General features: G+C 45.9%; 54 protein-coding genes (1 of these 54 running past the window's edge). 32 read left to right on the top strand and 22 right to left on the bottom strand.

Annotated features, from left to right (window positions below):
- Together FN124_RS30775 and FN124_RS30770 are read right to left on the bottom strand one after the other, a co-directional pair.
- On the bottom strand, window positions 1-44 hold the start of the coding sequence (locus FN124_RS30775; protein ID WP_142688647.1) for a hypothetical protein. 304 nt of this gene lie to the left of the window's left edge; only the first 44 of its 348 coding nucleotides appear in the window; it begins with the start codon at window positions 42-44; its stop codon lies beyond the left edge, outside the window.
- A gap of 56 nt (window positions 45-100) precedes the next feature.
- Window positions 101-679 carry a hypothetical protein gene (locus FN124_RS30770; protein WP_142688646.1) on the bottom strand — a complete coding sequence of 193 codons (579 nt, stop codon included), beginning with the start codon at window positions 677-679 and terminating at the stop codon, window positions 101-103.
- A gap of 66 nt (window positions 680-745) precedes the next feature.
- Between FN124_RS30770 and FN124_RS30765 the strand changes: the two genes are divergently transcribed.
- From FN124_RS30765 to FN124_RS30755, 3 genes are all read left to right on the top strand, one after another.
- Complete coding sequence (locus tag FN124_RS30765) at window positions 746-1105, top strand: hypothetical protein (protein WP_142688645.1); 360 nt, start codon at window positions 746-748, stop codon at window positions 1103-1105.
- Between the two features lie 167 nt (window positions 1106-1272).
- Window positions 1273-1950 carry a hypothetical protein gene (locus tag FN124_RS30760; protein ID WP_142688644.1) on the top strand — a complete coding sequence of 226 codons (678 nt, stop codon included), beginning with the start codon at window positions 1273-1275 and terminating at the stop codon, window positions 1948-1950.
- Between the two features lie 19 nt (window positions 1951-1969).
- A complete protein-coding gene (locus FN124_RS30755) occupies window positions 1970-2446 on the top strand; it encodes a hypothetical protein (RefSeq protein WP_142688643.1) in 477 nt (158 codons plus the stop codon).
- A gap of 137 nt (window positions 2447-2583) precedes the next feature.
- Here the strand turns inward: FN124_RS30755 and FN124_RS30750 are convergent, their stop codons facing one another.
- The 3 genes from FN124_RS30750 to FN124_RS30740 all read right to left on the bottom strand — a co-directional run bounded on the left by FN124_RS30750 (window position 2584) and on the right by FN124_RS30740 (window position 6296).
- Window positions 2584-3375 (bottom strand): DUF7003 family protein, encoded by a 792-nt coding sequence (locus FN124_RS30750; RefSeq protein ID WP_142688642.1) that lies wholly within the window; start codon window positions 3373-3375, stop codon window positions 2584-2586.
- Window positions 3376-3558: 183 nt separating this feature from the next.
- On the bottom strand, window positions 3559-5415 hold the full coding sequence (locus tag FN124_RS30745) for a hypothetical protein (protein ID WP_142688641.1): 1857 nt from the start codon (window positions 5413-5415) through the stop codon (window positions 3559-3561).
- 320 nt (window positions 5416-5735) lie between these two features.
- On the bottom strand, window positions 5736-6296 hold the full coding sequence (locus FN124_RS30740; RefSeq protein WP_221887975.1) for a YybH family protein: 561 nt from the start codon (window positions 6294-6296) through the stop codon (window positions 5736-5738).
- A 1164-nt stretch (window positions 6297-7460) separates the two neighbouring features.
- Here FN124_RS30740 and FN124_RS30730 point away from each other — a divergent pair.
- The 6 genes from FN124_RS30730 to FN124_RS30705 all read left to right on the top strand — a co-directional run bounded on the left by FN124_RS30730 (window position 7461) and on the right by FN124_RS30705 (window position 13275).
- Window positions 7461-8234 carry an SDR family oxidoreductase gene (locus tag FN124_RS30730; RefSeq protein WP_142688639.1) on the top strand — a complete coding sequence of 258 codons (774 nt, stop codon included), beginning with the start codon at window positions 7461-7463 and terminating at the stop codon, window positions 8232-8234.
- 72 nt (window positions 8235-8306) lie between these two features.
- Window positions 8307-8684, top strand: a complete 378-nt coding sequence (locus FN124_RS30725) for a GlcG/HbpS family heme-binding protein (protein ID WP_142688638.1) — start codon at window positions 8307-8309, stop codon at window positions 8682-8684.
- A 236-nt stretch (window positions 8685-8920) separates the two neighbouring features.
- Window positions 8921-9172, top strand: a complete 252-nt coding sequence (locus tag FN124_RS30720) for a hypothetical protein (RefSeq protein WP_142688637.1) — start codon at window positions 8921-8923, stop codon at window positions 9170-9172.
- A 79-nt stretch (window positions 9173-9251) separates the two neighbouring features.
- Entirely contained in the window at window positions 9252-9506 is a 255-nt protein-coding gene (locus FN124_RS30715; RefSeq protein ID WP_142688636.1) for a hypothetical protein, read from the top strand.
- A 389-nt stretch (window positions 9507-9895) separates the two neighbouring features.
- A complete protein-coding gene (locus FN124_RS30710; RefSeq protein ID WP_142688635.1) occupies window positions 9896-11074 on the top strand; it encodes an HlyD family secretion protein in 1179 nt (392 codons plus the stop codon).
- Between the two features lie 17 nt (window positions 11075-11091).
- A complete protein-coding gene (locus FN124_RS30705) occupies window positions 11092-13275 on the top strand; it encodes a peptidase domain-containing ABC transporter (protein ID WP_142688634.1) in 2184 nt (727 codons plus the stop codon).
- 158 nt (window positions 13276-13433) lie between these two features.
- Here FN124_RS30705 and FN124_RS30700 read toward each other — a convergent pair whose 3' ends face one another.
- A complete protein-coding gene (locus FN124_RS30700; protein ID WP_142688633.1) occupies window positions 13434-13631 on the bottom strand; it encodes a cyclic nucleotide-binding domain-containing protein in 198 nt (65 codons plus the stop codon).
- A gap of 342 nt (window positions 13632-13973) precedes the next feature.
- On the opposite strand from FN124_RS30700, the gene FN124_RS31875 reads away from it, so the two are divergent.
- From FN124_RS31875 to FN124_RS30635, 13 genes are all read left to right on the top strand, one after another.
- A complete protein-coding gene (locus FN124_RS31875) occupies window positions 13974-14489 on the top strand; it encodes a DUF2975 domain-containing protein (RefSeq protein WP_142688632.1) in 516 nt (171 codons plus the stop codon).
- Between the two features lies 1 nt (window position 14490).
- Window positions 14491-14697 carry a helix-turn-helix domain-containing protein gene (locus FN124_RS30690; protein WP_142688631.1) on the top strand — a complete coding sequence of 69 codons (207 nt, stop codon included), beginning with the start codon at window positions 14491-14493 and terminating at the stop codon, window positions 14695-14697.
- A gap of 141 nt (window positions 14698-14838) precedes the next feature.
- Window positions 14839-15549, top strand: coding sequence for a 5-oxoprolinase subunit PxpB (gene pxpB / locus FN124_RS30685; RefSeq protein ID WP_142688630.1), 711 nt, complete (start codon window positions 14839-14841; stop codon window positions 15547-15549).
- A 21-nt stretch (window positions 15550-15570) separates the two neighbouring features.
- On the top strand, window positions 15571-16566 hold the full coding sequence (locus tag FN124_RS30680; RefSeq protein ID WP_142688629.1) for a 5-oxoprolinase subunit C family protein: 996 nt from the start codon (window positions 15571-15573) through the stop codon (window positions 16564-16566).
- Window positions 16542-17318, top strand: a complete 777-nt coding sequence (locus FN124_RS30675) for a 5-oxoprolinase subunit PxpA (protein WP_260607632.1) — start codon at window positions 16542-16544, stop codon at window positions 17316-17318. Before FN124_RS30680 ends, FN124_RS30675 begins: the two co-directional genes overlap by 25 nt.
- The gene (locus FN124_RS30670) at window positions 17315-18490 is read left to right on the top strand and encodes an NRAMP family divalent metal transporter (RefSeq protein WP_260607631.1); all 1176 of its coding nucleotides are present in this window, start codon (window positions 17315-17317) and stop codon (window positions 18488-18490) included. The genes FN124_RS30675 and FN124_RS30670 overlap by 4 nt, the downstream gene beginning before the upstream one ends.
- A gap of 109 nt (window positions 18491-18599) precedes the next feature.
- Window positions 18600-18995 (top strand): DoxX family protein, encoded by a 396-nt coding sequence (locus FN124_RS30665; protein WP_142688628.1) that lies wholly within the window; start codon window positions 18600-18602, stop codon window positions 18993-18995.
- Between the two features lie 108 nt (window positions 18996-19103).
- Window positions 19104-19700: an RNA polymerase sigma factor gene (locus FN124_RS30660; protein ID WP_142688627.1), complete on the top strand. Its 597-nt coding sequence runs from the start codon at window positions 19104-19106 to the stop codon at window positions 19698-19700.
- An 85-nt stretch (window positions 19701-19785) separates the two neighbouring features.
- Window positions 19786-20784 carry a FecR family protein gene (locus FN124_RS30655; protein ID WP_142688626.1) on the top strand — a complete coding sequence of 333 codons (999 nt, stop codon included), beginning with the start codon at window positions 19786-19788 and terminating at the stop codon, window positions 20782-20784.
- 306 nt (window positions 20785-21090) lie between these two features.
- Entirely contained in the window at window positions 21091-24351 is a 3261-nt protein-coding gene (locus FN124_RS30650) for a SusC/RagA family TonB-linked outer membrane protein (RefSeq protein ID WP_185937470.1), read from the top strand.
- Between the two features lie 19 nt (window positions 24352-24370).
- Window positions 24371-25759 carry a RagB/SusD family nutrient uptake outer membrane protein gene (locus tag FN124_RS30645; RefSeq protein ID WP_185937469.1) on the top strand — a complete coding sequence of 463 codons (1389 nt, stop codon included), beginning with the start codon at window positions 24371-24373 and terminating at the stop codon, window positions 25757-25759.
- A 25-nt stretch (window positions 25760-25784) separates the two neighbouring features.
- Window positions 25785-26819: a TlpA disulfide reductase family protein gene (locus FN124_RS30640; RefSeq protein WP_142688623.1), complete on the top strand. Its 1035-nt coding sequence runs from the start codon at window positions 25785-25787 to the stop codon at window positions 26817-26819.
- A 15-nt stretch (window positions 26820-26834) separates the two neighbouring features.
- Entirely contained in the window at window positions 26835-28253 is a 1419-nt protein-coding gene (locus FN124_RS30635) for a TlpA family protein disulfide reductase (RefSeq protein ID WP_142688622.1), read from the top strand.
- A gap of 117 nt (window positions 28254-28370) precedes the next feature.
- On the opposite strand, the gene FN124_RS30630 is transcribed toward FN124_RS30635, so the two are convergent.
- The 6 genes from FN124_RS30630 to FN124_RS30605 all read right to left on the bottom strand — a co-directional run bounded on the left by FN124_RS30630 (window position 28371) and on the right by FN124_RS30605 (window position 33613).
- On the bottom strand, window positions 28371-29141 hold the full coding sequence (locus tag FN124_RS30630; protein ID WP_142688621.1) for a DUF1223 domain-containing protein: 771 nt from the start codon (window positions 29139-29141) through the stop codon (window positions 28371-28373).
- Window positions 29142-29261: 120 nt separating this feature from the next.
- The gene (locus FN124_RS30625) at window positions 29262-30023 is read right to left on the bottom strand and encodes a LytR/AlgR family response regulator transcription factor (RefSeq protein ID WP_142688620.1); all 762 of its coding nucleotides are present in this window, start codon (window positions 30021-30023) and stop codon (window positions 29262-29264) included.
- On the bottom strand, window positions 30004-31023 hold the full coding sequence (locus FN124_RS30620; protein ID WP_142688619.1) for a sensor histidine kinase: 1020 nt from the start codon (window positions 31021-31023) through the stop codon (window positions 30004-30006). Before FN124_RS30620 ends, FN124_RS30625 begins: the two co-directional genes overlap by 20 nt.
- Before the next feature lie 93 nt (window positions 31024-31116).
- Window positions 31117-31554 (bottom strand): hypothetical protein, encoded by a 438-nt coding sequence (locus tag FN124_RS30615; protein ID WP_142688618.1) that lies wholly within the window; start codon window positions 31552-31554, stop codon window positions 31117-31119.
- A 32-nt stretch (window positions 31555-31586) separates the two neighbouring features.
- On the bottom strand, window positions 31587-32543 hold the full coding sequence (locus tag FN124_RS30610) for a heme-binding domain-containing protein (RefSeq protein WP_142688617.1): 957 nt from the start codon (window positions 32541-32543) through the stop codon (window positions 31587-31589).
- A gap of 29 nt (window positions 32544-32572) precedes the next feature.
- A complete protein-coding gene (locus tag FN124_RS30605; RefSeq protein WP_142688616.1) occupies window positions 32573-33613 on the bottom strand; it encodes an alpha/beta fold hydrolase in 1041 nt (346 codons plus the stop codon).
- 330 nt (window positions 33614-33943) lie between these two features.
- On the opposite strand from FN124_RS30605, the gene FN124_RS30600 reads away from it, so the two are divergent.
- A complete protein-coding gene (locus tag FN124_RS30600) occupies window positions 33944-36310 on the top strand; it encodes a TonB-dependent receptor (RefSeq protein ID WP_142688615.1) in 2367 nt (788 codons plus the stop codon).
- Window positions 36311-36328: 18 nt separating this feature from the next.
- Here FN124_RS30600 and FN124_RS30595 read toward each other — a convergent pair whose 3' ends face one another.
- Window positions 36329-36991: an RNA polymerase sigma factor gene (locus tag FN124_RS30595; RefSeq protein ID WP_185937468.1), complete on the bottom strand. Its 663-nt coding sequence runs from the start codon at window positions 36989-36991 to the stop codon at window positions 36329-36331.
- Window positions 36992-37098: 107 nt separating this feature from the next.
- Here FN124_RS30595 and FN124_RS30590 point away from each other — a divergent pair, with 107 nt between their 5' ends.
- A complete protein-coding gene (locus FN124_RS30590; protein WP_142688613.1) occupies window positions 37099-37470 on the top strand; it encodes a hypothetical protein in 372 nt (123 codons plus the stop codon).
- 36 nt (window positions 37471-37506) lie between these two features.
- Here FN124_RS30590 and FN124_RS30585 read toward each other — a convergent pair whose 3' ends face one another.
- Window positions 37507-38292 (bottom strand): AraC family transcriptional regulator, encoded by a 786-nt coding sequence (locus FN124_RS30585; RefSeq protein WP_142688612.1) that lies wholly within the window; start codon window positions 38290-38292, stop codon window positions 37507-37509.
- Window positions 38293-38421: 129 nt separating this feature from the next.
- On the opposite strand from FN124_RS30585, the gene FN124_RS30580 reads away from it, so the two are divergent.
- From FN124_RS30580 to FN124_RS30565, 4 genes are read left to right on the top strand one after another with little or no spacing between them, the layout of a single operon-like run.
- A complete protein-coding gene (locus FN124_RS30580) occupies window positions 38422-39735 on the top strand; it encodes a TolC family protein (protein ID WP_142688611.1) in 1314 nt (437 codons plus the stop codon).
- A 3-nt stretch (window positions 39736-39738) separates the two neighbouring features.
- Window positions 39739-40803 carry an HlyD family secretion protein gene (locus FN124_RS30575; RefSeq protein ID WP_142688610.1) on the top strand — a complete coding sequence of 355 codons (1065 nt, stop codon included), beginning with the start codon at window positions 39739-39741 and terminating at the stop codon, window positions 40801-40803.
- A complete protein-coding gene (locus FN124_RS30570; protein WP_260607630.1) occupies window positions 40775-42385 on the top strand; it encodes an MFS transporter in 1611 nt (536 codons plus the stop codon). Before FN124_RS30575 ends, FN124_RS30570 begins: the two co-directional genes overlap by 29 nt.
- A gap of 26 nt (window positions 42386-42411) precedes the next feature.
- Window positions 42412-42810 carry a hypothetical protein gene (locus tag FN124_RS30565; RefSeq protein WP_142688608.1) on the top strand — a complete coding sequence of 133 codons (399 nt, stop codon included), beginning with the start codon at window positions 42412-42414 and terminating at the stop codon, window positions 42808-42810.
- Between the two features lie 49 nt (window positions 42811-42859).
- Here FN124_RS30565 and FN124_RS31620 read toward each other — a convergent pair whose 3' ends face one another.
- Window positions 42860-43069 carry a hypothetical protein gene (locus FN124_RS31620; RefSeq protein WP_260607629.1) on the bottom strand — a complete coding sequence of 70 codons (210 nt, stop codon included), beginning with the start codon at window positions 43067-43069 and terminating at the stop codon, window positions 42860-42862.
- Here FN124_RS31620 and FN124_RS30560 point away from each other — a divergent pair.
- A complete protein-coding gene (locus FN124_RS30560; protein WP_260607633.1) occupies window positions 42971-43351 on the top strand; it encodes a sterol desaturase family protein in 381 nt (126 codons plus the stop codon). The genes FN124_RS31620 and FN124_RS30560 overlap by 99 nt on opposite strands.
- Window positions 43352-43414: 63 nt before the next feature.
- On the opposite strand, the gene FN124_RS30555 is transcribed toward FN124_RS30560, so the two are convergent.
- The 7 genes from FN124_RS30555 to FN124_RS30525 all read right to left on the bottom strand — a co-directional run bounded on the left by FN124_RS30555 (window position 43415) and on the right by FN124_RS30525 (window position 55416).
- Window positions 43415-44497 (bottom strand): efflux RND transporter periplasmic adaptor subunit, encoded by a 1083-nt coding sequence (locus tag FN124_RS30555; RefSeq protein ID WP_142688606.1) that lies wholly within the window; start codon window positions 44495-44497, stop codon window positions 43415-43417.
- A 17-nt stretch (window positions 44498-44514) separates the two neighbouring features.
- A complete protein-coding gene (locus FN124_RS30550; protein ID WP_142688605.1) occupies window positions 44515-47652 on the bottom strand; it encodes an efflux RND transporter permease subunit in 3138 nt (1045 codons plus the stop codon).
- Window positions 47653-47665: 13 nt separating this feature from the next.
- A complete protein-coding gene (locus FN124_RS30545) occupies window positions 47666-49042 on the bottom strand; it encodes a TolC family protein (protein WP_142688604.1) in 1377 nt (458 codons plus the stop codon).
- A 64-nt stretch (window positions 49043-49106) separates the two neighbouring features.
- The gene (locus tag FN124_RS30540) at window positions 49107-50264 is read right to left on the bottom strand and encodes a chromate transporter (protein WP_142688603.1); all 1158 of its coding nucleotides are present in this window, start codon (window positions 50262-50264) and stop codon (window positions 49107-49109) included.
- Between the two features lie 84 nt (window positions 50265-50348).
- The gene (locus FN124_RS30535; protein WP_142688602.1) at window positions 50349-51188 is read right to left on the bottom strand and encodes a chromate resistance protein ChrB domain-containing protein; all 840 of its coding nucleotides are present in this window, start codon (window positions 51186-51188) and stop codon (window positions 50349-50351) included.
- 84 nt (window positions 51189-51272) lie between these two features.
- A complete protein-coding gene (locus FN124_RS30530) occupies window positions 51273-52535 on the bottom strand; it encodes a trypsin-like serine peptidase (protein WP_142688601.1) in 1263 nt (420 codons plus the stop codon).
- Between the two features lies 1 nt (window position 52536).
- Window positions 52537-55416, bottom strand: coding sequence for a hypothetical protein (locus FN124_RS30525; protein WP_142688600.1), 2880 nt, complete (start codon window positions 55414-55416; stop codon window positions 52537-52539).
- Between the two features lie 360 nt (window positions 55417-55776).
- Here FN124_RS30525 and FN124_RS30520 point away from each other — a divergent pair, with 360 nt between their 5' ends.
- From FN124_RS30520 to FN124_RS30510, 3 genes are read left to right on the top strand one after another with little or no spacing between them, the layout of a single operon-like run.
- On the top strand, window positions 55777-56388 hold the full coding sequence (locus tag FN124_RS30520; protein WP_142688599.1) for an RNA polymerase sigma factor: 612 nt from the start codon (window positions 55777-55779) through the stop codon (window positions 56386-56388).
- On the top strand, window positions 56274-57251 hold the full coding sequence (locus FN124_RS30515) for an RHS repeat-associated core domain-containing protein (RefSeq protein WP_312847245.1): 978 nt from the start codon (window positions 56274-56276) through the stop codon (window positions 57249-57251). Before FN124_RS30520 ends, FN124_RS30515 begins: the two co-directional genes overlap by 115 nt.
- A gap of 14 nt (window positions 57252-57265) precedes the next feature.
- Window positions 57266-57526 carry a hypothetical protein gene (locus FN124_RS30510; protein ID WP_142688597.1) on the top strand — a complete coding sequence of 87 codons (261 nt, stop codon included), beginning with the start codon at window positions 57266-57268 and terminating at the stop codon, window positions 57524-57526.
- Window positions 57527-57671 lie beyond the last annotated feature (145 nt).

Raw genomic sequence — 57671 nt, 5'->3', positions numbered from 1 at the left:
ACTACCTTTGCATTAACGGCGGTCACAAATTGTTGCTTATCCATATGTTATTGACTTAAAAAGGTTTTGACGGGTTCGTGCTGTTTATAATGTCCCGGGCTCACTCTATTCTTTCACCAATTTCATTTGCTTTTGCATCGACTGTTTTTATTAATTCATAGTCGAATATTTTTGATTCTTTTATTTCTTTGAATGCTTCGAAATGAAAAGAAAAACTTTGGTTCTTAAATTTGCATGGGAGGTTTGCGAGTCTTTCATTAATCATTTTGTCTGTGAAATGTTTGGGGATCTTCCAGTGAATGCCATTTTCTATTTCCACGCGGAAATATGTGAGATTTAGTTTTCGAAGGTACAGTTTTGTGGCAGGTCCATTTTTTATTTTGGTAATTATTAGATCATGTGGCCCATCAAGCAATCCAAGTTCATAACTTATCAGCCATTTTTCGATAGTGAACCCGCTTCCGGGTCGATGTAGATCTCCCAAAATTTTTCCTACAATAAAGCCATAGTAGGCCCCAACAAATATATCTTGTTTATTAATGCCTATATCCATAAATGGTATATACCAGGCAAAGTCAGTCCCAATTATCCCGTCCTCATCAATTCTATATTCACTATCATAGTTTATATTTTCTTTGATAGCTTGTCTTACCCTATTTTTTGCTTCCTCTAGATTCATATTAGGTAGTCTGGAGTTGACGTATTTAATTTCGTTTATTTTATTCAAAATAATGTTTTTTAGATCATGAACAAAGTACGCCTAACCCGCAAAGAGCTTTACGACCTGGTTTGGTCCACGTCGCTGCTTTCACTCTCCAGGAAGTACTATGTCTCTGACGTCGGATTACGTAGGATATGTTTAGAAATGGATATTCCCTTACCGAAAGCCGGACACTGGGAAAAAGTGAAAGCTGGAAAAAAGGTCAGCATCCTGCCCTTACCAGGAAGAACAGCTAGTGAAGAGGCGGTGGAACTGGAGCTCAGGCAGGAGGGAGCTGCCATAAAGAAGGGGCCATCGCTTAAGAACATTTTGCAAAGGGAGATTGAAGGAACATTATCCGCTGGTTGCACAGACAAAGCAAGATTTGGCAGGGAAAAAGCCTAATGGCTTTGGCGGGAGGATGGGCGTGGTTACCCGGATACGCTTCTTTCGGGAAGAAGGAGGTATTAGGATAGCATTGAAAGTTGCTATTGTGACAAGATAAGTTTGGCGCGTGATTTTCCGATCTCAGAAATGTTCAGTAATTTCTCCGTTGGTTAAAAAGACTTTTAATGTATCCAACCCTGACGTTTGACTCATCAATAGGAGATAAGATAATGCTTGATCTCCTGAAATATATTCACCAGTATTATCCAATTGGCCTGCCTGAGTATTATAACCAACCCAGGAGAATGATAGAGCGGGACCACATTGTGGCCAATAAAATAAATGATTTGATTGAAGGAAAAGAGACTGCCTGGTCGTTATTTGTAAAGGAATTGAAAAAGCGTGACTGGGAGCTATTGGATATGGCTTTTATTCAATTTCCCAGCTACGTTGTACATATTAAACTTAAAACACCGGACTTTTCTACACCGGAAATTCTTCATCAACGAGAGCTAGTGGTGGTGGTATCTTTGCTATGTCCCTATTATACTATCTACTATTTAGATACCTATCGATTTAATACGATCCGGGCTGCACATTATCGATTTGGGCCCATATTCAGGATTACTTTCAAGGACTTATTGCCGGAGTTTTCGTTTGACCAGGAGGCACTATTGAAAGAGGTAGAGGACTTAACAAAGCAATATTTTCCCAGCCATAACTATGCGAGTCATGGCATGTTGATGAACCGTTATCTTACCCCTGGAATTATTCTAGAGGGACAAAGTGGGGCGGGGCCTTATCCGATCTATTCCTATTTGTTCGATCATACATTTAACTTTAAGAACCTGGAGATTAGGTGATGCGCTAAAAATCATTTTCATGGAAGACAATATTGACTTTTTGTTAATTCTGAATAAGTATGGCTGGAATACATTTTTGCTCAACTTAAATGGTGCTATTCACGAAATCAGTATTTCAAGTGTATTTAGTGAGCCTTTATATGATGTTGCAAAGCTGTTACTTTCCTTATTAAGTAATGAAGATGAAATGACCATGCACTGGGCTGATGAGCCTGGCTGGAGCATATTTCAAATTTCCAGGGATAAGACACAAAGACATATTCTGTCGGTGGAAATTGGTATTGCTGAAGATCGGGATGGCAGTCAGTATGAAAAGATGGTAGATTTTAGGATTAAGCAAAAGCAATTTTTGATTGTTATGTTTTATCAGCTGAAAAAGAATTTTCATTTACTTTCAGAGAAAAGTTTTGCGAAAGACAGGGAAGGGGAGTTTCCCTATGACTATTATAAGGAACTAGTGAAAAGGATTGCGGTAACTTATCCTGATATATTATAGAAGCACTGCATATATTTGCTTGTATGATAATTTCTGCCTGGTTGTCCCTCGCGTTTCCCCGGTATAGATGGTTACTTTGTTGGTTATTGCCTTAATATTACCGGGGCCAACTGCCTGGAAATTCATATTAACGACAATTAAAGATGGCCTGACTCCCAGTTGGACCAGTGATTATTGGCAGGTAGAGTTGGTTTCCATAAGGTAGTATCCTTGGTGACTAAAATTTTTGCGATGAGCTGATATAGCTCCTCCTGGCTAGGATTATGATCATCTGCATAGACACTGCTGAAGTGGAAATGATCAATGGTCATTAGTTTTGGCAGATCTTCAGGGATATGTTGGCGGATTTCGGTCTCTTTAGCGCTGATTAATGATGGTTGAGTATCGTTAAAGTATCGGAGTAAATCTTCGTAGCTGATCAAATTTCTCGGATTCCCATCAATTCTTGAATGAATCCCGAGATCATGATATTTTGATGCCTCCTGCTCAATAGGCACTTGGACATCTCTGATCGTTACATATGTAGCAGCTGGATTGATCATTTCAAATTGTTCCATGTCCTCTCCCTCATCATTACAGATCCGGTCCCATTCTTCTTCTGTGATTAGCACGACGTGATGTAAATTTGAGACGTAAGTTGTATCTGTATAGGTAGTTATATTATAGTCTATACAATTGCCAAAATAATATAGATCAATTTCTGCCCGGTTTCCCCGGTTTTGATAACCGCCTTTTTCTGCAACGACGGCCCATCGCGCTTCATCTGCATATAGATGGATTCTGCTGCTGGCTGTTTCGCAATAACCATGTTCCAGGTCGAGCCAGAAATGATATTTGATATCGTTGCTGCCGATAACCGGAAAGTAGTTTGTTTGTTCAATGTCCGAATCCGAGTCGAAATGTGATAAGATAATTGATTCAGTATACATGTGTTGTTCTTGTTAGGATCTGTTAAGAGATGGAAAATAGATATACATGTGATCATTTTTAAGCGCACCAGACGGCCCGATCATTTTGAAAAATTCTGTAATGTCACTGCAGGTGAGCATCCATCTTTCATCGATAAGGTTACCGTTTGTCCGACTACTTTAGAATTCGCCTGCCTCTTCACCTCATGGATGTAAATTAAATGTTCCGGTGATAGTAGTTGTATCATAAAGAGTATAGACAGTCGGATTCCTTGTAACAGTACTTTGAAAGCTTCCTTTTATAATTCTTCCTTTAAAATCCAATTCATCTACTTTAATATCACCTCGTTCATAATCGGGGGCAAGCGCCATAAAGTAGCTTGGGGAAGAAGCTGCTTGAAAAGATAAAATACCTAGTTTATAGTTTCCTGCTGATTCCCCACCATAAGACATATATATACCTGTGTTTACAACCATGATACCTATACTGGGTTTCATGGTATATTTATCTACATAATAGTATATTGCTAGACTATCCTGTGGACTTCTCATCGTGTAAGTATGATTATCCACTCTAAATACTATTTCTCCGTTGGTTGGTCTAATCAAAGAATTACATACTTCTATGTCGGGCAATGATATTTTTCCTCCTTTTATTGGAATGAAGCTTCTGGGTGCTGTTTCATGACGATTGCTAGAATCGTAAATCTTATATTGAAAGTCGGGATTGGAGTTACTTGAACACATTGGAATGGCTACGGAATATTTGCCATCCTTTATTGGATATGCGTATTGTACGGGGCCGTTTTTTATAACAATATGCCCACTTTTCATAGGCGTTTTTTCACAACTGTACGTTTTACCTTCCACTACTGCTTGATTCTGTGTTGTTAACTCTATTTCGAGTGTCTTCCACAGGCTTTCTCTAATCGGCAACATTTCTTTTGTTGTGATATTAAAACCGCAATTGTCTTTTATAGTAATTGACCAGGCAATATCATAAGGCACGTAGACTGAGAGTTCTCCAGTACTATTTGTATAAAGCCCATTAGGCCATGTTTTTGAGGGATCCTGAGATTGTATGTTGATTTGTACAGGCGTAAATATAAGAGGATTATTATTCTTGTCTATTAGTTTCAGGTGTACATAAACAGCAGGTGCCTGCTCCGCAATACAGAAAAAACCAATTTGGGACAAATTGCAATAATATTTATCGCCCATTTTTGGGGCTTTACCGGCTTCGATCCAAAGCCCTTCTACTTGATTATATTGCCAAAGAGTACTCTCCGAAGGGGCGATGGGCATGGCATTTGTAGGAATATTTACTTTGACATTTATACTTTTTCCTGCTGCCAATTTAAGATCTATCCTTTCATTAATTTCGTTAGATTGTTCAGGAAAGAATCCTGCCAATAAGTACGGACTCAAAACAACCATTCGTCCTTCACTATTGACACCCCGCAGGTCACCTGGTTGTATTTCATCAAGCGATGGTGTTTTATTATTTAGAACCAAGGTGTTTAGTATAAATGAGCCTTCATATGGTAATTTATTTAATGCCCAAACACCATTCGTAAATTCAAATGCTAATCCATTTTCAGATGAATTTTCAAATGACATTCCCGCAGCTGAGATTTCTTGACGCATGTATTCATAAAAGAGCCTTTTTTTGATAAAATGGGTACGTCCCTCCTGAAGTATTATAGGAGCTGATATTGGGATATGTGTATAGTAAAAGTTCAGAATTGTACCATCTTGCAACATTTGGTCATTGTTAAATTGAAGAAAACCATACTCATTAGTTTTGTATTTATAAGGTTGATCTTCAAAAAAGCCTTTGATAGAGTAATATTCGTTTAGTCCTGGCCGATTATCGGAATATATGATTGTTCCCATTAGTCCTGCACTGACTTTTTTATTGCGTACAGGTACCGGTGCGGTAATAGAGTCCGGATCAGTGCCTACTGCTGTTAGGTCTTCAGGTTTTATTTCATGTGAACAGGCAGTAAAAAGGAGGAACAAGATAAGTATCCGAAATAAGTAGGTAATAGGTTTGTGCATTACAGTATAATATATGCCTACAAATATAGGTTGAATTTATTTATTATGAAATTGGGCCTTTTCTCCAAGCAGGACCCTAGCCAATGGTTGTCCAGTATTAAGTGTAGTGCTGTATTGAAGAATATTATACTTCGATGTCAGCTCTTTTATTCAGATTCCAGAACAAAAAGGTGAACAAACCGATTTCTTTATTGTGAAAATATTGATAATTATATAGTTGAGAACACATCATGTCGGCCAGTCATCCCGACAGCTTTATCTTCGTTTTATAAGCTCGCTTTGACAGCGGGCTTTTTTACTTCCACTAATTTTTAATCTACTTAAGGTTGGAGGTCCAGTACCGCTCTACCACTGAAAAGGTCTGCAGGCACCGAAACGTGCTCGTGCGCAATCAGCCATACTCCATCAATTTTACGGAAGCCAAAGGTTAGGCGTTCCCAACGATCGACCTTCTGTCCATTCGGCATTGTTGTCTGTAGCCGAAGGAGCTGTCGGCTGAATGCCACGTCGGCGCCCGTGACAATGCTTAGGTCACGTGTCTCGAAATCAATGGGGTGCTGAAAAAAAGCGAATACTTTTCCCCAAACATTTTTATACGTATCTGTTCCCACCTGCTGCAGCGGGGGCACGATATCGAACGCTACGAATCCAGGAGCATAAAGGGACATCATTAGATTCAAGTCTTTAGTGCGAAATGCTTTAACAAAATTGTCGATTTGTTGTCGAATCTGGGCTTCATCGCTTGCTTTGTTTTTTGGGGCTGTCATTATTGTCTCCTTTTTTGATTTGTTTGCTGTTTGCGAAGTTTGAGCGTAATTTACCCTGGGAAGTGCTCCACTACAGAGGAGCATCAATCCCAAAATTATTTTTCTTTTGTTCATGGTAAAAATATAATTGTCAGTAACTAATTGTTTTACCATAATAATGGCTGGGAAAGTGGAAATTGGACAGCGGTAAGGGAAATATTTTTGCCAGGGATAAAATAATTTTCAAATTATGTCCAATTCTGGTATCCTCCGAAGGTTCTAAAGTCTAGAACCCATAATACTTGCAACCGTTATTGCGGCCTACAGGTAACTTTCTCTCTGCCGAAAGGAAACAGCTATCTTCAAAAGGCTTTTAAAAGGTACTCCGGTTATTTGCTAAATTGGGCGAATAGGCATTAATCAGGGCCAAATCGTTCAGGAACAGGTTCGAAAAGTGTCCAATCATCCGGACTAATGGCATTTTAAAGCATGTGATTTCATATGAAACTACATGCTTTCTTTCTTCTTTTTGCAGATGTGATGGTAGAAGAAAGCGAATAAGACGGTAAGCCTGAAGTATTCCATCTCTAATTTTGCATTATTTATTATGGTCAGAGAAGATGAATATATTGTAATGCGAGCAATAGCTATTTGCTTTAAACCATATCTTAAGGTTGAGGAAGCATTGATATACTGTAACCTTGGTAGAACACAGTTTGCCAAAAAATGCGCAGAATATGCAATATTTAAAAATAGCAGCGGTTATTTTAATAGAAAGGATCTGGACTCAATGATGTCTGGGGAGCGGACTCCCGGAAGTATGAATAAGTGAGTATAGCTTATTTACCCGGATAATCTTCTTACTTGACAGGATCTTCGGCGAATAGATGAGTTCAATGCTGAAGATACTTTAGGACTACCATCATTGTTATCGAATTTTCATACCTTTATAGCGATAGGTTGGAGTGAGAATAGGAGGGCATCAGGTGTTGATAATTATTTGACAATCAATTGCTATAAGATATTGATTTCCAGGGCTTAGGAGTTCATGTTCTGGGCGCCTGATTATCAGTTAGTTATAAAGGTTCACGAAAGTGGACCTTTTTTATTTGCAAACAATTTGCAAACAAACTGGGGATCAAGGATCAATCCCTATTATCGGATCAATCCCTATTATTGTACTTCAATAATTAACCCCAAAAATATATGAAATCTATCTGCTTTAATATTTTCAAACCTTACATGCCAACAGTTTTGTGGTTATAAATTTAAACCAAATGAGAAAGAAGAGAATTTTTAATTACCGGAGCAGGTAGTGGATTGGGTAAGGGCACTGCTTTACGGTTGGCAAGAAATGGACATGACGTGATTGCCTGTGTGGAATTATCGTCCCAGGTCACAGCTTTGAGAGAGGAAGCAAAAAGGAATGACGTTACGCTGGCAGTAGAACAAATTAATATTTTAGATCCAGCAGACCGTGCGTTCGCGTGGACAATTGAGGATGTAGACGTATTGTACAATAATGCGGGGATTGCTGAAGCCGGGGCAATATCTGAAATTCCTTTATCCTTCGTACGTAAAGTTTTTGAAACGAATGTATTTGTAAATCTCGAGTTTACGCAAGGCTTTATTAAAAATATGGTTAAACGGAAAAAAAGAAAAATCATCTTTGTTTCTTCTGTCGCCGGATTTATTGGAGTTCCTTTAACCGGAGCTTATGCAGCTTCGAAACACGCGCTGGAAGCGATTGCAGCAGTGATGTCTGACGAGTTGGCCCGTTTTGGGGTTCAGGTAGCCACCATCAATCCAGGTCCTTTCGATACAGGATTTAATGGCAGGATGATGGAAACTATCAAAAAATGGTACGATCCGAAAGTGAATTTTATTGATCAAACCAAAGCTGTATTTCCATTTGAGCAATTTGATCCACAGGAAATGATTGATAAGATGGTGGAAGTAGCCGAGAAAGACGAAGGGGTATATCGCAATATCTGCCCCAAAGAATTCATTGATTTAGTGAAAGAAATGCAGATGGAGGCCTGGATTAAGACCGAAAATCAACCGTTGTTATAATTTATCAGCGAAATACATATGGTAGATATTGCGGCGAATTTCAGCGTAGAAAACTCGTTCCGGGTTTTATAAATCGCCGTTCGCAAGGCGGAATCCATCCAGGTGCCGGTAACCGTCTGTATAACGGACGCCTCCGGGCTGTCCCTGGCTTTTTTAAGAATGAAGGACGCCCAACCTTTCAGTATTGAATTAGCGCCTAAGGAAGCATATACAGCCGTCATGTTTAAATTGGCTACGAAAGATATAGAGGGAATTGCACAACCGGGAACTTATTTCTCCCAAATGGGAGCAGTGCTGGGAGGAAAGATCGTGACCTTGCGAGGTGGCATTCCCTTACGCTGTAATAACCATTTGATCGGTGCTGTTGGGGTGAGTGGCGGCGGCACGGCAGAGCAGGATCATGAAATCGCTCAGGCAACGGGGGATGCTTTCTTAGATGGCTTACATTAAAACCCGCAGCTGGCATTCCCAATATACCACCCTTGTATACTAATATTTCGGCCCCGTTTAATTTATTAAATAAGTTTAATGGACGGCATGTTGCTTAAGGTTAGCTTCGTTTTGTAGATATGCTATGGAGAGTGGGTCGTCGGTGGCTGTATGACGCGAAGGGTAGAAGCAGCATCACGACAGGGTTTGTAACGACATGTTAGCCATTTTTTTATTAATCCGATAAATGTTACGCAATGGAAAGAATGAATCAATTTGTACCCTTGTCTGAAAAGGAACTATTCAGCACAAACGGAGGTGGGTTGTTCGATAGTTTACTCGATAGTTTAGCTGGTGGTCACAGCTATAGTTCGGTAAACTATACAGGGCTTACTTCCTTTATGGGGCAGTCTTACCTCACCACCAACAGAGGTTTCGCCGATTACCTCTCTAATCTCGGTCAGGGAACCAACTTCTTCCTGGCTAACCTGAGGTATCCTACTTCCTGAGCACCGCTTTTAACCCTTTACATTTTATCCAAAAAAAAAATCTATGGAAAACTTTGCGCAATTAGAACAATTTACAGAATTGAGCTTTGATCAAGCTACAGACATTAACGGTGGATTTTTAGGCCTGGACGAACTGGGGCAAGGTTTAGGCGCAGGTCTGGCGCTTCTGGGCGGTGGCCTGGGTAATGGCCTTAGCAACCTGGGAACCGGCCTGGGCGCAGGTCTGGCTGCATTGGGCAGCGGACTGAATCTTACCGGTGGCGGCCTGGGCATTGGTCTTTCCAACATCGGTATTGGCATCAAAAATCTGCTGAGTAGTCTTTTGCCTTGGTAGTAATGATCGTCCAAAGAGGTTGCTCCGACAATGGAGCAACCTCTTTATTCAAAATTTAAAATTTGTCAGCAACAAAAAAGCGTAACTGACCATTTCGTTTAATTACCATTAATAACATCCCGGCGCAAGGAAAGGTAATGGTGATGTTGATACCGCCTATTTTTATTCCATCCAGCACCAGGGATTTATTCAGTAGTTCCAACAGTACGCGTTGGATACATTATTACTGTCAAAGGGGCTTTGCCGAAGGTAGAGATGAAAAACAGGATCCCTGGATTAACTGTTCATTTTGTTCACTTTGATATTGTCTATTCAGCTTGTCCATTTTAAATAACCGGTTACTCCTGCGTACTAATTGAGTATATTGGATGATACCATAGATTCCATTCATGAAGTCCAACTTTTTTCCTGTTGCTATCATGCAGCAATCGGTATTTAACTGGCTACCCAGGGTGCGCGTGCATACCCAGATCATTTACATTTCCGTATTGCTATCTATCCTATGTATATTGGCCGCTTTGCCATTCATCAAAGTAGATGTTTCTATTGCTACCGGTGGTATAGTGCGGCCTGTTACCGAAAAAACGGAATTGCGGAGTATGGTGGCGGGTACTATAGCGCAGATATTGGTGAGCGATGGCGCCAGCGTACAAAAGGGGCAGGTGCTTATCCGCTTGCAGGAAGATATCAGCAACAGCAAGCTGACACAGAATAATTTCGAATTGTCGCAGCGGGAAATCCAGATCAAGGATCTTCAAACACTGGTAGCCGGCGGTAGTAGCCTGCACTCGTCGCTGTACCAGCAACAATACGCCCGGTTCCGGGCCTCCCTGCGGGAACAGGCCGCTACCATGGAAAAACTGAAGCTGGACCTCGAGATGTATGATAAGCTCTTCAAAGAAAAAGTAATCGCTAAAAAGGAGTATCTCGACCGGAAATATGAATATGAAAAAAGTAAAGCTGCCTATGAATCCGCCATACAGCAACAACGCTCTACATGGGCTACTGACCTGAACCAGCTGCGTCTGGACGACAATCGCCTGCGCGCCGATAACCAGCAGCTCACCAAAGAGAAAGAATGGAACATTATTACTGCGCCCGTAAGTGGCACTTTGCAGCAATTTACAGGGAAGTATGCCGGAGGCTACGTTCAAACTGGCGACTTGCTTGGCGTCATTTCTCCGGATTCCAATATGATTGCGGAATGCTATGTTTCCCCACGGGATATCGGCTACCTCAAAAAAGGGATGCCGGCCAGGTTCCAGGTAGACGCCTTCAATTATAACGAATGGGGGATGGTAAAAGGCAAAATACTGTCTATAGATAACGATTTTGTACTTATCAATAACCAGCCGGCATTCAAGGTACGATGCCAGTTTGACGGTACAACGTTGCGTACAACCAGCGGGGTAACTGCCTCCTTGAAAAAAGGAATGACGCTGCAGGCCAGGTTCATCCTCACGCGGCGTAGCCTGTTTCAGTTGTTATACGATAAAACCGACGACTGGATCAATCCAAACAACCGGAAAGGTTCTGCGACTGTGGCTATAACTGCGACAAAAAACTGATCTTTTATCACTGGTACATGAGCGTTCATCATTCTGCCCGGCTTAAGCGCGGGGCTAAGATCAAACAACACGATATTACGGACTGCGGTGCTGCCTGCCTGGCTTCGGTGGCGGCCTGGCATAAACTGCGGATCCCACTGGCGGTGATCCGGCAATATGCCGGTACCGATAAAAAAGGAACCAATGTAATGGGGCTCATCACCGCCGCCCAGCAGCTCGGATTCCAGGCTAAAGGCGTGAAAGGCCCGTTTGAAGCGTTAGCTGGCATTCCCAAGCCTGCTATAGCTCATGTGGTGGTGAACGGGCGGCTGCAACATTTTGTGGTCATCTGCCAGGTAACGGCCAAACAGGTAGTGGTGATGGACCCCGTTGATGGACAGTACCACCGGCTTACCCACGAGGCATTCAAAGCGATATGGACTAACGTGCTGGTACTGCTGCTGCCCGGAGATGAATTCCAGGCGGGCAACAGGAAAGTGTCGCACCTGCAGCGTTTCTGGTACCTGATGCGCCCACACCGTGCTGTCGTTATCCAGGCAATCTTCGGAGCAATGATCTACACTGTTCTTGGCTTGTCTACCTCCATCTATGTACAGAAAATTGTAGATAATGTGTTGGTAGACGGGAACAGGAACCTGCTGAATATGCTCAGCGTAACGATGCTGGTTATCCTCGTCCTGCAATTGTTCATCGGCAACCTGAAAAGTATCTTTATCTTCAAAACCGGCCAGCAGCTGGATGCCAGGCTGATACTCGGCTATTATAAACATCTTTTACTGTTGCCGCAGCAGTTTTTCGATACCATGCGGGTAGGGGAGATCACTTCGCGCATCAACGATGCCATCAAGATCCGCGCTTTTATCAACGATGTGTCTATATCGCTGGTGGTAAACAGCTTCATTGTAGTATTCTCCTTTGGCCTGATGTTCAGTTATAACTGGAAGCTGTCGCTGATCATGCTGCTCATTATCCCACTGTTTCTTATTATTTATGCAGTGAGTAACAGGATTAACAAAAAGTACCAGCGGCAGCTGATGGAAGAAAACGCGGAACTCGGCAGCCAACTGGTAGAATCGCTGAACAGCGTAGCCACCATCAAGCGTTTTGCACTGGAAGAATATGCCAATATGAAAACGGAAAACCGCTTCCTACAAGTGTTGCAAACCACTTTTCATTCTTCTATGGCAAACCTGTATATCGGTAGTTTTGCAGGCATTATCACTAATTTTTTTGTGATCATTATCCTGTGGACAGGTGCCGGCTATGTGCTGGATCAGCAGTTGAGCGCGGGTGCGTTATTGTCGTTCTATGCGTTGATTAACTACTTTACCGGGCCTGCCTCCAATCTGATTGGCGCCAATAAAAGCGTACAAGACGCGCTCATTGCAGCCGACCGCCTTTTTGAAATCATGGACCTGCAACAGGAAGACAGCACTAATAAAATGGACCTCGCGCCACAGCACAGTGGAGATATTACTTTCAATAATGTTGCTTTCAGCTATGGTACCCGGAAGGAAGTGTTCCGGCAGTTCAGCATGCACATCAGGAAAGGAAGTATTACAGCCATAGTAGGAGAGAGCGGTTCCGGCAAATCCACGCTGATGGCCCTGCTGCAAAATATCTATCCATTGAAGGAAGGGAATATCGCTATCGGGCAAACGGATATCCGGTATATACACCCGGCAAGCCTGCGGCACTGGATAGGCGTAGTGCCACAACACATCGATCTTTTTCACGGAAGCGTAGCCTCCAATATCGCCGTAGGCGAATTTGAGCCGGATATGCAGCGTGTGCTCGAAGTAGCCAGGTGGTTGGATATCACCGGCTTCATCGAACAGCTGCCTCATGGTTTCAATACGCTGCTGGGAGAGCATGGCGCCAATCTTTCCGGGGGACAGCGCCAGCGGCTGGCCATTGCCCGGGCGCTTTACCGCGATCCGCAGGTACTGATCATGGATGAAGCCACGTCATCACTCGATCCCATTTCGGATCATTTGGTACAGGAAGTAATGCAACAGCTGCGTGAAGCGGGGAAGACAGTGATTGTAATTGCCCATCGATTGAGTACGGTAGTGAATGCGGATAAGATTATTGTGTTGGAAAACGGGCAGTTGGCAGAAGAAGGAACACATTTTCAACTGATGGAGAAGGATAGCGTGTATGCAAAGTTATGGAGCCATCACCAGGGGATGATGGGGTAGCGGAATTCTTCCTCCGTATTGAGTTTGCTATTGTTTTATTAATAAACATTAAAACCAATTTTATGAAAACACCAGAGGGGTATCAATTCGTTGAACTTTCCCAAAGCGAATTGAATGATATCAATGGAGGTCAAACGCACCTTCCTGGGACAATCCTTTCAGACACCATCAATGGTATACATTCTCAGGCAACCTTTGGTGATAAAGTTCTCGGTTTTAGAGACCTCTCCCTGCCGGAGCAGGAATTCCTTCTTTTTAAGTGTACGGGATGTTAACAGGGAAAAGAGCAGGTTAATTTCTTCTTTTTCAAGATGAATATAGCGTTCAATGTTTTTCAGAATGAGTTCATCTTCCATTTTCGGATGCCGGCTGTTACTATGCTGGAGGCTGGAAGATAAGCATTTTCCCGGAAAATGCGGTAAAGGAGCATTGGCAACGATAGCAGTGGAAGTTAAGCCGCTTAGATCGCAGGATAGCTGGCGCCGTATCTATATTCATTTTTCTTTTCTTCAATTTTTTCCCTGAATATGTTGCAATGTTCGAACGGCGTACCTGTTCGCTGCTAAAGGAAACTAAACGGATACCTGAGAAAATCAAACATACCAGAGCTGAAAAAATAAAGAACTTCATTTAACAATTATCGTTTCACGATAATTATTTATAAATTCGCATGGTCATTGTGTTTAATTATTTAGTTGATGAACCATACGAAAATTATATCCAGAACTTTATTTATTGTGTGTTGTATCCTGGCAGCAGGGTATTTTGCAACAACTTTATATTCGGCATTTTGCCTGCTTACAAACAGCGGCATCACGTCTTATGAGGTTAATAACTATCTGCATATTAACTATCCTTTTACAAGAACCCCGTTTATTAATATTGAGAACAACACAGCATACAAAATTTTCTCCTTTTTGCTGCCGCTGCTGCTTTATGGATTTTTCTTCTGGCTGTCGGCAAAAGTGTTCAGGATATTCTTTCAGCCCAGGTATTTCACTTCGGAAAATATAGCCAGGCTCAGATATTTTTATATCGCCAATCTGTTTATACCATTGCCGGTAACTATAGTTTCCGCTTTTTTTGTGGAAGTGATCGCTGCAATGTGGTTACTGGTTTTTGTCCATTTTATGCTTGGAATGTTCAGTTTATTGCTTGCGAATATTTTTAGACAAGGGTTGAATTTACAGAGAGACCAAGACCTTTTTATTTAGTATGCCGATCATAATCAATTTAGATGTAATGCTTGCCCGTCGAAAGATGCAGAGCAAAGAGCTGGCGGAAAAGTTGGGAATAACAACTGTCAATCTTTCTATTTTAAAAACGGGAAAGGCCAAGGGCGTTCGCTTTGATACACTGGAAGCGATATGCAGGATACTCGACTGTCAGCCAGGTGATATTTTAGAGTACAAGAAAGAATAACCCAGATATATTACATTCAGCGTTGCCTTTGCAGCTCCTGTCCTTCCGGTACCGCAAACTGACAGAGTTGAGCTGATATCAGGAAGAATAGAAGCCCCGCCAATGTGCAATATGTTTTAAAGTTATTATCTTCATAAATATATGCACAGCAACTACCGTATATCTCCATTGGGCGACCGGGCCATTATCATTGAATGGGAACAGCAGATCGGCGGGGAGATTCATCGCCAGGTAATGCAGGCATTCCACGGGTTGCACAGCCTGCGGAAGCCCTATATCCTGGATCTCATCCCCGCATATGCCTCCTTAACAGTTATATACGATGCAGTACTTTTGTACCGGGAACAGCATGGTTATACCGGCAAAACTATCAGTGACCTGGTCACCGCAACACTGGAAAATACATCTGCCACTACTGCCGGGCCATCACGCCTGTTGGAGGTACCGGTATGTTATCATCCTTCTCTTGCTCCGGACCTGACTGTCATGGCTGAACGAAAAAGTATCTCTCCCGAACAGATCATCGAATTGCATACAACCCAAACCTATACGGTGTATATGCTGGGCTTTCTGCCGGGCTTTCCCTACATGGGCAAGGTGCACGGGCAGCTGGTAACGCCCCGGTTAAAACATCCCCGTGTAAGAGTACCGGCAGGAAGCGTAGGTATTGCCGGTGCACAAACAGGGATCTACCCCCAGGAATCTCCGGGAGGCTGGAATATTATTGGTCGTACCCCCCTGCAGTTATTCGATGCTGCTTCGGAGGACCCGTGTTATTGCGGACCTGGCGACCAGGTGAAGTTTATACCGGTATCGCTGGCCGATTTCCGGGAGATGACGCATGCTATTTGACACTTTTAACAGCAGGAAACATTGATACAGGTAGTACAACAAGGATTGATGGATACCATCCAGGATGCAGGACGGTACGGTTACCAGCACCTGGGTATTAATCCCGGTGGAGCCATGGACCGTATAGCGCTTGCAGTAGCCAACAGCCTGGTAGGGAACGATATTTATGAAGCGGCTATTGAATTACATTTTCCCGCATCGGCTTTCCTCTTTGAAACAGACGCCATGATTGCCTTATCCGGCGCTGATTTCGGAGCTGTCATCAATGGCAGGCCGCTGGATATTAACAGACCGGTACTGGTGAGCAGGCAAACCGTATTGCGTTTTGGCAAACCTGTTTCCGGCGCCCGCTGCTACCTGGCTGTAAGGGGCGGGCTTGCGCTGCAGCCCTGGCTGGGAAGTTACAGTACCCACCTGAAGGCGGTCGCCGGCGGTTTGGAGGGCCGCTCGCTGAAAAAAAATGACCGGTTGTATTTTAAGTCGGGAAATATTCCTCTTTCATGGCTGCGGGGCAAAGAAGCGGTAGCATTGCCGTGGACCGCCGATGTAAACCACCTGTACCCCACAAAAAGCCTCATACATACGCTACCCGGCAGTCAATGGGACCTGTTACAGGAGGAAGCCCGCCGGCAATTTACTAGCGCAGCATTTACATTAACGGAGCAAAGCGACCGCATGGGGTTCCGCCTGAACGGCCCGCCGCTGGACATACAGCCACGGGAGGAACAACTATCTGCCGGTATCACAAGGGGAACTATACAGCTGTTGCCCGACGGACAACTTATTATACTTATGGCAGACCATCAAACAACCGGCGGATACGCAAGGCTGGCACATGTGATTACCGCAGATATGCCTGCTCTTGCACAACATATGCCGCACCAGGAGCTGCACTTCAGTATGAGCGACGGGAAAATTGCACAGGCAATGCTATGGAAACAGGAGCAGGACTTGCTCTTTCTTCAAAATGCCTGTAAATTACGATTGGAAGAATGGCAGCAACAGCAGCCTGCTTAACAACTATCATTATGCATTGTATAGATCTTAACTGCGATATGGGAGAGGGGCTGGACAATGATGCCGCTATTATGCCTTTTATCAGCAGCGCAAATATTGCCTGTGGTTACCATGCGGGCAGTCATGATACCATGCTGCATACGGCTACACTGGCGCTCGAAAACAACGTGGCCATTGGCGCTCATCCGGGGTTTGCCGATAAGGAGAATTTTGGCAGAACAGAGCAGCAGCTTTCTGATCAGGCATTATACGAGCTTATTACTACACAACTCTATGCCATGCAGCTGGTCTGTAAATCCCTGGGCGCCATTATGAGGCATGTAAAGCCCCACGGTGCGCTGTATAACATGGCCGCCAGATCGCCGGTCATGGCGCGGGTGATCGTGAAAGCGGTGAAAGATACAGACCCGCAGCTTTGTTTTTTCGGGCTTAGCAGCAGCTGGCTGATTACAGCCGCAAAGGAAGCCGGACTAAAAACCGCTAGTGAAGTATTTGCCGACAGAACCTACCAGGACGACGGATCTCTTACGCCCCGTTCACATCCCGGCGCGCTTATTGAAAAAGAGGAGCTGGCTATCGCGCAGGTGCTGCAGATGGTCACCGGGCAAAAGGTGACTACCGTTAACGGGCATACGATCCCGATAACAGCTGAAACGATCTGTATACATGGCGACGGGGCGCATGCCGCAGCATTTGCACGCACCATCAATGCAGCATTACGTGATCACCAATTAACCATACAAAGGCCTTGAACAAACAAAAATCTTCCGTACTGCTGGGCGCCGCCTTTCTCATGGCCACTTCTGCCATAGGGCCCGGTTTCCTCACACAAACAACGGTATTTACGCAGCAGCTGGCGGCGTCTTTTGGGTTTGTAATATTGATATCTGTATTGCTTGACATCGGCGCCCAGCTGAATATCTGGCGCGTGCTCACTGTTTCCGGGTACCGTGCGCAGGATCTGGCAAATGCACTGCTGCCTGGCCTGGGTTATGTGCTGGCCGCTTTGGTGCTGATGGGCGGACTGGCCTTTAATATTGCCAATATAGGCGGCTGCGGGCTGGGCCTGCAGGTACTCACCGGTATGGACACCATTTACGGGGCATTGCTGAGCTGTGGTATTTCTTTATTTATTTTCTGGATGAAGGAAGCCGGCAATGTGCTGGATCAGTTTACACGCTGGCTGGGTATCCTCATGGTGTTGCTCACGTTGTATGTTGCGGTGAGCTCCCATCCGCCGGTAATGCAGGCGGTACGGCAAAGCCTATGGCCTGCGGTGATTGATACAAAGGCCATTGTTACCCTGGTAGGCGGAACAGTGGGAGGGTACATCAGTTTTGCCGGCGCACACCGGTTGCTGGATGCCGGTATCAGTGGCACCACGCAGATACCCTTTGTTAACCGCAGCGCAGTAAGCGGTATTATTATCACCGCTGTTATGCGCGTTCTGCTGTTCCTGGCGGCCCTGGGAATTATTATGCAGGGTGCGGTGCTGGATGGTGGGAATCCGCCTGCCTCCGTATTCCGGATAGCAGCAGGAGAGATAGGCTACCGTTTCTTTGGTATCGTGATGTGGAGCGCGGCCATTACTTCGGTGGTAGGCGCGGCTTATACATCGGTTTCTTTCCTGAAAACCTTTCATCCTTTTATTGCAGCCAATGAGCGTTGGCTGATCAGCTTTTTTATACTTTTCTCCACTATCGTTTTTATATTGGCAGGTAACCCTGTACAACTGTTGTTGATGGCAGGCGCACTGAATGGCCTCATATTGCCTGTTGCCCTGGCAGTTGTACTGGTGGCGGCCAATAGCGCCCGGCTGTTGAAGCATTACAGGCACCCGGTATGGATGCAGCTGGCAGGATGGCTGGTGGTGCTTATCATGGGATACCTCGGCGGAATTACCATTGTGAATTGGTTAAAGTGATCAATTGTCTGATCTGCGCCTCTCTTTGTCCGTTTCACCCCAAATGGCCTGGCCGCTTCCCTTTTTCCGCAGCAATTTTGTGTCATCATTAACACTAAATCTATCAGTCATGACACAGAAAACAGTGACAATAATTTATTGGATAGGCGCTGTACTCACTTCTATCTGGTTTGGAGCAAGCGGGTTCTTTGAGATCACCGGGAACCCGGTGGTATGGGGCATTACACAGCAACTGGGATACCCTGCGCATTTCATCTATTTACTTGGCGTTTTCAAATTATCGGGTGTTGCCGTGCTTTTAATGCCCGGTAAGTTGCTCCGCTTAAAAGAATGGGTGTTTGCAGGTATATTTTTCGACATCATTTTTGCCTTTGGCTCAAAGCTCGCCGTACTGGGTTTGCCGGCAACGCTGGATGCAGTAATTGCATTTGTGATGGTAAGCGTAACATACCTGATGTTCCGGAAAATGTATCCCGGTCTGAATATGGAATTTTCACAGCGGTAGGACTATGCCGGGGGAGCGGTTCCCCGGCCACTCATACCCCTTCTTTCGATGGCCCCCTCCAAATGTTGTACCCGGTAGAAATTTCTCGTTAAAGTATTAACTTTACGTATGCAAAACAGAGAATTGGGGGATGATAAATCACTATTATTAAAAATAGCAGGTGGTGATCAGCAAGCATTTCGCCTAATTTTTGATGCGTATAGCAACCGGGTATTTACCTACGCGTTCAGGTACCTGAAATCAAAAGAGCTTTCTGAAGAAATAGTACAGGAGGTGTTTCTGAAGATCTGGATAAAAAAGGAAGGCTTATCCGAAATAAACAATTTCGGGGGATTTATCAGGACGGTGACCAATAACCTTACCTTTGATGCGCTGAGAAAACGGGCGCTGGATTATAAGACCGCCAACAATACCCACCATAAATGGTCGGACCTCGACAATGCCACCGAGGAAGACATAATGCTCAAAGACTCCCGGGCTTATATGGCCATGGCAATAGATCAATTGCCCAAACAACAGAAACTTGTTTACCAGATGTGCTACATCGAAGGATTAAAGCAAAAAGATGTGGCCAAACAGCTCAACATTTCCCCATTAACCGTAAAGGTACATTTAAGAGAAGCCGTAAAAACCTTAAAAGCACATCTCAAAAACGGCAACTCACTTTCATTGATATCCCTGGTGTTCCTCGGGATCTATAAATAATTTTTTTTCTCCCGCTACTCCTTTTTCAATTTCCGTTCGTCAGATATTATAAAGCGCCCTGAACAACCGTTCATATAAGAATTTTATGAAAAACGAACGAATCGGATATTTAATTAAGAAATATACCGGCAACGATATTACAGCTGCTGAAGAGGCGGAGCTCATGCAATTCCTGCTGGATGAGAAAAGCGATCTGAATGAGATAAAAGCGCTGATGAACGAAACCTGGGACGACGATTCAGCGTTAATGACACTGGATGATAAGGCCGCTAACCGGATCTTTGAACAGGTGGTAAGTCCGCAAAAAAGACCCCGTCTGCTAACGCTCCGGCCATGGATGGGATGGGCGGCGGCATCTGTGCTGCTCTGTGTTGGTACCCTGCTATTTTATTCAAAATTCCCTGGCCGTCGCCACAACCCGGATCAATTGCCGGTGGTTAGTGCCATTGCCAGGTCTGAACATAAAAAAATCATCCTGCCCGACGGAAGCACCGTTATATTGAACAACAACAGCACGCTGGAATACCCGGAAAAATTTACCGGCGCTACCAGGACGGTGAAACTGCATGGAGAAGGTTATTTTGAGATCCTGCATAACCCTGCCACCCCGTTTATCGTACAATCCGGGAAACTAAAAACAACCGTATTGGGAACCGCATTTAATATAAAATCATTGAACGGGGGCAAGGAGATTATTGTAACAGTTACCACGGGGAAAGTGAGCATAGCGGACGAACATAAGGTATTGGGAATCCTTGCTTCCAATGAACAAATGGTTTTTCATACCGATGATAAAAAGCCAGACCTGGTAAAAGTGCAGGCAGAAGAAATTGTACAGTGGCAGAAAAATGACCTGTTCTTTGAGAACATTACAATGGAACAGGCAGCAGCTATACTTTCCCGGAAGTTCAATGTTAAGATTACCTTTTTAAACGACCAGGGGAAAAACTGCCGCTTCACGGCTACCTTCCTGAAAGGTGAAAGTCTTGAGGAGATTTTGAAGGTCATTACTTCTTTTAACGATGCAGAATATAAGATCTTGCCAGGAGAAATTATGATCTCCGGGAAAAATTGTAATAATTAAGAATCAATAACCAGCCAACCAGTAATCAACCAATCAATCAGCCGGTAAACCGGCAATTAATCATTATTAACCAAAAGGATGAAGAGAGAATTATATCACATGCGTATCTGACAGAAACTCCCTGTCGCTAAACAGGGAGCTGTAATTGGTTTTGCTTCAACGCTAATTGGAGCAAATCGTTAAACAATTTGGAGAATCATTTAAACATTTAAAATTATGAAATTTTCTGCAAAACCAGCAGAGGGAGGAAAAGTCTGTCCAGGCCTTCCCACTTTTAGTAACTCACGAAATGTAATTCGTCAGATTATGCGTTTAAGCTTGATTACAGCTATTATCACTTTTGCCACTGTTCAGCTGATATCGGCTACGCCTGGCAACGGGCAAAGCACTGCGAGGGTAGAAGTGATGGTAGAACTTCAAAATGAATCCGTTTTTTCAGCCATTAAAAAAATAGAAGAACAAACTGATTTCCGGTTTGTATACCGCTATAAAGATCTCTCCGGCCTTAAAGCTTTCAGTCTCCCTCCCGGAAAACGCTCCGTTAAAGAAATCTTAGACCTGCTTTTTGACCCGAAGGATTTTAAGATAACAGAACTAAACAATAAAATTTTAATTTCTCCCGCAGAGAAAAAATCTTCCCTTGCTGCACAGGATATCCGGATATCCGGAATGGTGGTGGATGAAAGCGGAGATCCTATTCCCGGGGTCACTGTAAGAGTAAAAAATAACAACAGCGCCAGTACTGCTACCGATCAGAATGGTCATTTTTCCATCGTGGTGTCCGGGACTGGCAGCAGGGTGCTTCTCTTCAGCTATATTGGCTATAAAACCCGGGAAATTGACATGGAAAATCAAACGTCTGTCAAAGTAGTGCTTTCGCCACTTGCGGGAAGCCTGAATGAAGTGGTGGTGATCGGTTACGGTACCTCTACCCGTAAAGACCTTACAGGTTCCATCTCCAGGGTAGATTCAAAAACCATACAGGAGCAACCCGTTGGCAATGTGATCAATGCCTTGCAGGGAAGAATGGCCGGTGTGGAGGTATCCCAATCCAACGGCTTGCCAGGCTCGGGAACTTCAATCAAAATACGCGGGCAATATTCCATCAATAGTGGTGTGGAACCACTGTATGTGATAGATGGTGTTCCGTTCAATTTCAGTCTGAATGTTTATCAAACGGCCTCCAACGGCACGGTGAACCCGCTGAATAGCTTAAACCCCGCAGATATTGAAAGCATCGATGTACTGAAAGATGGGGATGCCACTGCCATTTATGGCGCCAGGGGAGGAAACGGTGTGATCTTAATCACCACTAAAAAAGGGAAAGCCGGTAAAACCAGGCTGGATCTCAATGTGAACTCCGGCTTCGGCAAAGTAGGCAATAAGATTAAAATGCTGAATGGTGAGCAGTATTTAGCATTGCGTAAAGAAGCCTTTGCCAATGATAACGTTACTCCTACTACCGCCAATGCGCCTGATCTGACCACCTGGAGCCAGACAAAGTTCAGAAACTGGCAGGATGACCTGTTGGGCGGTACCTCCCGTTACAGCGATGCACAGGGAACCCTGAGCGGTGGCAATGAGGATACACACTTTGCTTTCAGTACCGGCTACCACCGGGAAGGAACTGTTTTTCCCGGGAGCTTTACAGAAGACAGGATCTCAGCAAGGCTTAACCTGGATCACACATCAAAAGATAAGAGGTTTTATGCGTTAATATCTGCCGCTTATTCTTATGATAAGAACAATTTGCCAACAAGGGATCTGAGCAGCTATTATAATCTTCCTCCTAATTATGATCCATATACCGCTACCGGTGCATTCAATTTTTCACCCCTTATACAATATAATCCATATGCCCTGCTGGCTCAGAAATACAATGCGGCAACAGCTAACCTGATCGGCAATATGAGCCTGAGATACCGGATATTGCCCGGATTAAACTTAAAAGCAAGCCTGGGCTATACCTCTTTGAATTTTGATCAGAACAGCCAGCTCCCCGCTTCAACAATTAACCCGGCGTATAATGCGGCGATCAGCAGCGCGGTGTTCGGAGCCACCTCCGCAAGATCTTATATTGCGGAACCCCAGCTGGAATACATAAAAGATCTTGGGAAAGGTAAACTGACTGCTTTACTGGGAACCACTTTCCAGTCCAATACCAGCATCACCAATACCACAACCGGCACCAATTACAGCAACGACGCCTTGTTAGGCAGTATGGCTGCGGCAGGAACACTCTCCGCCAGAACCTCCTACGATAATTATAAATTCAGCTCCGTTTTTGGAAGGGTCACCTACAACTGGCTGGGCAAATATATCCTGAACGCAACCATGAGAAGAGACGGATCCTCCCGTTTCGGATCGAACAACCAGTTTGGCAATTTCGGCGCCATCGGTGCAGCATGGGTATTTTCAGAAGAACAGTTTGTAAAGGAACATCTATCCTTTCTAAGCTTTGGTAAATTACGCGGAAGTTATGGTATCACGGGAAATGACCAGATAGCCAATTACCAGAACCTTTCCACATATGCTGCCAGCGGATCTACCAACGGTTACCAGGGAATCACGGTGCAAAACCCGTCAAGACTGGCTAACCCTGACATTAAATGGGAAAGTAATAAAAAGCTGGAGCTGGCGCTGGAACTGGGCATCCTGAAAGACAGGATACAGTTTTCTGCCGCTGTTTACCGGAATACGGTCGGCAACCAGCTGCTGTATATCTCAACACCCGGACAGGTAGGCTTTTCCAGCTATCTGGGCAACTTCCCCGCCACCATACAGGCACAGGGACTGGAATTTGAAATGAATACGAAGAATATCGAAAGAAATGATTTCAGGTGGTCAACTTCATTCAATTTTACTGTCAACCGATCCAGGATTTCCAAATTTGATAACCTTGCCAGTTTGAGCTTCTATGCCAACCAGTTTATGGTAGGCTACCCTGTGCCATTCAGCAGGCAATATATCTTTAACGGGATAGACCCTGCTACCGGAATGATCACCTACCAAACGGCTAATCCCAATGGTATTCCATCTTACCTGGTAGATCAGCGGCCAACACCTGTAGGCACTCCCTACTATGGAGGACTGAATAATACTTTTACGTACAAACGGTTTGAGCTTGGTTTCTTCTTCCAGTTCAAACATCAGAATGGTTATATCAACAGCGTAACCGGATCACTCGGTTCCTTAAACAACCAGAACACCACTACGCTGGACCATTGGAAGCAAAAGGGCGACAATACGCAATTTGGAGCCCCTACGGCTAATTTCAGCAACCCGGCTTACAATGCTTATAGTTTTTATTATAACAGTTCCACCGCTTTCTTTGGCGATGCTTCCTGGCTGAAGCTGAAAAATGTGAACCTGGCTTATAATTTCCCGAAGCGCTGGATCACTGCTGCCAGGCTCTCCAATCTGAGAGTATACGGACAGGCACAAAATCTCTTTTCAGTATCGAAATTCAAAAACGCCTTCGATCCGGAGATGGGAGCGGGGCAGGGAGGCGGACCGGGAATGCCGGCGCTGCGCACCATCGTTTTTGGTCTGAATGCTTCTTTTTAATACTAAAATCAACATCAACATGAAATTATTCTCCATACATACCATCTGCCGGGTTTTAATACCAGGTATGCTGCTCACCACTGTTTCCTGTAAAAAATTTATCCAGGTAGATGTTCCCATTGACCAGGTCAGTTCCGATAAAGCCTTCCTCAATGATGCCACCGCACTTAGTTCTGTGCTGGGCCTGTATGCCAATAATAACCTGCTTACCACCAACGGAAGCACAGAATACTCTTTACTGGGCGCTGTTACCTCCTTCGGAGGGGCTGCCGCAGATGATATTTACCTGAGCTCCGCCACTTACCTGGATGAGTTCAAAACCAATACCATCACTGTTAGCAGCGGGTATGTAAATAATACCTGGAACTACGCATACGCGGTTATTTTCGCTGCCAATTCAGCTATTGAAGGATTGAATGCTTCTACAGGCGTATCTGCCGGCCTGAAACAGCAACTGCTGGGAGAATGCTACTTTATGCGCGCCTTCATTTATTTTTATCTCACTAATTTATATGGAGATGTGCCCATGGTAACCAGCACTGTTAACAGTGTGAATTTAACATTGCCCCGGGCGCCACAGGCCGACATCTACCAGATGATCATCAGTGACCTGAAAATTGCCCAGGGCAACCTCGCTGATGCCTATCCGTCTGCACAACGTGCAAGGGTCAACAAAGCTGCAGCAGCGGCCCTCCTTTCCCGTGTATACCTGTACACTAAGGATTACGCAAATGCCGAAGCACAGGCGACCGCTGTGATCAGCAATGGCAGCTACAAACTGGAAAGCCTCGACAGTACTTTCCTCAATACCAGCAACGAAGTGATATGGCAACGTTTTACCTTTTACGGGTACACTGTTTTCGGGCTTAACTTCGTTCCTTCCGGTACCAGCCCCAACTACGTGCTTTACCCTTCGCTGGCAGCAAGCTTCGAGCCGGGCGATGCGCGTATGGATAAATGGGCTAAACCCCTCCCGGTAGGTGGTGTTAGCTACTACTATCCCTACAAGTATAAACTGCGCAATGCCACTGCCGGCAACGAGTATAATGTGCTGCTTCGCCTGGCGGAGCAATACCTGATCCGTGCAGAAGCCAGGGCACAGCTGGGTAAAATAACCGGAGCCGGCAGTGCTGCTGAAGACCTTGATATGGTAAGAAAGCGCGCAGGATTGCAGGGCACCACTGCCACGGGCCAAAGCGCCATGCTGCTCGCCATAGAAAATGAACGGGCGCATGAACTGTTTGCTGAGTTAGGACATCGCTGGTTCGACTTAAAAAGAACAAACAGGGCTACAGCTGTTCTTGGTCCGCAAAAACCAACCTGGAAGCCTACTGCTGTTCTGTTCCCGGTACCGGCGAATCAGATTTTATATAATAAAAACCTCACTCAGAATGAAGGTTACAAATAGCCTGATAAAATAAATTATACCAACCATGCTGATAAAATTAACCAGACAAATACGTTTGCTGACAGCCATCATTTGCTGTGCTGCCGGAGCGCAGGCACAACAACCCGGAGTGAAAGTTAAAATGCTTGGAGAGCCAGCCCCTTCCCTTTATATCTCTGACTGGATAAAAGGGAGCCCGGTAACAGCATTCGAAAAGGGCAGAGTATATGTTGTTGAATTCTGGGCTACCTGGTGCAAGCCCTGTATTGCCGGGATGCCTCACCTGTCTGAACTGGCAGAGAAGTATAAAAAGGATGTGACGGTATTGGGCATAAGCATACACGAACGCAAAGAAACCACACTCCCTGTTATAGAAAAATTTGTTGCAGGAATGGGAGACAAGATGAGCTACAATGTAGCTACAGAAAAAAATAACCTGATGGCGGAAAACTGGATGAAAGCCTATGGTGAGCGGGGAATCCCTTATTCATTTGTGATAGACCAGCAGGGCAGGGTTGCCTGGGCAGGCCCGCCTAAAAATCTGGATAATGTGCTGCCACAGATAGTTTCAGGAACCTGGGATATTAAGGATGCTGCTGAAAAAAGAAAAGAATGGCAACGGCTTTCTAAAATTGACAACGATATCATACCCATGATGAATACCTATATGGGCAACCCGGGGAATCCTACCGGCGCTTTAAAGAAGATCGATTCAATCCTCAGCAGGGATCCGGGGCTTAAATATTATCCCAAAGTAGGGCACTTTACTTTTTACGCCCTGACTAAAACAGATCCCGAGAAAGCGGTTGAATTTGGGAAGGAATGGCTTAAGCACAACGACTATCCCCCGTTTTCCACTATTACAGACGCAGTATCAGGGAAAAATAATCTGCCCGCATCGCTTTATCTATTGGCGGCCGACAGCTACCAGGCGCAACTCAACCTTTATCCCTGGAGCATGGATTTTCCGGATACCTACAAAAAAATGGCGGACTTATATGTAAAAGCAGGTGACAAAGACAAGGCAGCTGAGATGCTCAGAAAAGCCGATTCCACAGCTGCTAAAAAAACAGATCATTAATTTAATTCCTGGAAAATGAAGTATCTGAAAATATGCGGCGTGCTGCTCCTGCTGGTTACAACGGCGGCTTTTTCACAAAACCGCGGTCCCGTTGATCCTAAGCTCACGGAATTGCTGAACCAGAAAGATTCCATCCGGTTGAAGGAAAAGTTGGAGGCGCTTTCCAAAAGCGATGTGGAAGATGATCTGAAATTATTGGTTTCCTATTACAATATGAAACAGGATCAGGATAACAGGGATGCCATTACACAGCTCTCTATCCGGAAGTTTCCTAATGGGTTCGCTGCTTTTGATAAGGCATTGGGGGACATCTATAATGAAACCAATCCTGTTGAGAATGAGAAGAAATACCAGCTGTTTGTATCCAGGTTTGGATCAAATCCTACTCTTAGGGGACATTTCTTTTTCGATGCAGCTAAATATTATGTGGCGGTTTCTTTTAGAGATAATCCCGGAAAGCTCATGCAATACCTGGATATGATCCAGGATACCGTTTATAAAACCAGGGCATTTTCCTATGCTGCCAGGGAAACCTATGGTAGAAAAGAGTACGTGCTGGCAGAAAGCCTGATAAGAAAATCCATTGGCGATGAAACGCGGAGATCTGCTGAAAGATCGGCCGACTATTATACCTATGCCAGGCAATATGCAGCCATCCTGTATGCCAATAAAAAATATGCAGAGGGACTGAAATATGCCCGGCAGGTGTACGCCCGGAACGATAAAAAAGATGTTGCATTTAGCGATACGTATTTAAACTTACTGGTAGCCAACAAACAGTTTGCCGAAGCATATCCTTTAATGGTACAAAGCATTAAAGAGGGAAGGGCTTCGCAAGAAGTAAAGACACAGTTTAAGAATGCCTATATCGCTGTAAAGGGTACCGGTCAGGGGTTTGACGAATATGAGCAGTCGCTTTATAATGAACTGAAAGAAAAGATCAGAGCAGACCTGGCCCAAAAAATGATTAAGGAACCTTCCTTTGATTTTTCTGTAAAGGATGTAAATGGGAAAACGGTGTCGCTCTCAGATTACAGGGGAAAAACAGTGATCCTTGATTTCTGGGCTACCTGGTGCGGCCCCTGTAAAGGTTCTTTCCCTCATATGCAGGCTGCGGTGAATAAGTTTAAAGATGATACCAGTGTGGTATTTCTTTTCATTCATACCTGGGAAACTGATGCCGATCCTGTGAAAAGTGCCGCGGACTATCTCCGGAGCAATAAATACACTTTTAACCTGTTAATGGATTTAAAAGACCCGGTGACCAAAACCAATAAAGCCGCTGTGGGATATAAGCTGAAAGGCATTCCGGCAAAGTTTATCATTGATAAGAACGGGATGATCCGTTTTCGTTCTCTCGGTGGATCGTCGGCCGGTAATGACGCCTTTGTGGAAGAGATGAGCCTGATGATCGACCTGGCAAAGCATGGATAACAAAGCGGGAATATATCAAAATAAATGGAGGCCGGCCGCTGTTAGATACCCGGATGATAAGAGGGTGTATCAAGTACGATACACCCTCTTGCTTTTTATGCAGATGACCGGCAGTTGTTACAGGGAAGCCCTTGCAGCGGCACTGATAACGCCTGTTTCAGGATCTTGTATCATGCCAATCAGTTCCCAGTCCTGCGTGTTAAACCCATCGGGAAGATGGATGCTTGCAGCGCCTTGTTTGCCATCCCGCAGCTTAAATGCCTGCAGATCCCGTACCACCTGTACATGAGAAAGAGTACGCCCTTCGTTTTCACCTCTCTCCACTTTGCTTACTGCATGTTTTTGCACAACGGCAATAAGTAACTGGTTGTTGCCGGTATTACCGGTCACCTCATAGGTGAAATTTGCTTTGCCCGGTTGCAGCTGCGCTTTTATGCCCAGGCTTGCAGTTGTGCCATTGCCAAGCGCATCGCCAATGGCATTGGTTACAGCAGATTCATCGGATCCTATGCATGATGTCTGGCCGTTAACAACCAGCTGAGGAGTGTATACCTGGCTGGGCAACTGCTGGCTGTACTGGTATTGGCGCTTTGAATATTGGGGTTGGCTAAATACATCTTTCCAGCCAAGGCGGTTCCAGTAATCCACATGATAAGCCAATACATAAATGGGTTTATTCCCGGCCTCTGTTTGTATGCGGGCTAACAGCGCATCTGCGGGAGGGCAGCTGGAACATCCTTCTGAGGTGAACAGTTCCAGCACTGCAAAACTATTGCCGTTATTAGTACGGGTTTGTTTTTTTGAAGCGCTAACCCGGTTGGCAAATACTGCGGATAATAGTGTGAGTACAATTACGGCGCCTATTGCGGGCATCATTACCTGTTTCATATCTTTTGAATTTTATTTTATTCAAAAGTACCGGCTGTTATTGGTGGGGGTAAGCGGAAAAGCCTTCAGCCAGGCATTTTCGGTGCTCAACCGGGACAAAACAGCCGGGAGAAAATTATATCACCGGTCTTCCATCCAGCTAAGAAAGCTATGTGATTTCTCCTTATTGACCAGGAGCTTATCCGGTGTTTCAATCACCAGCTTCACGAGAAGCTTACGCAGGAAATAAGGCTCCACTTCCTTGATGGCCTTGAAGTTAACCAGGTATTGGCGGTTCAGCCGGAAGAATTGCAGGGAAGATACGGATTGCGTTACCTGGTCGAGCGACTGGGTTACGTTATACTGTTGTTTATCGAAACACATGATCCAGGTAGCATCGTGGCGAACATAGAAGAAAGCGATATCTTCAATACTAACTGTTTTGTATTTCTGGTTTTTGAAAACGAGAAAGCTGGTCTTACCACTTGGCGGGCTTAGTTTAGAAAGAATATCACCCAGGTCGGGAATAGCTTTCTGCTGGAAGAAATTTTTCAGCTCATCCACTTTCCGGAGCGCGTCTTGTATATCCTGTTTGGAAAATGGCTTCAGCACATAGTCCACGCCATTGCTTTTAAATGCTTCCAGGGAATATTCATCATAAGCTGTACAGAATACAACGGGACAGGTGATTTTTACCTGTTTGAATATTTCAAAGCAAAGGCCATCTGCCAGCTGGATATCCATAAAGATAAGATCGGGCATAGGCCCTTCTGAAAGCGCGGCAACTGTGCTTTCCACGCTTTGATACTGGCCGGTGATCTTATCTCCGGGCTTCAGGCCCAGTATAATATTTTCGAGCGACCGGGCCGTTTTGAGCTCGTCTTCAACGATGATGATGTTCATGGATCAGCGGCAATTTGATTTTAAAGGTTTTTTCGTTAGCAACAATATCGATATGCTGCTGCATCAGGTGTTGGTATCTCAGGTCAATATTTTTAAGCCCTACACCCAGAGAATTTTGCTCCCCTGTTTTCTGCTGCACCTGGTTTTCTACAATGATTTTATCATCTTCCTCATAGATCCTGATATGCAGCGGTTTGTCAAGGGAAACGATATTGTGTTTGATACAGTTCTCCACCAGCAGTTGCAGGGTAAACGGAGGGATCAGTGTTTCCAGCAGCTGGTCGCTGAGTGTGCTTGTAAAAGTAAAGCCATCTCCAAAGCGCGCTTTCTGAAGGAAAAGATAAGCATTGAGGATGTCCATTTCCTCGCGCACATGGATCAGGTCCAGCTTCCGACTTTCAAGTGTAAAGCGGTAGAAGTTGGATAGCTTGATGATAAAATCAACCGCTTCCTGTTCCCCGCTTTCTACCATTGCCTTTAATGTATTCAGGCTGTTGAACAGGAAATGCGGGTTTACCTGTTGCTTCAGCAGTTCGTACTGGGCGCTGAGGTTATCACTCTTTATGCGTTCCAGTTCCATTGTTACATGCTGGTTCTCGTAATTTTGTTGCAGCAGGTGCAGGAACATATAAAACACGAGGTTGATAAGGATACCCCTTACTTCCACCATCAGCATCACAGGGCCAAAATTGATATGCGACAGGATCAGTTGCTGGATATAAGCAAGTCCGAGCATCACTACCAGGCCAAACAGCAGGCTGCTTAGCAGTTTTGAATACGAGATGCTTTGTTTGCGCGGCTGATCAGACTGACCTGACAGTATGTAAATATTGAAATACCACATCAGCAATGCAAAGGTGGCTGTTATACCCGCATTCACAGCTGCTTCCGCCAGGTGGAAATGATGCTCGGCAATTTGAGGTACGGAAGAAAGTAACCCTAAGCCTATAGAGCTAACCCATATGGTTGCCTGTGATATTTTAAAACCTGGATTTTTCATCTGTAATAAATCAATCTACTGGCGATAAAAATATTCATTTTTACCTTACTATCAGAAAAAGTTGATGGTATGTTATTATTCATGCCGTACATATTACGGGAAAACAGAAGGGCTGTGAGAAAATATATAACTGATCCGTGCAGCGGGGCCTGTCTCTCTACCTTTACCGTGGCGGCGTTCCAGCCGGTATTCCAGGTGCTCCGGTGCATCTGCGGCAGCGGTTATTGTTTCAATACTTTGAACAGCACCGTTGATGTAACTGCCGTACCAATATTTATTACCGGCCTGTTTAAAGGTAACGAGTTTGAATATTTCGCCGGGAACATGTGTTTTGTACCCGCCAAGCGCGCATGTTTCAGCGGCCGTATTGCCAAACAACACGCTCATGGTTTGTTGCTGCCTGTTGGCAAATGAGGTGATCACCTGCAAACCGCCTGCATTGAATATCTCCCGTGTATGCTGCCTGTCCGGAACCGGCCGGCTACAGGCGCCTGTAACAGTAAGGAGGAAAAGCAGAAGAAAATTTTTCATACCATTTATTTTGATGAGTGAGAAGATGGCTGCTATTTCAGTTCATTGTTGGGTAATGGGAGATTGAATACATAGTCGTTTGCACTGGCAATTTTATGGCAATTGAAACAGGTGGTATTGAACATAGGCGTAGCCCCGTATGGCTTGAGCGCAGTACCGTTGAATTTTGCGAAGCCCCAGCCTTTACTGTCGGTGAACCGCTTGTTATCTTTCGTCATGATCTGTACGCTGTTCAGTGATCCGGGAAGGATATCGCCGTTCTTTTCTTCAATGCTGTTCCATACTACCTTTACAATGGTACTGCCTTCAGGAAAGGGATTGATCCGGTTTTCTTTAATGGCTTTCGCGGCAATGTCGTTGCCATACACCACGCGAATGCTGTGATTGTCGAACCGGTTGGTGGTGCTGATCACCTGCCATCTCCTGAAATCAGGCGTATACGCTACACCATTGGCGGCTACAGGGTTTCCGGCTGCAGCCGTAGATTTTTCCCGGGATTGCCTCAGCTCTTTATCTGCCTGTTGTATCAGGGCAGTATCATGGTATACCGCAGGACTGAGATCATTCACATACTTTTTCAGCGTGGTAATATCATTTGCTGTAAGCCTGGATTGAGGATGTGTGGCGGCATAAGTGCCCAGGGGCATTTTGCCTGTCAGTACCATGTTCACCATTTCCCAGAGGAAGCCCTGCTGGCTTGCAGGAGAAAGCGTGTCCCAGGTAGAGAGATTGAATCTTGATCTTGCTTCATTCACATCTGCGGATACCAGCCAGGAAACAGGTGCAATTTTATCGTACCAGCTAAGCCTCGATTCGTTGGAGTGGCAATCGTAACACGCGCGGCGCAGAATGCCCAGCACTTCATCGGGAGCCTGGATGGGAGCCGTTGCGGGGTGGTTCTGCACTGGCTGCCCGATAAATTGCATGGCCGTGATCAGCAATACAATGAGCGCTGTTATCCATCCTGTTTTCCTTGTAAGTATTTTCATACATCAATTTTTTAATTGCTAAATAGATACTAGCCGGCATAACTGTTTGCCTCGGTAATAGCGCGGGCAAACGCTTCCGGGGCTTCCTGCGGGAGATTATGACCGGCTCCTTTGATAATATGATGTACGTGCTTGCCGGTGAACCTGTGTGCGAAAGCGGAACCATCGCTGGCGGGAACTACACCATCGGCATCACCGTCGAGCGTAACGGATGGCACAGTAACAGAAGGCGATGCGGCCAGCCTGTTTTCAATGGCGTCGTATTGCGCTTCGCCCGGTTCTATGCTGAGCCGCCAGCGATAGTTGTGAAGCACAATGGCAACATAATCCGGGTTTTTGAAAGAAGCGGCGGACACGTTGTAGGTGGCGTCATCAAAATTCCATTGCGGTGAAACATTTTTCCAGATCAGTTTATTGAAATCATACCAGTTGGCGGTATAACCCAGTTTACCACGCTCGGTAGCAAAGTAGTACTGGTACCACCAGCCCAGTTCTGCTTTGGGAGGTAATGGTTGTTTGTTTCTTTCGAGGTTGTTGATAAGATACCCATTTACAGATACCATTGCTTTGCAGCGTTCCGGCCATAATGCCGCAATAATATTGGCCGTGCGCGCTCCCCAGTCGAAACCACCAAGGATGGCTTTTTTAATATTCAAGGCATCCATGAGGGCAATGATATCGGCGGCCACCGCAGCCTGCTGGCCGTTCCTGTATGTTTGACCGGACAGGAACCTGGTGGTGCCATGTCCGCGCAAGTGAGGCACTATTACCCGGTAGCCTTCGGCAGCCAGTATATCGGATACCTTTGCATAGCTGTGGATATCATAAGGCCAGCCATGCAGCAGGATAACGGGTTGCCCGTTTGCAGGTCCTGCTTCTGCATAGCCTACATCCAGGAGCCCGGCCTTTACCTGTTTGATGTTATCGAAAGAGGGCAGCAGCCGTGGCGTATGTTGCTGATCTCCACCTTTTGAAGCCAATGCCTGTAGGGGGGATAGTTTTGTTGCCGCTAAGGTTAAAGCGGCCATGCTGAGAAAATGTCTGCGGTTAAAATTTCCGGTGTTTGCCATGATTCTTTGCTGTGATGCTTTTGTGCACCAGGGCAGAACGAAAGTACCCCGGTGAGGCTGCAATGAAAACCGGTTTTGGGGTGAACCAGACAAAAACGAGGTTGATTTAGACAGATGTGACGCCCGGAATTTCCGGATATCGTAATTACTTTTCCCAATTAGATAAACTGCTGCCCCCGTAAACTATTCATCTTTGCGTAGTTTTTATTTTAACGTCAATACAACCATTTTCTGTTGCTGTGGGTGCGTAAGCCGCTATCAGGCACCGGCGTGAAATGCTTATTCACGGTTGGAACAGACAAGTAGTCATCTCACAAAAAAAATAAAAGAATGAAAACATATTTTACATTACAGCTATTATTGATCCTGTCTGTTTTTTCATATGCCCGCATACCGGAAGGGCCGGACGATGCAGGGATCGTGAAAGGCAGGGTACTGACCTCAGATAATCAACCCGCTTCCCAGGTAACGATCCTGCTGGGCGATAAACAAAAGGGCGCCATCACCAATGAACAGGGTGAGTTTATTATACGCAAGGTAAAACCAGGTAACTATACTATCCGTGTTTCCCTGGTAGGGCATGAGCCTTTGCTGCAAAATATACAGGTAGAAGCCAATAAAACGACCATCCTGGAGCTTCGCTTAAAGGCCAGCGACAAGGAGCTGCAAGCGATCACGGTAACCGGCAGCGGGAATAAATTTGCAAAAAGGGAAAGTAATTATATTGCCCGGCTTCCGTTGAAAAACCTGGAAAATCCACAGGTATATAATGTGATCTCAAAAGACCTGATGCAGGAACAGGTAACCGTTGACTATAAAAGCGCCCTGCGAAACGTGCCGGGAGCAGCTGTAGGCTTTGGCGGCGTTAATAACGGTATTACCTATATGATCCTGCGGGGCTTTTGGGTAATCAGCCAGATCCGCAATGGTATGGCGGCTATGCAAAGCGGCGGTATTGACCCGGTGAATGTAGAACGTATTGAAGTACTGAAAGGCCCTTCCGGCACCTTGTTCGGATCCAGCCTTATTTCTTTTGGCGGCTTTTCCAACCTGGTAACCAAAAAACCTTTTGATACCTTCAGGGGAGAAGTTAATTACACTGCCGGTAGCTGGAACCTGAACCGCTTAACTGCAGATATCAATACCCCTCTGAATGATGATAAATCAGCGCTACTGCGCCTGAATGCAGCGGTGCATACAGAGAACTCGTTCCAGTCGTACGGCGCCAGCCGCAGCCTGGCCCTGGCTCCCAGCTTTTCCTATAAGGTAAATGACCGTCTCACTCTTTCCCTTGACGCAGAAATTTATAAAGTGGACCGCAGCGCCCAGCCTGCATATTCATACGATTTCAAGAAAATATCTTTCAGGAAAATCTCTGATCTGGCGCTGGATTATAAGCAGTCGATTGGCACCAGCGACCCTATTGTACAGCAGGGCAACCTGAATGTATTTGTGCAGGCAGATTATAAGATGTCTGATCAATGGACATCATCTACCCAGTATGCCATGGGGCAGGCGAACTTTGATAATATCAATTACCTCTGGCCTGCCGAAATCCTCAGTGATTCTACCATCAAACGCAATTTTGCTGCTTCGAGGGGAAGCGTGAACAATTCTATCCAGTTTCAACAGAACTTTACCGGCGATTTTAAGATAGGCAGGCTTCGTAACCGGATGGTTGCCGGCGCGGAGGTTTATTACCTGGCCAATAAAGCCATGTCGTATGGCACGCTGCTGTATGATACGGTGAACGTCCGCAGATCCATCAAACCCATGTCGCTGGCAAGAATGAACGATATGGTAGCGGCGGTAGGGTCTGCCAATCAGACCGTGGCTACCCAATACCGTTACAGCGCTTATGTATCAGATATGCTGAACTTTACCGATCAGTTAATGTTAATGCTGAGCCTGCGCCTCGACAGGTTTGAGAATAAAGGGACATCCACCAACGGGGCGAAAGCGCCGGCAGCAGGCATTTATGGACAAACTTCCGTGTCGCCCAAACTGGGAATTGTTTATCAGCCGGTAAAAGACAAGGTATCTTTGTTTGCCAATTACATGAACGGGTTTCAGAATATGGCTCCTGTTACCCAGCCGGATCAGACGGCCCTGGTGCTGAAACCTCAGTACGGGAATCAGTGGGAGGCAGGCACCAAGGTAGATATCGTAAAACATAAGCTGAGCGGAACACTGAGCTACTATCATATCAGTGTAAATAATGCAGTGCGTGCCAACCCCGATAATCCTACCTTTTCCATTCAGGATGGCTCACAGCTGAGTAAAGGTTTTGAAGCAGATATTATTGCCAACCCTGCGGCAGGACTGAACATCATCGCCGGGTATGGCTATAACAAATTTACCTATACAAAAGCGAATAAAGGAGTGGAAGGCACCAGCAACGGGCTGCCTGCTCATATGGCCAACCTGTGGGTCAGCTATAAATTCCCGCAACAAATATTGAATGGGTTTGGTATTGGCATAGGTGGTAACTATGTAAGTGATACTTATCCGGAAAATGAAAGTAACCTGCTTACTATCCCTGCTTATACCAGGCTGGATGCTACGGTTTTTTATGATTATCCGAAGTTCCGCATTGGTGTAAAGATCAATAACATTACAAACGCGCAATATTGGGGGATCAATAATGATCCGCAGAGCCCCAGAAATATTGCAGGCAGTATTTCCTATAAATTCTAGGACCCGGTATGGTTACTATTATTCCGGCGTATTGGGGCTTCCCTCTATTCCCAGCCGCTTTAAAACGTTCCTGGTGACCCGGTCGCAGCGACTTGAATGGAAATGATAAACATGATCTTTCATATAGGCGTTTAAATCTGCCCGGAGCATCGCCTTAGCGCGGTTGAGGCGTACTTTCACATTGTTTTCCTCAATGGTGAGCGCTCCGGCAGTTTCTTTTACAGACATTTCCTCGATTTCGCGCAGCACGAAAACCAGCCTGTATTTTTCCGGGAGGCGGGTAATGGCATCTTCCAGTATCTGGCTCAATTCCTTGTTTGCTAAATCCCTGGCCGGGGTTGTCATATCTGTAAATTTATCTGGTGATAGTGAACTGGTAAATCTGTTCCTGTTTTTCCGTTTCAATTCATAGCACTCGTTGAGCATAATGCGTGTGAGCCAGGTACCGAGAGAGGCACGGAACGCGAACTGCGACAAATGACTATAGGCATTGATATACGTGTTCTGCATGGCATCTTCGGCAGCTGCATCATCTTCCAGTACCGACATGCCGGTGCGGTAAAGGCGTTGGTTATACCGGCTGATAATCACGCGGAACAGGTTGCGCTCACCTGCCAGTATCCTTGCGATTGCTTCCTGATCGGAAACCTGGTTTACTATGTCTTCCTTTTGCGGTGTCATGTTAATTAGATGAAATAACCGGTAAAAGGTTACAAAAAAATAAGGTGTGTTTTTTGTAACCTTTTTTTGCGCTGTATCTCTAACCATCATACTAAAACATATGTATTATGGCAACTATCCAACAGCTTCAAAAAACCTTACGTTTTACCTTTGGCATTGTGCCCATTGTAGCGGGGCTGGACAAATTCACCAATCTACTTACCCACTGGGAAAACTACCTGGGCAGCAATGCTGCTTTGATCCCCTTCGCCGCCGCCACTTTCATGAAAATTGTCGGGATCATTGAAATTGCCGCCGGAGTGCTGGTATTGGTACGTCCCCTTTTGGGCGCCTACGTGGTAATGGCCTGGCTGATCTGCATTGCACTGCAATTGCTTGTTGCCGGGCAGTATTTCGACGTAGCGGTCCGTGACCTTGTTATGGCCGTAGGCGCCTACACACTGGCACAGCTGACAAAGATCAATACACAACGTTCCTGATGAACAAGGCAACCGGCGCTGCTGCCGGTTGCCTTGTTATGGCTTCCTGAAATCGGTAGGCCTGGCATGCACGAATTCATGGAATGTATCACTAAAAGAATTGATAGAGCTGTAACCTACCGCGAACGCTATTTCGCTGATAGGCTTGCCTGTTTTCAGGATCATTTCAATGGCCCTTATCATTCTTATGGTTTTAAGATATTGCAGGAACGAGATCTTCAGGTTCGATTGAAATAACCGGGAGAGGGAGCGTTCCCCGATATTGAACTGTTTGCTTACACTGCCCAGTGTAAGCCGTTTCCCGATATTTCTTTCGAGGTAGTCGGTAATATCCTGCATCTGCTCATTGTTAGTAGCCGGCAACACAATAGGAAGCGCCTTCCTGCTTTTTTCCGGCAGCATCTTTTTCAGCGCCACCAGGAATTCAAAGTTATAGTCTTTGCCGCCTACATGCCTGCCATCCCAGCACTCGGTGTAATTGATCATCTGGATCAGTAACTCACTGGCAGGGTAAATTCCCAGCTGGCTATAAAAAGGATCTGTTGCATCATCGTGCGCATAAAAATAAAGTGAGCGCAGCACCGTGGCCTTGTGCCCGAGCCGTAATGTATGCCACATGCCGCGCGGAATCCAGAAGTAATGCCTGGCCGGCACCACATAAGTAAGGTTTTCAATAGTGATATAGGCAATTCCTCCTTCCACATAGCTTAACTGCCCCTTGTTATGACGGTGAAGGGGGATCAGCTTTTCCGATTTTTCATGCATCACGAAAACGGAATTCCTCTTTTTTTCTATTTCCGGTAATGAAGCAATTAAGCCCATAGCATTGTTTGTTAATGTAAAATAGTAAGGTAGCTGTATAAAAATAACATTTGTCCGGAATGATGAAAAAATTGGCTATTACGGTGAAACTAACAATGGATTATCGTGATAATTTTGCCCCCGAATATTATGAACAGCAGAAGTCTTTTTTTAGCAGGAGTATTTTTCGCAGGCAGGAGTTTTATTGCCACTGGCCAGGATACTTTAAAATTAACGCTTTCCGAAGCATGGCGGAAAGCAGAAGAGCACAGCCGCATCATTGAAATAAACAGGAAAGCCACTGAAATTGCCGCAGAAGAGATCAGGGATACAAGGACGGAGCGGTTACCGGAAATTGGCATTAGCGGCAGTGCAGAAAAAGCCTCTAACATCCCTATCTATGAAAATGGTTTATTCTCCAAACCCTCCCAGCACGAAGTGATCCACACCCTTTATAAAGCAGGAGCCGATTTTTATCTCAATCTTTATAACGGCAATAAGCTCAACCTGAAAATGGAGGAAAATAAAACCCTCCACCAGCTCAGTACTATCCGGGAAAATGAATCCGTTTCAGCTATCCGTTATAAAACGGCGTCTTTATACCTCGATCTTCAAAAAGCATTTATCTTCAGAAATCTTATTACAGCAGATATTGCCGACCAGGAAAAACAACTGAAGGAGATCAAAGCCTTTCACAGGAACGGCATCGTGCTGAAAAGCGATGTGCTCCGCGTAGAGCTGGATCTGTCGAAAAGAAAGATGACCCTTGTTAGCATAGAAAATGATATACTGATCGCCACGCAGAAACTGAATATCATTCTCGGAGAGCCGGACGACAGGATCCTCTTTCCCGCCGGTCCTGAAACAGGCCCGGGCAGCAGCGGGGCTTATGAAGAATACCTGGCCATAGCGCTGGAGCATTCTTTCCCTTATCACATTTCTGAACAGCAAACCCGGTTGAGCGAAATACATCTGAAACAGGTAAAAGCGAATGTCCGTCCCAAGGCAGGCATGTACGGCGACTTTTACTATGCCAACCCACAGATATTCCTTTATCCCTATAACCCTTACTGGTACTCGCTGGGAGTAACCGGGCTGAAAGCGTCTTTCCCCATATCGTCGCTCTATCATAATATACATAAGGTAAGAGCGGCAAAACTTGAGCTGGAGAAAGAAGAGGAGGCACATAAAGACACGGAAGACAAGGTACGTCAACAGGTGAAGGAAGCCTTTCTCCGTTACAAAGAAGCAATTATACAGATCGGGGTGTCGGAAGTGAATGTAGCGCAGGCGCAGGAAAATGCGCGTATTATCAGGCATACATATTTTAACCAGGCATCGTTAATCACCGACTTACTGGATGCCGATATCCAGGTGCTTCAAACACAGTTTGAACTAGCATCAGCAAAAATTGCGGCACAAAATAAATTTTATCTTCTACAGCATATCACAGGCGTTCTTTAACCAATGAAAAAGAAATATACCGTTACAGACAGGCTGATCACCCGTATCACGGGCTGGATGGCAGGGATCATTATTCTCTTGCTCCTCTGCTGGGGCGTTTATACCATATGGGAATATTATATTTATGAGCAAACCAACGATGCACAGGTACAGGAATATGTGAACCCGGTAATATCAAGGGCAGGCGGTTTTATTGTGGCAGTGAAATTTGAAGAGAACCAGCAGGTGAAGAAAGGAGATACGCTCTTACTGATCGACGACCGGGAATATACCCTGCAACAGGCGCAAACTGCCGCTTCCCTGCAGAAAGCGGAGGCCCGCATGGAAGTGCTGGAAAGCAATATCCGTACATTGGAGAAAATGGCTAACGCATCGGAAGCACAGATCGCTGCAGCAAAAGCGAAAATGTGGAAGCAACAGCTGGACTACCAGCGTTACAGCCAGCTTTACAACGAGGAATCAGCTACCAAACAGCAGCTGGAAAACATGCAGGCGGCACTGGATGTGAACACCAGCGATTATCAGTCGTCGCAAGACAACTACGGGGCGGCCCTCTCCCGCATTGCTGATATCCATGCAGAGAAGCGGGTAGTGGCAGCAGAGATCGACCGGCTGAAAGCCTTGCTGGACCGCCATAAGCTGGATGTGAGCTATACCGTGATCACGGCCTCGTATGATGGCCGCATGGGTCGCCGTACCGTGGAAACAGGGCAGATGATCAATGCCGGTGAAATTCTGGCCTATATCGTAAACAATGAAACCGATAAATGGGTAGTGGCCAATTACAAGGAAACCCAGATCGCCAATATGCGTATAGGCGACTCCGTTAAAATAGTAGCCGACGCATACCCCGACCGTACATTTAAAGGAACCATCATTTCCCTGTCGCCTGCCACGGGCTCCAGCTTTTCATTGCTGCCGCCGGATAACTCCACAGGCAACTATGTGAAGATTGTGCAGCGTATTCCTGTGCGTATCCGTGTAGATGGCGCCAGGAAAGATATTGATGTGCTGAAAGTAGGAATGAATGTAAATGTATATGTACCCAAAGCCCGTCACCGTGGATAATGCTATTCCTGTATTTAAATCATGGGCGCCGGACTGGCTGGTGAAAGTGATCCTCTTTTCCCTGCTGCTGCCAAGCATCGTACTGTTTTTCCTGCCCTTGTCCAACATCAACGCTGCGGCAGGTTACTATGGCAGCGAGCCGGCGGATATCCAGTTTTCGGTAGCGCTGTTTTATGCAGGCTATGTTGGGTTTTACAGCCTGGAACGGCGCTTTTTTCTTTACCTCGCGTCGAGGGAATATTTCATCCTGTTTACTTTCCTGCAGATATTAACCAGCCTGGTTTGCTATCATACACATGAACTGTATATTTTTTTTCCGGTGAGATTTTTCCAGGGAATGCTGTTTTCCTGTACAGTGAACCTGTCGCTTTCCCTCATGTTTACCCGGTTGCGCTCGGAGCGGGCAAGAGAAGTAAGCTTTTCTGTATTCTTCGGCTTACTGCTATGCGCCATTCCTTTCAACAATTTTGTAACGGCAGATCTGATCGACTCCTGGAACTTTAATATTGTTTATAAAGGGGCGCTGTTTTCCTACCTGCCCTGTCTTTGCCTGTTAATGCTCAGTATGAACAATGTCAGGCCCGATGTGCGCTTCCCCTTGTATAAGCTGGACTGGCAGAGCTTTACCCTTTACAGTATTGCTCTTTGCCTGGTGGGCTATATCATGATTTACGGGCAGGAATACTACTGGCTGGAAGATCCGCGGATAAGATACAGCGTTACGGGTATCGTTGTGCTTTTAGCCATTTATCTTTTCCGGCAAAGGAGTATGAAGCATCCGTATATGGACCTGCGCATTTTCCGGTTCCGTAATTTTAAAGTAGGATTACTGGTGCTTTTTATGATGTATATCTGCCGGTTTGCTTCAGGCATCACCAATAATTTTTTTGCTACGGTGTTGCGCCTCGATCCCATGCATGTTTCCTATATCAATCTTTTCAACCTGGCTGGTATAGTGGCCGGTGTTATTATTGCCTGCTGTATGATCCTTCAGCAGCGGCGCATCCGTTATATATGGATGCCGGGATTTATTTTACTGCTGCCATTTCATGTGAGCATGTATTTTCTTTTTGATGTACAGGCCAATGAGTTCAGTTACTATATCCCTTTGTTTATACAGGGCCTCGGCGTGGGGTTGATTATGGTGCCTACTATTGTTTATTCCATTTCTTCTGTACCTTTATCCATGGGTGCGTCGGCATCAGCTGTTTGCCTGGCGGTGCGTTACCTGGGCTTTTGTGTGAGCATTGGCATCATCAATTTTTTTGAACTGTATGAAAAGAGCCGCCACTACAATGCATTCCAGGATCATCTTACCCGGTTGGACCCAGGCGTGAAACAGGTAGTGAGCACGCAGGTCCGTCAGCTGCAGGCCCGTGGAATGGCTCCCGGCCCCTCTGGCAGGGCAGCCGGCAGGTTACTGGTGAACGCTGTGAACGGGCAGGGGCAGCTTCGCTTTGCGATGGACTACTACGAAATGATGTCGTTGCTGCTCGTAGCTATATTGCTGCTGATCGCTTTATTTCCGTACCTGAACAGAACGGTGGTATACCTGCGGTCAGGACGGCTTTCTCCTGCCTAGGTCTGTTTGTTTTTTAAATTACTGAGATGAGATATTTATTACTGATCGCCTTGCTGCTGTTGTCCTGTAATAAGGACAATAAGGAATTTACACTGAAAGCAATTAAGCTCAATTCCTATAAGATGCCGGCCAATGCCGCTGAGCATCTTTTCCTGAAAATACTTGATATCAGCCACCCGGGAGATCCGCTTGCCGTTACCCGTTCCTATCCGGCGCAACTCACGCTGCCGGCCACTTTCTCCGTTAGCCCCGCAGTGAAATGGAAGCTATACCGCAAGGGGTATCATATAGAACTATGGGGCGACTCCACAGGGCGCATAGGCGCCTGCGATGTAAACATGGAGGAGTATAAGATTATTTTCCCTATAGATATGGAAGTGAAGAGCGATGACCTGAACGTATCTATCATGGGGAGCTGGGAGTAGTGGGATTGTTGCAAATAAGGAAATAACCTTAATTTAGCGCCGGTACAAGTTATATGAGCGCATCCATCACTACTTTGCAACAGTTGCTATTTGACCTGGCCGGCGTGCTGCCGGCAGATACGGCCCCTTTAAACGCACGCACCTGGTACATCACCAGAGTATCAATCCATCCCCATGGGCCTCCTACAGTTTTCATTTCCTGGAAGCCGTGGCGGAAGGGGGTGTGCTGGTGGTGATCACCAGCATAATGCCTATGCATCCGCTTACCATATTATTGTTTACCGTATCAGGTTTTATCATTAATGTATACGGCCACCTCGGGTATGAGCTGATGCCGCGGAAGTTCAGGTATAGCTGGTGGTTTGAAGTAGTGAACACCTCTGTTCATCACAACCTGCATCATAAAAAGTTCCGCGGGAATTATGGGTTGTATTTCCGTGTATGGGACAGGGTTATGGGCACAGAGCACCCGGATTATGTAAAGGAATATGACCAGTTGCAGGAGAGGAGGTTCGGGCATAAACAGGTGTACGCCCGGTAGTGAAAAGGATGCCCGTTGCCGGCAACGGTAGGTTGTGGGCGACGGGCCTTGTTATATTACCTCTTATTTCAGCATCCATAAGCCTGTGCTGCCAGGTTTTCTTTCATCTGTTGCTTTTTTCAGCAGGGTATCACCGGCGGCCAGGTTACCGAATATTTCAACACCTGCATCCAGGGTCATACCCTGGCGTACGTCTACCCATTCAGTTTTTCCTTCGTGTACCCTGATCACAAATCTTTTTTCCTGCGTAGTGGTTACCGCGGCAAATGGTACAATGAAAGATGTGCCTCCCCGTTCCAGGGTAAGTTTTACATAAGCAAAAGAACCGGCTTTGAGCAGGTGATCGCTGTTGTCTACCTGGAACTCCCATAACTCGGTGCGGGTGCCGGGATCAATAGTTTCGGATTTACGGGTTAGCGTGGCTTTGAAGTATCGGGTAGGATAGGCGTCTACCCGGAAGTCGATATTCTTCGAAAGACTGGCAGTGGCCGTATATATCTCGGGAACGGCTGCACGAAGACGCAGCGTGCGGTTATTCTGAACGGTGAGCAGCATGGCTGTGGTGCCTACCAGTGCGCCCGGATCGGCTGTGCGCGCGGTGATGACGCCATCAAAAGGGGCGGTGATATACAGGTATCCGGATACCGCTTTATTGGTTTGTGATTGTTTGCCTGCCGCGATGTAGGAGGCGCTGTCGGCCAGCATCAGGTTGCGGCTGCGCTCAAGATCTGCCGGGGCTACAATGCCGGGCGTTTTTGCCTGTGAAGCCCTGTAAAGTCTTTCATAATGATCCTTGCTGGATGCCCACTTCGCTTTGGCCGATTGCAAAGCGGCTTCGGATTCTGCCAGCCTGCTGTTAATTTCCGGCGCTTCAATTACCGCCAGTGTTTGTCCTTTCTTTACATGGTCGCCAAGGTCCACATTCATGCTGCGCACAAAGCCCTGTACTTTGGCAAACAATGCAGCGGTTTCATAAGGCACCAGTTCAGCAGGCAGCTCTATTGTTTTCCTGGCAGTATCCTGTTTCAGAATGAACACCGGCACCGTATCGGATGCGGCGCTGTTGTTTGTATGTTCCGGATGCCTGGAGGTATTACCACAGGCTGCCAGTAAAAGAACCAAACTAATAATCGCGATGGATCGCATATGACTGATTTTATTTTTTAAGATTGTTTATCGTAATGAACACTGCTGGCATCGTCCGGATCAAGGGAAACAACCACAAATTTTCTTCTTCCGGTGATCAGCTGGTATACCTGTGGCAGGAAAAATAATACGCTGATGGCTGAAAACAGGAGACCGCCGATTACCGCGATGGCCAGGGGCGCGGTTTGATCGCCTCCTTCTGAAAGACCTGCTGCCATCGGGATCATACCGGCTATCATAGCGGCGCTTGTCATCAGGATAGGGCGAAGACGTATTTCCGCTGCGCGGAGATGACCGGCCTCCATACCCTGCCGCCTGTTATGCTCTGCACTGGTAATAAAAAGCACAGAATTGGCAATGGCCACGCCAACAGTCATGATGGCGCCCATATACGACTGGATATTCAGCGTGTTGCCGGTAAGGAAAAGAAACAATAGGGAACCTGCTATTACAGCCGGAATAACGGACAAGGTGGCCAGGGCTACGCGGAAAGACTGAAAATAAACGGTCATCAGCAGGAAAATTACAACGATCGCAATCAACAGGCCAAACCGTAAGCTGTCAAGCGTTTGCGCCAACAATGGCGGTTGTCCCCGAAGCAGGATTTTTGCCCCATTGGGCAGCTTACCCATCCCGGCAATGATACTGTTTACTTTATTGAAAACGGTTCCTGCATCCTGCCGGTGAATATTGGCGGTGATGGTAATATAGCGTTGCTGGTTGAGCCGGTCGTATTCGCCGGTAACAACGGTCCGTTTCCAGCTGGCTACCTCACTGAGGTAATGTGTGTTGCCGGCGCCGCCGGAAATGGGAATAGCTTCCAGCTGTGCAGTACTGTTCATCCGGTACTCAGGGTATTGCACCTGTACCTGGTAGGTGGTTCCGGTTGTTTTATCAAGCCAGTAATTAGGCGAAGTAAAACGACTGGAAGAAGTAGCTGTTACCACGGAGCGGGCTATCTGTTCGCCGGAAATACCCAGTTGCCCGGCTTTTACGCGGTCTGTTTCCAGCCTGATGGCGGGGTAATCCAGCGGTGTGGCAACCTGGAGATCACGCAGGGATGGAATAGCTGCCAGTTGCTGCAGCAACTGCCGGGCTGTTTCCCTGCCCTCCGCCAGGTTACGGTTTACAACGGCTATTTCAACCGGGTTGGTGCTTCCGAGGTTCAGCACCTGTTCTACTATATCTCCCGGCTCAAAAGAAACCCTGGCTGTTGGAATTTCCTTTGCAACGGCGCTGCGTAATTTCTCTCTGAAAACAGCTACCGGGATTACATCTTTCTGCAACTTTATTTTTGTTACAGATTCATGTGGACCGCCCGTCCACAGGTGAATATAGTTAACGGGGAAACTGGATGGCTGGGTACCAATGAAAGCGGAAGTTATTTCCGTGTTGCCATTACCGGCGATACTGTCCGACAGCTGCAGTAACCTCCTGGTGGCATCTTCCGTACGCTCAAAGCGGGTGCCCGTGGGAAGGCGCAAACGGACCTGTGTTTGCCCGCTATCAGTTTGCGGGAATAATTCAGTGCCGGTAACAGAAAACAGTATTATCATCAGCAGCAGGGAAATGCCAAGGAACAGGGTTGTCAGCCATCCGAAGCCGGTTTGAAAACGTTGGCCCATATCAGTATACCGCTGCTCAAGGCGATGATAAAACCCAGCTCCGGATCGTTGCTGGTGATCTTTCAGCCACCAGTTGCCTGCCACCGGCACAAAAGTTTGCGATAACAGGAAAGAGGCTATCATAGCAAATCCCACGGCCAGAGACAGCGGGAGGAACATGGCTTTGGGTACGCCGCTCATGAACAGTGATGGCACAAATACTGCGAGGATGCTCAACAGGATCAGTAGTTTGGGTGCGGCTATTTCCCGGCATGCATCTGCAATGGCCCTTGCTTTATTTTTACCCTTTTCCTGGTGACGATGAATGTTTTCTATCGTTACCGTGGCTTCGTCTACCAGTATGCCTACCGATAGTGCCAGTCCGCCGAGGGTCATGATATTGACGGTTTGCCCGCTGAGAAATAATAAAATAGCCGCAGAAAGAAGGGCCAGCGGAATGGTGGTGATCACGATGAGCGCACTGCGCCTGTCGCCCAGGAACAGCCATACCATCAATCCCGTGAGGAGGGCGCCCAGCCCGCCTTCAAACAGCACACTTTTCAGGGAATTGATCACGTAGCCCGACTGGTCAAATTCGTAGGTTACTTTTATATCTGAAGGAATGGCCGCCTGCATATCCGGCAGCGCCGCTTTCACTTTTTGCACCACGTCCCAGGTGGAGGCATCGGCGCGTTTGGTTACCGGAATATAAACGGAGCGCTTGCCGTTTACCAGCGCATAGCTTGTGGTTACATCCGATCCCATGGTAACGTTGGCAATATCTTTTACATATACCGCAGGGCCGGCACCGGATTGCAGCGGTGTATTCTGCAGGTCCTGTAATGTTTCTATCACGCTGTTCTGTGGCGTGATGTAAGTGGTATCGCCAATACGCACATTTCCGGCGGGGGAGATGCTGTTGAATTTTGCAATGGTTTGGACCACCTGGTCCGGTGAAAGATTATGTCCCCGCAGTTTCTCCGGATCTACAGTGATCAGCACCGTTTTCTGGTTACCACCAAAGGGCGGAGGTGCGGATACACCGGGCAGCGTTGAAAACATAGGCCTTACACGGAACAGCGCCAGGTCCGATATTTCTCCCAGCGACCTGCTGTCGGAACTGAATACCAGTTGCCCTACCGGAACGCTGCCGGCATCAAAACGGGTAACAAAGGGCGGCACCGTTCCGGGAGGCATAAACGCCCTGGACCTGTTCACATATCCCACTACTTCGGCCATGGCCTGGCTCATGTCGGTGCCTTCGTTAAATTCTATTTTGATGAGCGCAGCTCCCTGTATGCTTTTAGACTCTACATATTTAACGCCGGTGATATACAGGAAATGGTATTCGTAGTAGGAGGTAACAAAACCTTCCACCTGTTCGGGCGACAGGCCGCCGTAAGGCTGCGCAACGTATACCACGGGCAGCCCTAGCCGCGGGAATATATCCACTTTTGCATTACGGATGGAGAGGAATGAAAAGAAAAGAATACCAATAACAGCTACCAGTATGGTGATGGGATGCCGTAATGCCTGAATGATTAGTTTCATAAAGTGTATATCGTTATTTCAGTTTATCTGTAAAAACATCCAGCTGTCCATTTGCGGCGGCCAGTTCAAGCAAAGCATGCCATGCCTGCAGGAATGCGCCCGCTTCGCCCGTTTCTGCTTTCAGCAGCTCGTACTGCCCCTGTACCAGGCGGGTAAAATCCGCCAGGCCGCTTTCATAGCTGAGCTTCAATCCGTCGAATGCATATCGCGCTGCCTGCGACTGTATTAAAGCCTGTTTGGCAATCAGCAGGTTTTGCTGGTAGCTGAACTGCGCGGTTTCCAGTTGTTTTTGCAGGTTCAGCTTTACCTGGTCCAGTTGTGTTTCATCAGATTTTAATAATAAGCGGTATTGTTTTTTCTGGAGATTTACCTGTGAGAACTGCAGGATCGGGAAACTCAGTTGTATGCCGGCCCCATAGTTTTTCCGGGAAAGCGACCAGCCATCTGCCTTGCTGACGTTACCTGCGGCATCCACGCCTGAGCCGCGGGCATAGGCATTTGCCCACAGGTCCAGTTTAGGGCGCCATGCGCGTCCGGCTTCTTTCAAAGTCGCTTCACTTACCTCTCTTTTAGTCTGGTAATATTGAAAAGATGGATGTGCCGAAAAATGGGCAGTGGTATCAGCGCCGGTGGGTAGCTGGTTGATGAGGGAGGTATCTGCCAGTATAATCTCATCCGGTTTATCGGGCAGATCTGCGAGCCGGCTCAATTCAGTGATCAGGGTATAATATTGCCGTTGCGCGGCCAGCAGGTCTGTTTGTGCCTGCGCCAGTACCGACTGGAACTGTGTAGTATCAATACCCGGGCGCAATCCCTGCTGTGCAAGTACCAATGATTGCTGCAGGCCTGCCCTGGTACGTTCTATGTTCATCTCAAAACTTAACAATAATTTTTTGAGATACACGGCATCCAGGTAAGTGGATATGGCCAGGTATTGCTGGCGGAATAGCGTTTCATTATATATGCTGCCGGCCAGTTTGTACTGGGCTGCTGCCTTTTCTACGGCGGCCTGCCGCTGCCCGAAAGTAAGCGGGTTCCATTTTACCAGTGCGGTTAAAGCCGTGCCAGGAACCGGGTCGTAAATATTGCCTGCAGACGGAGGCCCGCTGATGGGTAAAAACGAACCGGGATAACTCATCCCCGTAATATTATTGTAGGTGGCATAGCCTGCCTGGTAAGCCGCTGTAACCTCTGGTACCAGCGTGTTCCGGGCCATTCGTGTATTGTATTGCGCAGCCTGTGTCTGTTGTTCAGTGGCTTTTACCTGCGGCTGCGATTGCACCAATAACAGAAGGTCCCTGATATGGATAGTTTTTTGCTGCGCTATGCCGGGTAATGACAACATCACAAAGCAACTGCTGATCAGCATCTTTTTATGAAAAACATTCATTTATGAAACCTGTTTAAAGTATGGTATTGGTCTTTCTGCAAGGAGAGAATTCTCCGTTAAGATATTACAATCCCCTGGTATTTTTTAATAACAGCCCTATACCTGCTGCCACCAGGATAATGACCGGTTCCGGGAGTTTTTTGAACCGCCATAGTACGGTGATAGTGATAATGGCAATGCCGATTGTACAGGCATCGATAAGCGATCTTTTGCCCAGAACGATCACCGCGCCTGAGATAGCGCCGATGGCAGCAGCGGTAACGCCGTCTACAAATGCCTTGATACCGGGATGCTTCCCGTATTTCCTGAAGTAAGGGGCCGGTATTACCGTAAAAACATAGGAGGGAAAGAAGGTGCCAAAGGCGGCTATACAGGCGCCTGAAAGCCCGGCAACGAGGAAGCCGATAAATGCTACGGTGATGACCACCGGGCCGGGAGTGATCATAGCTACCGCCACTGCATCCATAAACTGTTGCTCATTCAGCCAGGCATGTCCCTTTACCACGCCGCCATAAAGAAAGGGAACAATAGCGAGGCCGCTGCCGAATACGAGTGCGCCGGCCTTTGTAAAATACAGCAGGAGTTGCCAGAGGGTGTTAGCGGGGGGAGAGAGTGAGATATTGGAAAGCAGCGGAAATGATAATGATTTAATAAGATGACCGGCCTTTTTTTTCGGGGATTTCAGCAACCAGTAAATGCCTCCTGCACCCAGGAATAGCCACACATTTTCATTTTCTTTCCAAACGGTGTATGCTGCGGTAGCAAGGTAGATGCCAGCCAGCCACTGGTCTGTGCCTATTGATTTACGGGTAAGTTTCCAGGCGCTCATGGCAATGATGCCTGTTACGGCTGCACCGACGCCATAGAATATGGCCTGCATCCAGGGAATGCCTTGCCATTTTGTATAGATGAAGCCCAGCAACACTACCATGATGAATGAAGGCAGTACAAATGCCAGCCCTGCAAGCGTAGCGCCTTTCACGCGGTAGTGGATATACCCGATGTATATGCCCAGTTGTGCGGCCAGTGGGCCGGGCGCCAGCTGTGCCAGGGCAAGTCCTTCTTTATAATCTTCTTCGCTGATCCATTTACGTCGCTCTACCAGGTCGCGGTGCATATAGCCAGCCAGCGCCGCAGGGCCGCCAAATCCCCAGGTACCGAGCCCCAGGAAATAAAATACCAGCTGACGAAGCGTGTAAGGTATGTTTTGATGGTTGTTCATTACTTTCTGATAACTCAATTTGCCTGTAAAATCCGGCAACCTGTCACCAAAAAATAGAATGAAAACAAAGGTTTTGTATAGTTTTTACTTTTTTCCTAAACTTTTCCGGTAGGCAGACGGACTTTTACCGGTATGTACCTTAAAGATGCGGGTAAAGTGGCTCTGGTCTGAAAAACCCGTCAGGTAAGCAATTTCAGTGAGCGAGTGACTGGAGGAAAGGAGTTGTATGGCTTTGTCGATCCGCAGTTTACGGATATAGTCCCCGAAAGAAAGATCGTCAAAATATTTGGAGAACTCTCTCGATAAATAAGCAGGATGTACCCGCAGGGTTTCAGAAAGTCCCTTCAGGCTTAGATTGAGATTGGTATCAATCTGATCCTGCATGATTTCTTTTAGTTCCTTTGCCCAGGCGGGAATTTTTTTTGTGTCTTTTTCGCGTTGGAGAAAATTATTGAAGATGTCGAGCAGCTGGTTTTCAAAAGGCTGCTGGGTATGTTTAACCTGTTGCAGGTATTTTGCCCAGCTGTACAGGGAGTCGTAGAGCAGCATTGCCTTTTCCAGGAGCTTATTATCATCCGGTTCATCATATGCCATGCCTGCGGAGATGGCCCAGAGGCCAGCAGCCTGTGGGGCCAGGTTGTGGTGGTCGGTATCCGCTCCGCGAACAATGGGCGCCAACGTCAGCACAGCAGCATCTTCAATGCCGTGTTTTTTGATGATATAATCGAAAGTACACTGATCGTCGTAATGCGTGTATTCCACACCGGCAATATCAAAAGGAATGGCCTCCATTTGTGCAGCCATTGGCAGTACATCGCTGAACGGCACATAAATAAATGTGGCTTCCGGATCTACAAACCTTTTAATAAGCCATGGGCAGGCGAGCCTGTCGATTTTAGGACGTTCACGGGTAATCCATTTCATGCCCGGAAAGTTAGGAATAAAAATTCCTACGGTGTAGAAAAAGCCGTCCTTTTACCAATAGCTTATAAAGATAAGCGCCGTGCGCTATTCTGTTGCTTTTTGAATAGCGCTGATGCGGATGGCTTTTTCTCCTTTACAGAACGGGATACTGCATACGGTTACTTGGTTACAGGAGCCGTTCCATATAAAATCGACCTCCCCCGAAACCAGGACGCCAATAATTTCATGGGTATTCATACTGAAAACCGGGGAGCCGGAATTACCCTGGAACGCATCCAGCGAGGTGAAAAAGTACTGGGGATGGTTGTTCTCTTTCACACCGGCATTGAGCGCAACTTTTACCGGGAGGCCGCAAGGGTAGCCGATCATATATACTTCTTCACCGGTAACCGGTTCCCTTGCCGCGAGAGGCAGCAGGCGTCTGTCGGTAGGTTTGTTTAAGGTAAAAACGGCAATGTCCAGCGCATCATCTTTAAAGGTGATCTGCTCCGGGTAGTAGAGGTTCTGGATGGGGATGAGGGTTTCATAAGCGCCTACTTCATTCTCCATTTCAAAGCCAAAAATGATGGCGTAATGGTCGATAGGCTCGCTGAATACATGACCGGCGGTCATCATCCTCGGCTGATCGCCCTGGATGAGGAAAGCGGTGCCTTCTCCGGCAACGGGTTGTTTGACGAATGCCTGGCCGGGGCATAGCTTGTATTTATTTCCCAGGGTAAGACTGGTATTTATACGAAAAAAACTATCTGTTACGGCTTCGAGGTTTTCTTTGCGGATAACCAGCCCCACGGAGGCGGCGTTGAACAGGATACGCCGGTCCTGTTCATAGAGCACATCCAGCTGGAAAAGCTCAATACGGCTGTCGAACTGCGTGGGGCCTTTTAACCGGGGGCGCCGGGTTTCAGCGGCGGAGGGATATAGACGCTTAATGTCTGTTGCTTCCCTGGGTGCGGGAAGCGGTATCGCCGGCTGTCCGGGTTTCTCAAACACGTCGTCAGGATGCAGACTTTTTATCTGATCCAACTGCTCCAACTGTAGCTGCTGTAACTGCTGTTCCTGTTGTGCCGCTGCTTCCACCTGTTTACTTTCCTGCGCGGATAGTTTGGCTGCCGCTTCCTGCCATTGCTTTATGGCATCCAATTGCTGCTGCTGGTAAGGTTGCTCCTTTATATGCCTGAGCTTCTCGAGTTCCCTTTGAATGGTTGATTGCGTGTTTGTTTTGAAGTTGTTGCTTTTGGCTTTAAAGTCATACATCATCTTCTCCACTTTGGCAGCCGCGGAATCTGTTTGTGCAGTGCAAACGGTTACCATCAGCATGCACCACAGTAAAATTAAAGTGCGCTTCATGCTAGTGAGGTCTGGTGTGAAGATTGAGTAAGGGGAGATCCATTACTATACCCAGACTCAGGCGATAAGAGTCATAATTTCTGTAATTATCCTTATCCTCGATTGCTCTTAGCTGGGGCCCATATTGGGCGCCACCATAAAGAGATAAAGGGGTATTGGGAAATCCGTAAACAAAGTACAGGCCGGGAGCCAGTATATTTTTGAAGCTGAATTCCGGGAGCATGTCGGTAGCCTTACTGCTGTCTAACCTTAACCTTGTTACCGCGCCTATGTCTATAATAGAAAGGAATAATCCTAATGAGCCTTCATTGCGGCTTCCCCAGGAAAGACTAAGCCCAACAGGAGCTGTAAAGCCTGTACTGAATGAATTGCCTTTTTCCGGTGTTATTTCATAGGAGCCTAAAAGCCCGGGATAGCTGTTCAGTGAAAAATTATACCTGGCTTTCCGTTTGATAGCGTAGCTGCCTGCGGGCAATACAAATGCTTCTATGGCTGTTTCCACATCTCCGGCATCTTTTGCTTCGGCCATGTCATTTACAAAATGAATGAGCGATACTACGTGTGAGTTCAGCTGGGGATTTGTTTGTTGCGGTATGGAGGCCAGTCCCCGGCGGATAGCGGCTTCCATGTTTTGCTGCGCAGCATCCAGGTTTTTCCTGGCACTGTTATCTGTAAAGTAACCAAACAATGCAGTTACATAATTATTGATACTGGCAGTAATAGTGTCTCTTTCGGAAGGGAGTATCAGCGGGATTTCCGGCTTCCCGGCTGTTCCTTCAATTTTCAGGTTGGCCATCTGCGTATTGAGATGGTCGATCGAAGATTTGATGTTTGTATTGGCATAATAGGAAATAACGAGTTCCTGGAAGTCTTTATTCGAGCTGATCAGCGCAATTACCCTTTTCAGACTGTCGTTTCGTACAATAGTCTTCACTGCAGATCCCTGCTCACATACCGAGATAAACTCGTTCAGCGGATCATTCAGCGCCGTTTCGCTATAGTTTACACGGTAGTAAAGTTTTATTTTATTCAGTTCTGATGCAACAATGATGAGAGATTCCCTGAGCTTCTCCCTGGCAGGAATACTTTTTACATGCTTGCCGGTTGATACGCCGGTGGTATCTTTAAAACAGCGGGCTACTTCCGACCAGTGGGCAGCAGCGAGGCTGTAAGCGCTATTGGATAAGCTTTGCGCCAGTGTATTGACCCCCGATACCTTATTCCTGCTCACCAATGGGGCGGTAACTTCCAATGCCTTCAGCAAGGCAGTGGTATACTTTTTCTGTTGAATGTCGTACATCACTTCATTGGTGGTATTCGCAACGGAAAAATAAGGATACATTAAATGATATAACTGTAACTCCGAACGGTCTGATTTTACAAAGTCCAGCAGTGTATCAGCAGCATGCGTAGCATCTTCGGAAAAATCAATGATACTCTTTACAAAATTATATATCGTATCAGCTCCCGGTTTTTGACCTGCTTTACTTGCTTTACGCAATTCTGTAGCGTTATTGAAAACTTTTTCAGCATTCTGTACGGTGCGTGTAACTATCTCCCTGATAAATTCGATGTTGGTGGCGTTGATACCTGCATTAACTATTTTCTTGTTATAGGATTCGCTGAAAGTAATAGTCTGTTTATCGCAGTTAAGGAATTTTATGTTGTAATATTTCAGATCCTGCTGGTAAATAAACCCGGCATATAATGAATAGAAGGTGCTTTCCTGGGCATAGGCGGTCAGGAACTCTGTTCCTGCAAATCTTTTTTCACCATTATCTACCACCACCAGGCTTCGTGCCAATAGCCCGGTAAGACTAACGCCATTGGCTATATTAAATTGAACAGGTTGGTTAGCATTTCCTTTCCACCGGTTAATATTCCGGCTGCTTTCAAGAATAGTAAAGTAATCTACCGGTGTTTTTACTTTAGAAATTTGCGGGATCAGCTGCAAGGCTTCAAAAGCAAAATCAAGATCGGGATATTGTAGCAGCAAACGCTCTACCCGCGGCGTATTGCGCAGGTTACCTGCATTGTCGAGTATATGGCTAAGATCATCTTCAATATATTGTTTTATTTCGTTAGGAAAATTTGTCACCTGGTCGGCCTTAAAGCCTAAGAGGTAATTGCTTGTTTTCGGAAGCAGTATTTTAAGATCCGTCAATGGATCATTGGGATCAGGATTTAGGAGCCATTGCTTTACACGGTCAATGGCATAGGTAGTTAGTTCTTCCTTCAGCCGCTTTGCTATAAAGCGTCCCAGGCCATCAATGATGGTTTCAAAACCAAGGTTGCCACCCAGGAAAGGAATGCTTTTCTGAATATCGGCAGCTGCATTGGCGGAGGCATTTATATCAATCTTCCCTTTTTGAAGGGAGTTATATTTCACAATAAACTTCCCGATAACGGTATCTACCAGTTTATTTTTACTGTAAGCAATTTTAACTGCTGCCAGCTCCATTAAATCGATATTGGTTCTCTGCTCATTTACAGAGCTCACTACTTTCTCGAGTTTGTCTGAGAGCTCAGAGAGCTCGTGTGTATCCTTATTGTTGGAAGATACATAACTGTCGAAGTTTCTTTTCACCACTGTCAGAGAATCCTGCGACTTTTTCAGCCTGTTTTTTGCCGCATCGAATCCCGTAGCGGAGATATCCGACAATTCACTGTCCTGCAAATACGATTTAAAAATAGCCAGCACCTGTGTCCTGTCCCGGTTGATCTCATCTTCCCGTTGTGCAGGTTCAATGGCGTTGTAATTTTTCTTCAGCAGATCCGTAAGCACTGCTGCGTGCCCGGCCACCGGCGCATCTTTTTGTGCGTATGTAAAAAGAGGGAACAGCACCATCAGCAGTGCCGGCAGAAAGAAATAATATTTCATACGTAAGGGTTGATATAAAAGCTATAGTTCAGGGTAAAACGAATCAGTTAAATTGAGTAATCTCCCCGGTCAGGCCTTTGCCCGCGGAGATAATGAAAATATGCTTCTTAGAATATTCATTATAAAATACGTAAAAATACCGCATTACAGTATTGGTTGATACATCAATCATGGGGCAGACGGTGCTCTCTACGACAGTTATCTGTTTTTAACCGCTGCATTCAGCGCGCTGTCTAAAAATATAAAAAATCAATCATAATGTAATTAAATCTTTTCGTTGCAGACATCACAACAAATCAGTTTTTTACTACTTTTAGCCGCTAATCAACCAATTACTGCCCGGGAGGCAGGTCTCGGAACATGCAAGAAAATTTGAATACGGAGCGGCAATGGCTGGAGCGGTTAGCCGGGGGAGAGGAGTCAGCGTTCAGGCTTTTGTTTGACCGTTATCACCCTTTTATTTATTCTTTCGCACTCAGGATGACAGCCTCAGACACTATCGCCAAAGATGTGGTACAGGACGTGCTGATCAGGATCTGGATAAACCGCCGGTCGCTGCATAGCATCGATAACCTGTCTGCCTATATCAACAGGATGACCCGCAACCAGGTGCTTAACGGGATGAAGCGGCGGGCGCATGAGGAAAGCCTTATCAGGGAGCTGTATCCCTCGCGGGAAGGCCATAACCCTACGGAAGAAGCGGCGCTGGGCAAAGAGCTGGAACAACTGTTGCACAAGGCCATAGCTCAGTTGCCGGCACAGCAACAGAAAGTATATCGCATGAGCCGTATAGAAGGGCTTAAGCACGACGATATCGCTCAACGGTTAAACATATGTCGGATTATACACCGTTTGGAATGCAGATGGAGGGAAGGAAGTGGGGGTTGGGAGGAGTGTATAGGTATGGGTTTAACGGGAAGGAGAATGATAATGAAATCAAAGGAGAGGGGAATCAGCAGGATTATGGGATGAGGATTTATGACCCGCGTATTGGAAAGTTCTTATCAGTAGATCCATTGACAAAAGATTATCCCTGGAATAGTACTTATGCTTTTGCAGAAAATGATGTAATAAGGAATATTGATTTAGTTGGAGCAGAGAAATTGCCATACGTACAGAGATTCAGCTATCAGCAAAATGGTTGGGATGTCTTGGCGGCAGTAAATAATGCAGGGGTTGATTTTTTAAACATTGTTCCAACTGTATGGAATTCAGGGGTCTCAACTGCAGAGTCTTTAGGCAAAGGAACATATCTGCATGATGTTGGAGGAGAGTTTAAAGGAATAGGTAATTTTGTAGCAGGTAGCGCGAAATATTCATTTACTACGCCTATTACGAAGCAGTTTACAGATGTAATGACCAATCCTGTTAACTTAGAATTGGCCGCTGGTATTTATTTGGGTGCTAAGATCCCTTCCGTGCCAATTAAAGGGAATTTGTTAAAACCTGCTACCGCAGCCAAAGTAGAAGAAACAGTAACTTTGTATCGTGGTATGAATGAGAGCCATGTAGGTTATAAGAATGAATTAAAGGGTATTACTAAAGCTAATGGAGGAGCAGCTACGCCCTTAGAACATAATGCTGTATCGACATTGAATAGTTCATTTACATCTTGGACTACAGATTATGAAGTAGCTCTTAATTATGCTTTAAGGCCTAAGGGTAAAGGAGTGGTACTTAAGATAAAAGTTCCTAAATCAATAACAGTAGAGAGTCCAAATACAAAAATAATTAAACTGAAACAAGCAGCTCCGGAGGCACCAGCAGTATCCGAATCAGAGGTACTCATGAAAGGAACGGTGAAGGGGGCTAAGGTAGAAAAAGTAAATCACTGATAGTTTGTAATAAAATGATTAAAATACCAGAATTAACTAGCGAACAGGTAGCTGTACTGAAGGTAGATGGGAATACCGGACATGTATTAAACATTAATGATAAGGTGTTCCATAAGGATAGTAATGATGAGGTTTATTTAGTGTTTGAGGATATTATTGCTGCGAAGAAATATATTGTCGAACTACAGCAAGTTAATGATGAAATTGAGTTTACTATTTATGGCAGTGATAAGTCTGTCATTGAGTTTATTCCTGCTATTAAGTGGGGAAGTTAAAGTAGACTTACAAATAATAAAAACCAGCCACTGGCTGGTTTTTATTTTGGTAGTATTAAATCCTTTGTGTAAATAAATGTAAGTAACTGTATTAGGGGGATAAACCACCCGGGCAGGTGGAGCGAAGCGTAGCGGAGCCTCACTT

The organism is Chitinophaga polysaccharea (assembly GCF_902150045.1).
GTDB lineage: Bacteria > Bacteroidota > Bacteroidia > Chitinophagales > Chitinophagaceae > Chitinophaga > Chitinophaga polysaccharea_A.
This window is presented reverse-complemented; position numbering and strand designations above follow the sequence as displayed.

Coding starts and splice junctions, on each gene's coding strand:
- FN124_RS30765 (WP_142688645.1), top strand. CDS start 746: ATGAACAAAGTACGCCTAACCCGCAAAGAGCTTTACGACCTGGTTTGG.
- FN124_RS30625 (WP_142688620.1), bottom strand. CDS start 30,023: ATGAACATCATCATCGTTGAAGACGAGCTCAAAACGGCCCGGTCGCTC.
- FN124_RS30590 (WP_142688613.1), top strand. CDS start 37,099: ATGGCAACTATCCAACAGCTTCAAAAAACCTTACGTTTTACCTTTGGC.
- FN124_RS30540 (WP_142688603.1), bottom strand. CDS start 50,264: ATGAACAACCATCAAAACATACCTTACACGCTTCGTCAGCTGGTATTT.
- FN124_RS30755 (WP_142688643.1), top strand. CDS start 1,970: ATGGAAGACAATATTGACTTTTTGTTAATTCTGAATAAGTATGGCTGG.
- FN124_RS30600 (WP_142688615.1), top strand. CDS start 33,944: ATGAAAACATATTTTACATTACAGCTATTATTGATCCTGTCTGTTTTT.
- FN124_RS30545 (WP_142688604.1), bottom strand. CDS start 49,042: ATGAATGTTTTTCATAAAAAGATGCTGATCAGCAGTTGCTTTGTGATG.
- FN124_RS30710 (WP_142688635.1), top strand. CDS start 9,896: ATGAAGTCCAACTTTTTTCCTGTTGCTATCATGCAGCAATCGGTATTT.
- FN124_RS30660 (WP_142688627.1), top strand. CDS start 19,104: ATGCAAAACAGAGAATTGGGGGATGATAAATCACTATTATTAAAAATA.
- FN124_RS31620 (WP_260607629.1), bottom strand. CDS start 43,069: ATGCATAGGCATTATGCTGGTGATCACCACCAGCACACCCCCTTCCGC.
- pxpB (WP_142688630.1), top strand. CDS start 14,839: ATGCACAGCAACTACCGTATATCTCCATTGGGCGACCGGGCCATTATC.
- FN124_RS30635 (WP_142688622.1), top strand. CDS start 26,835: ATGAAGTATCTGAAAATATGCGGCGTGCTGCTCCTGCTGGTTACAACG.
- FN124_RS30610 (WP_142688617.1), bottom strand. CDS start 32,543: ATGAAAATACTTACAAGGAAAACAGGATGGATAACAGCGCTCATTGTA.
- FN124_RS30720 (WP_142688637.1), top strand. CDS start 8,921: ATGGAAAGAATGAATCAATTTGTACCCTTGTCTGAAAAGGAACTATTC.
- FN124_RS31875 (WP_142688632.1), top strand. CDS start 13,974: ATGAACCATACGAAAATTATATCCAGAACTTTATTTATTGTGTGTTGT.
- FN124_RS30700 (WP_142688633.1), bottom strand. CDS start 13,631: ATGGAAGATGAACTCATTCTGAAAAACATTGAACGCTATATTCATCTT.
- FN124_RS30530 (WP_142688601.1), bottom strand. CDS start 52,535: ATGAAGCGCACTTTAATTTTACTGTGGTGCATGCTGATGGTAACCGTT.
- FN124_RS30510 (WP_142688597.1), top strand. CDS start 57,266: ATGATTAAAATACCAGAATTAACTAGCGAACAGGTAGCTGTACTGAAG.
- FN124_RS30520 (WP_142688599.1), top strand. CDS start 55,777: ATGCAAGAAAATTTGAATACGGAGCGGCAATGGCTGGAGCGGTTAGCC.
- FN124_RS30760 (WP_142688644.1), top strand. CDS start 1,273: ATGTATCCAACCCTGACGTTTGACTCATCAATAGGAGATAAGATAATG.
- FN124_RS30770 (WP_142688646.1), bottom strand. CDS start 679: ATGAATCTAGAGGAAGCAAAAAATAGGGTAAGACAAGCTATCAAAGAA.
- FN124_RS30745 (WP_142688641.1), bottom strand. CDS start 5,415: ATGCACAAACCTATTACCTACTTATTTCGGATACTTATCTTGTTCCTC.
- FN124_RS30650 (WP_185937470.1), top strand. CDS start 21,091: ATGCGTTTAAGCTTGATTACAGCTATTATCACTTTTGCCACTGTTCAG.
- FN124_RS30575 (WP_142688610.1), top strand. CDS start 39,739: ATGAAAAAGAAATATACCGTTACAGACAGGCTGATCACCCGTATCACG.
- FN124_RS30580 (WP_142688611.1), top strand. CDS start 38,422: ATGAACAGCAGAAGTCTTTTTTTAGCAGGAGTATTTTTCGCAGGCAGG.
- FN124_RS30640 (WP_142688623.1), top strand. CDS start 25,785: ATGCTGATAAAATTAACCAGACAAATACGTTTGCTGACAGCCATCATT.
- FN124_RS30620 (WP_142688619.1), bottom strand. CDS start 31,023: ATGAAAAATCCAGGTTTTAAAATATCACAGGCAACCATATGGGTTAGC.
- FN124_RS30525 (WP_142688600.1), bottom strand. CDS start 55,416: ATGAAATATTATTTCTTTCTGCCGGCACTGCTGATGGTGCTGTTCCCT.
- FN124_RS30565 (WP_142688608.1), top strand. CDS start 42,412: ATGAGATATTTATTACTGATCGCCTTGCTGCTGTTGTCCTGTAATAAG.
- FN124_RS30555 (WP_142688606.1), bottom strand. CDS start 44,497: ATGCGATCCATCGCGATTATTAGTTTGGTTCTTTTACTGGCAGCCTGT.
- FN124_RS30595 (WP_185937468.1), bottom strand. CDS start 36,991: ATGACACCGCAAAAGGAAGACATAGTAAACCAGGTTTCCGATCAGGAA.
- FN124_RS30570 (WP_260607630.1), top strand. CDS start 40,775: ATGTACCCAAAGCCCGTCACCGTGGATAATGCTATTCCTGTATTTAAA.
- FN124_RS30645 (WP_185937469.1), top strand. CDS start 24,371: ATGAAATTATTCTCCATACATACCATCTGCCGGGTTTTAATACCAGGT.
- FN124_RS30605 (WP_142688616.1), bottom strand. CDS start 33,613: ATGGCAAACACCGGAAATTTTAACCGCAGACATTTTCTCAGCATGGCC.
- FN124_RS30705 (WP_142688634.1), top strand. CDS start 11,092: ATGAGCGTTCATCATTCTGCCCGGCTTAAGCGCGGGGCTAAGATCAAA.
- FN124_RS30750 (WP_142688642.1), bottom strand. CDS start 3,375: ATGTATACTGAATCAATTATCTTATCACATTTCGACTCGGATTCGGAC.
- FN124_RS30550 (WP_142688605.1), bottom strand. CDS start 47,652: ATGAAACTAATCATTCAGGCATTACGGCATCCCATCACCATACTGGTA.
- FN124_RS30585 (WP_142688612.1), bottom strand. CDS start 38,292: ATGGGCTTAATTGCTTCATTACCGGAAATAGAAAAAAAGAGGAATTCC.
- FN124_RS30615 (WP_142688618.1), bottom strand. CDS start 31,554: ATGAAAAATTTTCTTCTGCTTTTCCTCCTTACTGTTACAGGCGCCTGT.
- FN124_RS30740 (WP_221887975.1), bottom strand. CDS start 6,296: ATGAACAAAAGAAAAATAATTTTGGGATTGATGCTCCTCTGTAGTGGA.
- FN124_RS30665 (WP_142688628.1), top strand. CDS start 18,600: ATGACACAGAAAACAGTGACAATAATTTATTGGATAGGCGCTGTACTC.
- FN124_RS30515 (WP_312847245.1), top strand. CDS start 56,274: ATGCAGATGGAGGGAAGGAAGTGGGGGTTGGGAGGAGTGTATAGGTAT.
- FN124_RS30535 (WP_142688602.1), bottom strand. CDS start 51,188: ATGAAATGGATTACCCGTGAACGTCCTAAAATCGACAGGCTCGCCTGC.
- FN124_RS30655 (WP_142688626.1), top strand. CDS start 19,786: ATGAAAAACGAACGAATCGGATATTTAATTAAGAAATATACCGGCAAC.
- FN124_RS30630 (WP_142688621.1), bottom strand. CDS start 29,141: ATGAAACAGGTAATGATGCCCGCAATAGGCGCCGTAATTGTACTCACA.
- FN124_RS30690 (WP_142688631.1), top strand. CDS start 14,491: ATGCCGATCATAATCAATTTAGATGTAATGCTTGCCCGTCGAAAGATG.
- FN124_RS30675 (WP_260607632.1), top strand. CDS start 16,542: ATGGCAGCAACAGCAGCCTGCTTAACAACTATCATTATGCATTGTATA.